A 57,671-nucleotide genomic window follows, 5' to 3' on the forward strand; every position below is an offset into this window, starting at 1 on the left:
CCACGAATATCCATTTCTTCATTACGTCCTCCTACAAACACTGTACCTATCTGTATTTTTATATTTTCAGAGGTGCGTTCACCAATTAATAGTTTATATTCACGTTTTATGTATTGTAAAATATCATTATCGAATACATCTCCAGCTACTCTAATTGACTCAGATGTTACAATATCACCCATCGAAAGAACCGCAACATCAGTTGTTCCTCCACCAATGTCAACTACCATGTTACCACTTGGTTGGAAAATATCCATACCCGCTCCAATTGCAGCTACTTTTGGTTCTTCTTCTAAATAAACTTTCTTACCTCCAGCTTTTTCAGCAGCTTCCCGAATAGCTTTTTGCTCTACACTTGTAATATTTGTAGGACAACAAATTAAAATTCGAGGCTTCGAGAAAAATCCTTTGACATCTATTTTATTGATAAAATGTTTTAACATAGCTTCAGTCACATCAAAATCAGCGATGACTCCATCTTTAAGTGGACGAATAGCCACAATATTTCCCGGAGTACGACCTACCATTTGTCTTGCTTCTTCCCCTACTGCTAAAACTCGCTTTGTTTTCCGATCCATTGCCACAACTGACGGCTCGTTTAATACAATGCCTTTTCCTTTTACATGTATTAAAACATTTGCCGTTCCAAGATCAATTCCAATATCCTTAGCAAACATGAACACCTTGTTTCCCCTTCCCGTGTTTCCCTAAATATTTTACCGTTCTTTTTTGTCTCTACTAACTGACTATTCTACCATAAAGCACTATCAATTACATCTTTTTTCACAGACAAAAAACGTTATGACGAGGCTTTCGTCATAACGTTTTTTCGCTTTTTTCTTCCTTTTGTTTCCACATTTGCTTCGTTGCTTCCCCGCCCCGAATATGTCGGATTGACTTATGATAAGCAAGGATTTCACTAACATCTTTGGCCAGTGCTTCATTCACTAGTTTTAAGCGTTCCGTTAAATCTTTGTGCACCGTACTTTTCGAGTAGCCCGATTTCTTTGCAACCGCGCGTACTGTTAAACCCGTCTCATGGACCAATTCACCAAGCTCTAGGCAACGTTTCCGGATCTGTTCGTGCAAGACCGCATCCTTCCGTACCGAACGTTTCCTTTAACGTATGCTTTAAATTTGGGACTTAGAACGCTAAATACGTACGTGGGTTAACTGCTTCACCTTTATCAATAACTTCGAATTGTAAATGAACACCCGCTGCTGCATTGAAATCATTTTCAGTTGTAGTCGCAAGCGGTTGACCTTGTGGAACAACATCTCCCACTTTGACTAAAATTTCTTTAACTGAGCGATAACGAGTTACAAGACCATCTTCATGTTCAAGTACAACTTCGTCACCAAGGAATGGATCGAGATTTACTTCTTTTACTTTCCCTGTCATCGCAGCTTTGACTTCAAAAGGCTCTCCATCAATTGCAATTGCGATTCCGTTATTCGTTTCATACGTTTGATTGAATACAAGAAGGGAATTTTCTTGTGACTCGTCAGAAGCAGTCACATCATAGAAATCATTTAAAATTGTCATTTTGTCAAGCATAGCTTCGTCAAACGGGAATTTCATGGATTCCTTTTGCGCATTTACTACAATTTCTTTTCCACTACCGTCAGCTTCTTTTCCAGGACCTTTTGCAACATTATCCTCCGTGCTGATAAACGCATTATAACCCCAAATCATGCCGACAAATAATAGCGAAAATCCTACGTAAATAGCTGGCCAAAGCCATGTTTGTTTCTTACTTGATTTTTTTGATAGAGAAGGATTATTAGATTTTTCCTCTCGCATATTCATCACCTCTGTTGCTAGTGTTGTCAGCGATTTAAGGTTTTAAACATGTTGATTGAATAGATTGGAAATTTTTTATTTCGGTTTTTGGATAATAATGCTTTAAGATGTCTTCCGCTTTGCGCCCCTCCTGCGCCATTGCGTTTGCTCCGTATTGACTCATCCCCACCCCGTGCCCGTATCCCTTCGTTGACACAGCAATAATATTAGGATTAGATGCATCAATGTCAAAATCTGTTGATGGGAGCCCCAATATGTCACGAATTTCCCGGCCCGTCCATTCGTGTTTTACGGTTGTCACTTGTTGAATTCGCTGTGATTCATTGGGTTTTAAAGATAGTTTATTGAAATGATCTGCCGTCCAGTTAAAGCCAAATGCGTCATTCCATTCTTTAAGAGTAAATGTTTTTGTTTGGTTAAACTTTGGCGAAGTGATATCACCTGTACTTTCGGTCGAAATCAAATAAGGAATTTTGTTCCCGCTATATCCTTCTGCACTTTCCGTCTTACCATTACTAGTCGAGAAGAACATGGCTGTAATGAGCTCATTGTTATAGGTGAGAATTTGAGAGGCTGTTTCTGCGATTGCTTTTACGATGTTTGCTGGAGGTGTGCGTTCGCTTTCTGAAATGAACGCCTGGTGTGAGGTTGTAGGTTTAATTGCAGTTGCTCCAAAATTAGTTGTCTTGAGTGCAAATGTTCGAGCTGCAATTGCTTGTGCTTTTAAAGCCTCTAGGTTGAACGTAGAAGGCATTTCCGCTTGAACGACACCTTTGATGTATTCTTCTATTGGAAGCGGCTCACCAAGCCCCTCCACGCGAATCATGACAGGTTCACAAGCAATTGCGTCGTCAGGCGGAGACTCTTCTACATGTTGCGGTAATTTCTTAATTAACTGCAGTGGCAAGAGAAATAAAGAGAGACATACGATTATAGTGGCTAAGTATCTCATGAAGGAATATATGTATTGAGAGAGCAATATATGAAAAGTGTTAATCGGGATATATGTTTCTGCTTCAACTTATAGGGAAGTAGAAATCTTATCGCCCTAGCCCCCCCTTATACTTTAGGTCCAAGATTTTATGGTTTGGTTAACTAAAGAATAAATGTTACCTTTCAGTAAATATTCGGCCGAAGATGATATTTCGGCCTCTTTCTGCTTAATTTATTTTTAATACTGAATGTTAGTAGTGACACTTATATAACGGGGAATAAATTTTGACTGACAGAAACAATTACTTCAATGCGAAAAGGTTTCCAGATCACTTCGGACGCTTCCTCAGCTGTACTATGTTCTATAGAACTAAGAGGGTGGGCTTGTGACTTCTTCACTCGCCAACAGATCATCTTGCAGTTGGTGTGCGTCCTTCGCATCCTTGGAACCTAGACGTCCATAGTTATGATTGTTTGGTTTACTATTGCATCGAAACTTTCTTTAAGTAGATACTCAGCAGAAGATACTATTTCTGCCCTTTTTTATTTTCAAATAGGAGTTAACACTCATTTTATAGAAAAAATTAAAGGGTACTTTCACTATCGCGGGCTTTTAATGAATTGCAGTCTCAAAATAAAGAAATTGCGATAACCGCCGAAATGGCATCTTCGGTTGGACTAGGTAAAGGTGAAGCCAAAGCTCGCCTGAAACGTAAGTAAAAAGTTGCTTCAGTCTTCATGTTTGTAACTAAAGGTTTCACAGTAGCGCATCGAAAAGGAATAAACAGCATTGAATGGCAATAAAGCAATCAAGAACGGGAATAAACACCTCGTGAATGGAAAAAAACCAAAATTACAGGGAATAAACATGGAAATCCTTCCAATCTTTAATATGGCCGCGTCACTGTTAAACAAAATTCAACAAAAAAAACCGACATCTGGGTATAAGATGTCGGTTTTTGCATAGTATAGGATAAGGGAATTAAACTGTTTGCATAGTCTTTTCATCAGATGATTCAGATGGGACTCGTTCAATATCTGCACCAAGTGAAGCTAATTTTAAGTGGAAGTTCACGTAACCGCGATCTAAGTGATAAAGCTCAGTGACACGTGTTACACCTTCAGAAGCTAGACCAGCTAAAATTAATGCTGCAGCTGCACGTAAATCAGTTGCTGCCACTTCTGCACCTTGTAAATCAGATGGACCTTCCATAATAACAGAACGACCCTCGATTTTAACATTACCGTTCATGCGGCGGAATTCTTCTACGTGCATAAAACGATTTTCAAATACAGTTTCAGTTAGCATACCATTACCAGTTGCCGTTAACATTAATGCCATCATTTGCGATTGCATGTCAGTAGGGAAACCTGGGTGAGGCATTGTTTTAATATCAACAGACTTCAATGTTTTAGTTGCACGGATTCGAAGTCCGTCTTCTTCTTCATTGATTTGAACGCCCATTTCTTCCATTTTAGCAATTAGCGCTGTCATATGTTCAGGAACAGCGTTTACAATTGTAATATCGCCTTGTGTAATTGCTGCAGCTACCATAAATGTACCTGCTTCGATACGGTCAGGGATAATATGGTGAAGTGTACCTTCAAGCTCTAAAACACCTTCAATGCGAATTGTGTCGGTACCTGCACCAATAACACGTCCACCCATTTCGTTAATGAAGTTTGCTAAATCAACAATTTCTGGTTCTTTTGCAGCATTTTCAATAATTGTTGTACCTTCAGCTAAAGCTGCAGCCGTCATAATGTTTTCAGTTGCACCAACGCTTGGGAAGTCGAAATAGATTTTAGCACCTTTTAGACGACCTTCAGTTTTTGCCTCTACGAATCCGTGACCAAATGAAATTTCAGCGCCCATTGCTTCAAAACCTTTTAGATGTTGATCGATTGGTCGTGAGCCTATTGCACAACCACCAGGAAGCGCAACTCGAGCAAAACCATTACGAGCTAAAATTGGACCCATGACTAATATAGATGCTCTCATTTTACGTACATATTCAAATTGAGCTTCACTTAATAAAGTCTCAGATGAATCGATAATAACTTCATTGCGTTCTGGGTAATATTCTACCGTAGCTCCTAAGCTTTTTAAAACCTCATTAATCGTATAAACATCAGCTAAATTGGCTACGTCACGAATAATATTTTTTCCTTTAGTAGCTAAAAGAGCTCCAGCTAAAACCGGTAATACCGCGTTTTTAGCACCTTCAACTCTTACTTTCCCTGTTAACTTGTTGCCGCCTTTTACAACTATCTTTTCCAATGATTGACCCTCCATGTTTTCGAAATTGATTTGATTTTTATCTATCTGTCGATTTAACTCGTATGATGTCATAAATTAGGAATAAAACATTATTAATATTACAGTCATTTTGTGTTTAACACAAGTATCGATACATTGATTTTTCATAATAAAAATCGACAAGAAACTGTCTTATATGATACGTACATAACGAGGCCTTTGTGTCGGTGAAAACAAAACTCTTTTTCATATTAAATGAATCTATTAATTTTTTCCCTATATTTAAAGTTTCAAACATCCTTCGACAATTTATTTCCCGGGGAATATTATTTTCTCTCCATGGCCATAGCTATGAACGATCTTCATCTTTATGGACATAAAGAGCAAATACTACATAAAAAGGTACGGTAATTGTTTTGACCAATTCGACATTGAGAGGAAAAAGTCGGATACAGTAGTACCTATGGCAATACTCATAAGAATATATAGAAGTTGAACTTGAAACACATGATGTTTTTTGACAATTTTTTCTATCATAACTGCTCTTAATGCAAAGAATGTTATTCCAATAAAAAATGCATGCGATAAAACACCTAGAATTGCTTGTTGACCGATTTCATTATACATATGTATGAACTCCTTTCAACAAAGTTGGTTGTTTTTATAATAAAAGAGACTTTACTTAGGTTTTCGCGAGTATGTCTCTTTCGTCTTGATATCATAATGACAACACACAATAAATTCTATTAAGTCGCTATAATAGACATAAAAAAACGAGTCGAAGAGAATGTTTCTCCTCGACTCGTCATCTCTTTTAGATGTTACCCTCATAAACGTTGATACGATTCATTGCGCGTCTCAAAGATAGTTCCGCGCGTTTGAAATCGACGTCGTCTTGTTGTGATAAGTTCAGACGTTCTTCAGCACGTTTCACTGCTTCCTTCGCTCGTTCTAGATCAATGGTAGATGATACTTCAGCTGATTGAGCTAAGATCGATACCTGGTCAGGACGGACTTCGATGAAACCTCCGCTTAAAGCGACGATATCAGTTTGTCCGTCTTTTTTCAATCGAATGGCTCCCACTTTAAGTGGAGCGACCATTGGAATGTGTCCAGGTAAAACACCAATTTCTCCAGATGTCGTGTTGGCAATGACCATGTTGACTTCAGAATCGTATACCGGGCCGTCGGGAGTGACAATATTGACTTTGATGGTCTTCATTTTTTCCCCTCCTGGTCCCTGTAATTAAACTTCAACGCCCATGCTTTTCGCTTTTTCAATAACTTCTTCAATACGTCCAACTAAACGGAAAGCATCTTCAGGTAAGTGGTCAAATTTGCCTTCAAGAATTTGTTTGAATCCTTGAATCGTTTCTTTTACAGGAACGTATGAACCTTTTTGACCTGTGAATTGCTCCGCTACGTGGAAGTTTTGAGATAAGTAGAACTGAATACGACGTGCACGGTTAACCGTTTGCTTGTCTTCATCAGATAACTCATCCATACCAAGAATCGCAATGATATCTTGAAGTTCTTTGTAGCGTTGAAGTGTTGATTGTACTTGACGAGCAACTGAGTAGTGTTCTTCGCCAACAATTCCAGGTGACAATGCACGTGAAGTTGAAGCCAAAGGATCTACTGCTGGGTAAATACCCATTTCAGAAAGTTTACGCTCTAAGTTTGTTGTTGCGTCTAAGTGAGCAAATGTTGTTGCAGGAGCTGGATCCGTATAGTCATCGGCAGGAACGTAAATCGCTTGAATTGAAGTTACTGAACCTTTGTTCGTTGACGTGATTCGCTCTTGTAATTGACCCATTTCAGTAGCAAGTGTTGGTTGGTAACCAACGGCTGATGGCATACGACCTAGTAAGGCTGATACTTCAGATCCTGCTTGAGTGAAACGGAAGATGTTATCGATGAATAAAAGTACGTCTGCACCTTGATCATCACGGAAATACTCAGCCATTGTCAAACCAGTCAAGGCAACACGCATACGTGCACCAGGCGGCTCGTTCATTTGACCAAATACCATTGCTGTTTTTTTGATTACGCCAGAATCGCTCATCTCGTGGAATAAGTCATTTCCTTCACGCGTACGCTCTCCAACACCTGCGAATACTGAGATACCGCCGTGCTCTTGTGCGATGTTGTTAATTAATTCTTGGATAAGTACAGTTTTACCTACACCAGCACCACCGAAGAGACCAATTTTACCACCTTTAATGTAAGGTGCTAATAAATCTACTACTTTGATACCTGTTTCAAGAATTTCAACTTCAGTTGAAAGATGTTCAAATGTTGGTGCAAGACGGTGAATTGGATCACGGCGATTTGCAACTGGGATTTCTTCGCCTAAGTCAATTATTTCACCAAGTACGTTGAATACACGACCTAGAGTGATGTCACCAACTGGAACGGTAATTGCCGTACCAGCGTCTGTAACTTCTGCACCACGCTTTAAGCCATCTGTAGATGACATAGCTACTGTACGTACAGAGTCGTCACCAAGGTGCAAAGCAACTTCAAGAGTTAAAGTTGTTGGTTCTTGGTTCGGACGTTCAATCGTAACTGTCAATGCATTATAGATTGAAGGTAATTGGCCGTTGTTGAACTTTACGTCAACAACTGGACCCATTACTTGAAGAACGTGTCCTTTGTTCATACTTGTTCCCTCCTGTCTTACTTACTACTTCTATTCTAGAGCCGCTACGCCGCCAACGATTTCTGTGATTTCTTGAGTAATCGCCGCTTGACGAGCACGGTTAAATTGTAATGTTAATGAGCTAATTAATTCACTTGCGTTATCGGTTGCGCTCTTCATTGCTGTCATACGTGCAGCATGTTCACTTGCTTTGCCGTCTAGTAAAGCACCATAGATCAAGCTTTCCGCATATTGTGGAAGCAACACTTCAAGAATGGCATCGGCTGAAGGCTCGAATTCATATGATGTTGTTGCACTTGATGGAGTGATGTCCGTTAACGGAAGCACCTTTTTCTCTGTAACGTCTTGTTGAATGGCGCTAACATAATGGTTGTAATACATATAAAGTTCATCATACGTACCTTCTGTGAACATACCAACAGCCTTGCGCGCAATTTCCTTAATATCAGCAAATGAAGGCTGATCAGGTAAACCGACCGCACTTTCAATTACTGTAATGCCGCGTTTCGTGAAGAAATCACTCCCGATACGTCCAACTGCAAAGATTACAAATTGGTCATTTGACGTATGACGTTCGCGAATTGCATTCGTTACAGCACGTAACACGTTACTGTTGTATGCACCTGCAAGTCCACGATCGGCAGTGATGACGAGGTAAGCAGTTTTCGCTACAGGACGTGACTTCAACATTGAATGTCCACTGTCACTAGTTCCTGAAGCAATTGCTCCTACGACTTCTTGAATTTTCGCCATATACGGAACGAATGATTTCGCATTCAATTCTGCACGGTTCATTTTCGAAGCCGACACCATTTGCATCGCTTTTGTAATTTGGCTCGTTTTCTTAGTCGATGTTATTCGGCTTTTAATGTCGCGTAATGATGCCACTGGTATTTCACCACCTTATCGTTTTTTATTCATCCAAAAAGATTACTCTGATTTTGCAAATGTCTTTTTAAACGCTGAGATTGCGTTTACTAAGTCTTCGTCAGCAGGAAGATCTTTTGTAGTACGGATGTGATCTAAAACGTTTGTGTGGTTTGAATCTAACCAGCTATACAATTCGTTCTCAAAACGTACGATATCTTGTACTGCAATATCATCTAAGTGGCCACGTGTTAGAGCGTAAAGAATAATAACTTGTTTTTCAACCTTAATCGGTTTATTCAAGTCTTGTTTCAATACTTCTACTGTACGTGCTCCACGGTTAAGTTTTCCTTGTGTAATTTTATCAAGGTCAGAACCGAATTGAGCAAAGGCTTCAAGTTCACGGAATGCAGCTAAGTCAAGACGTAGTGTACCCGCAACTTTTTTCATTGCTTTAATTTGAGCTGAACCACCAACACGTGATACTGAAAGACCCGCGTTGATTGCTGGACGTACACCTGAGAAGAATAAGTCAGATTGTAAGAAGATCTGTCCATCTGTAATCGAAATTACGTTTGTTGGAATATAAGCAGAGATATCTCCAGCTTGTGTTTCAACGAATGGAAGAGCTGTAATCGAACCTGATCCAAGTGTTTCATTCAACTTCGCAGCGCGCTCTAGTAAACGGCTATGTAAGTAGAATACATCCCCTGGATATGCTTCACGACCTGGAGGACGACGAAGTAATAATGAAAGTTCGCGGTAAGCAGCAGCTTGTTTTGATAAATCATCATAAACAACCAATACGTGCTTGCCTTCGAACATGAACTCTTCAGCCATAGTTATACCTGTGTATGGAGCTAAGTATAATAATGGAGCTGGTTGTGATGCTGAAGCAGTAACAACGATTGTGTATTCTAAAGCGCCGTTTTTACGAAGCGTTTCAACTACGTTACGAACAGTCGATTCTTTTTGACCGATTGCTACGTAAATACAAATCATGTTTTGGTCAGCTTGGTTTAAAATTGTATCGATTGCAACAGATGTTTTACCTGTTTGACGGTCACCGATGATTAACTCACGTTGACCACGACCGATTGGTACTAATGCATCAATCGCTTTAATACCAGTTTGCAATGGTTCATGAACCGATTTACGGGCCATAACACCTTGTGCTGGGCTTTCGATTGGGCGTGATTTAGTAGTGTTGATTGGGCCTAAACCATCAACTGGTTGTCCAAGTGGATTGACAACGCGGCCAATCAATTCATGTCCAACTGGTACTTCCATAATACGGCCTGTACGACGTACTTCATCGCCTTCTTTGATATCTGAATATGGTCCTAGAATAACGATACCTACGTTATTAGCTTCTAAGTTTTGTGCCATACCCATAACACCAGTTGAGAATTCAATTAACTCTCCAGCCATGACGTTGTCGAGACCATGAGCACGAGCGATACCATCACCAATTTGGATAACTGTACCTACATCGCTAACTTTCATTTCAGATTGATAATTTTCAATCTGCTTCTTAATTAGAACGCTGATTTCTTCAGCTTTGATGCTCATGTATGTCACCTCTTTCAATTCTTATTATTAACCGATAAGTTGTTTCTTCAAGCGATCAAGCTTAGCGCTAACGCTACTATCGAAAATACGATTGCCGATTTGAATGCGAATACCACCAAGTAATGATGGATCGATTTCATTTTCTATACGTAACGATTGTTTCCCAATCTTTTGTGCAAATGCAGACGAAATCGCCGCACGCTCATCATCCGTTAAAGGACGTGTTGAGAATACTTTTGCGTCAGCTATACCTTGAGCTTCGTTTGAAAGTGTTGCAAATTCAGTAGCAACTGCTACTACTTCGTTGATTCGTTTACGGTCTATTAATACTTGTAATGTGTTCACTACAAATGGATTAGCTTGGCCGAATAACTCACGAATTAATTCTTTCTTTCGGTCTGAAGAAAGTTTTGGTGAAGCAAGCATAGCTTGTAATTCACTATTTTCTTTAAATACCATTTTCACTTCACGTAAATCTTCTTCTACATGAGCTAATTGGTTATGTTGTTGTGCTAGTTGAAATAATGCTAAAGCATATCGTTTCGCTGCAGTTGATTGACTCACACTACATCGCCTGCCTTCGCAATCGTTTCTTCGATTAACGCACGGTTATCTTCCTCAGAAATTTGCTTTCCAAGAACTTTAGATGCCGCAAGTACAGATAGAGATACGACTTCTGCGCGTACTGCTGCAATCGCTTTTTCTTTTTCTGTTTCAATCTCACGAACAGCTGATTCTTTCAAACGTGTTGCTTCAGCGCGTGCAGTCGTGATAATTTCTTCACGTTGTGCGTCACCTTGATGCTTCGCGTTTTCAACAATCCCTTGTGCTTCTGTACGTGCTTCTTTTAATAACGCACGTTGTTCTTCTAATAATTGATGTGATTCTAAGCGCGTAGTTTCAGCTGCTTCGATTTCACTTGCAATTAAATCTTCACGTTGTTTCATTATACCCATCAATGGACCCCAAGCGAATTTCTTCAATAGGAACATTAAAAGGATGAAGACGGTTAAAGTAGCAAAAATGTCACCAGTGTTCAATTTATCAACATGAGCTTCAGTGGCATTCAGTACGAGGTAATCCAAAAACACGATTGTTTCACTCCCTTCAAGAGCTTCAAGTCTTTATGTGAATCTAAAAAGATGGATTTTCATGTTTAAAAAGTCAAACATCCATAAGAGAATGACGAAGAGTCTTCAAGATAACTTCGTCATTTCATGTTAACTATTACTTATTTATTTAATACGATAAACGCGATAACTACTGCGATGATCGGAAGTGCTTCAACTAATGCTACACCGATATACATTGTTGTTTGTAATAAACCACGTGCTTCAGGTTGGCGAGCCATACCCTCGATTGTTTTTGAAACGATTAATCCGTTACCAATACCTGCTCCAAGTGCTCCTAAACCGATTGCTATTGCTGCTGCTAATACTCCAATTTGACCTTCCATGTGTGTTGCCTCCTAGAAATTTGTATTTTTTCCTGTTCAGTAAATGAACAAATTATGCTTAATGATCATGACTCACTTTGTGAGACATATAAACCATTGTTAAAATAACGAAAATGAAAGCTTGAATCGTTCCAACGAAAATCGAGAAACCTTGCCAAGCAAGCGTTGGAAGTAAGGCTCCTGCAAAACCAAGGAAACTTGCACCACCTATACCTGCTAGTAAACCTAACAATACTTCTCCTGCATAAATATTCCCGTAAAGTCGAAGACCAAGTGTTACCGTATTGGCAAACTCTTCTACGATTTTTAGGGGCAGAAGGAATGGTAATGGTTTTAAATAGTCTTTTCCGTATTCGGAAAGGCCTTTTAATTTGATACCATAGTAATGAGTTAATACCATGACCATAACTGCTAATGTCATCGTTATGATTGGATCTGCGGTTGGAGATTTCCACCACAAAACACCATCTATAATGATTGAAAATGGTAAACCTAACATGTTCGAAACAAAGATGAACATGATAAGTGTAATACCCAAAATATGGAACCTACCACCTGAATTCCAGTCCATATTGCTTTTGATAATCCCTTTTACGAAGTCCATTAACCACTCCATAAAATTTTGCATACCAGTTGGCTTTAAACTTAAGTTCCGAGTAGATACTACTGCAATTAATAGAACGATAAGTGCCGTTACGGTAAGCATCATAACGTTTGAAAGATTGAACGTAAGTCCAAGCCACTCATGCGTTGGGTTCTCATGATGCACGTGCATTCACCTCTCTTTCACAATTCGGTATAGAGTTTTTCGTGTATATAATCCTGACTACTAATATTAGTAGTCATTCGAGATTACTAAATTCATTGTTTCTTTTGGTTTCGACATTCTTCGTGCAAACCGAAAGAAATTGTTACAATGGGTATTTTTACAGGAAACTCTTGTATGTATGGTCTTTCATTTAAAACTTAAACAAAAGAGTAGCTTCCTATACATAAACATCATTCTTGTAAAGAATGTCTTCTTTTATGCAGATAGTCTTGACGTTTTTACATAATATAGTAAAACCGCAAACCTGATAGGAAGAAGATTTGACAAGATTTCATAGTTTTTACAGTGAATGAAAACCCTCTCATTTAACCCTTTGTAAGCATACAATATGGGTAAAATGAAGTCAATTGATTCCCGTGAAAAACTTCACAAAGTCGCTATACTCGACATATTGTCGACAAATTTTAAAATAGCGGGCTGAATTGTTACTGATATCCGATTATTAGGTGGTTTTTAGCAAAAATTAAGGGGACTGCTCAGGCGGTCCCTTTAATTTTATTCTACTTATTTAAATAGTCTTTCAAAGCTTCAACGATACGTCTTGATGCTTCACCATCACCATACGGATTTGATGCTTTTGACATTGAAGCGTAAGTCGCTTCATTTGTAAGCAATTCTTTTGCTAAGCCGTAGATTGTCTCTTCATCCGTGCCCGCCAACCTCAATGTACCTGCTGCAATTCCTTCAGGACGTTCAGTCGTGTCGCGTAATACAAGTACAGGCTTCCCTAAAGAAGGTGCTTCTTCTTGAACGCCGCCTGAATCAGTCAATATAATGAAAGAACGTGCTGCGAAGTTATGGAAATCGAGTACTTCTAATGGTTCAATTAAGTGGATTCTTGGATCATTTCCAAGTACTTCATTTGCCACTTCTCTGACAGCCGGATTCATATGAACAGGATAAACCACTTGAATGTCATCATGTTCTTCAATTAGTCGTTTAATTGCACGGAACATGTTGCGCATAGGTTGTCCTAAGTTTTCACGTCGATGAGCAGTTAATAAAATCATACGATCTGTGCCAACTTGTTCTAACACAGGGTGCGTATACTCTTCGCGTACCGTTGTTTTTAAAGCATCAATTGCAGTGTTGCCTGTAACTACAATGCGATCTTCCGGCTTGTTTTCACGACGAAGGTTGTCAGCTGACACTTCTGTTGGAGAGAAATGAAGATCTGCCATCACACCAGTTAATTGACGGTTCATTTCTTCTGGATACGGTGAGTACTTATTAAAAGTACGAAGTCCCGCTTCCACGTGACCTACCGCAATTTGATTGTAAAATGCCGCTAAGCTAGCAATGAAAGTCGTAGTCGTATCACCGTGAACTAATACGATGTCAGGCTTTGCTTCTTTCATTACTGCATCCAAACCTTCAAGTCCTCGTGTTGTCACGTCTATTAAAGTTTGACGGTCTTTCATCATATTCAAATCGAAGTCCGGTTTGATCCCAAATGTATCCAATACTTGATCGAGCATTTGGCGATGTTGTGCAGTGACTGTCACGATTGATTCAATGTCATCGGAATGTTTTTCAAGTTCTAAAACGAGTGGTGCCATTTTAATTGCTTCTGGGCGTGTCCCAAAAATCGTCATGACTTTCCATTTTTTCGTCAAGGTTAAACACTTCCTTTTACTTATTTTGTTCCGAACAAACGGTCACCTGCGTCGCCAAGTCCAGGAACGATGTAACCATGGTCGTCCAGTTTTTCATCAAGAGCAGCAATGTAGATGTCTACATCTGGATGAGCTTCTTTAAGAATTTCTACACCTTCTGGAGCAGCAATTAAACACATAAACTTAATGTTTTTAGCACCGCGCTTTTTCAATGCGTTAATGGCAACTAATGCAGATCCACCCGTTGCTAGCATTGGGTCAACTAATATAAAATCACGCTCATCAACATCCGCTGGGAGCTTCACATAATATTCAATTGGTTGTAGTGTTTCTGGATCGCGATATAAACCGATATGTCCAACTTTAGCAGCAGGCATTAATTTCAGAATACCGTCTACCATGCCGATTCCAGCACGTAAAATTGGAACGATCCCTATTTTTTTACCTGATAAAACTTTTGCTTTCGCAGTTGTGACTGGTGTTTCTACTTCAACTTCATCTAAAGGCATATCACGTGTAATCTCAAACGCCATCAAAGTTGCTACTTCGTCTACTAATTCACGGAATTCTTTTGTTCCCGTTCTCTTATCTCGAATAAAAGTTAATTTATGTTGGATCAATGGATGATCAAATACGAATACTTTTCCCATAATGCCCTCTCCTTTACGTACAAACTTCATCTATTATAGCAGAAAAAACCCATAACGCTCGACTTGAAACGAAATCACATTTTTTAGAAAGTTCATAATATCGGTTTGATTTGTGGTTTTGATGTGTTCGGAGTTGTGGTTATTCTCATTCATTTTGATTTATTCTCACTCGGGAGGTGTTTAATCCCTTTCGTTGCTGTATTATTCCTGTTCACTCTCTGTTTATTCCCGTTCATTTTAGTTTCTTCCCACTCACGAGGTGTTTATTCCCATTCGTTGGTAGAGGATATATTCAAAAAAGCTAGATTTGATAGCAAAATATATCAGAAATTCTAAGTTTTTAACTAATTATAGAATTAGAACTTAAAAAAGCACCACAGACATAAAAGTCTATGGTGCTTTCCTATAGAAGTTAACCTATCTTCAATTCACAGTATGTTTGCTCGTTTTTTTATGATAGCCTTTTCCATAATAGTAGAACGTTAAGAAAATAAGCCATAACGGTCCAACGACAAGTGCGATTCTTGTATCAGGATTGTAAGCCATTACAATAATAACAAACGCCAAGAAGGCAAGTGCAAGGTATGAAGTGAATGGAAATAAAGGCACTTTATATTTCAATTTTTCTTTTTCCTTCGGTTTCAATCCTTTACGGAACCTGATTTGTGATAACAGGATAATCCCCCATGTCCAAATAGCTCCGAAAGTAGCGATACTCGTTACCCAAGTGAATACCTTAGCTGGAACAATGTAATTTAAAAGAACTCCGACTAATAACACAACAGATGTGGCAAAAACAGCCGTTCCGGGAACACCGTTTTTTGTTAGTTTTCCAAAATTCTTTGGAGCTTGACCATGTTCTGCAAGGTTAAATAACATTCTTCCTGTACTAAATAGTCCACTATTACATGAAGAAAGAGCTGCAGTTAAGATTACAAAGTTAATAATACCCGCTGCGCCTGGAATCCCAATTTGTTCAAAAGCCAGTACAAATGGACTGCCTTTTGATCCAATTTCATCCCACGGATAAATGGACATAATAACAAACAATGCTCCAACATAAAAGATCAGAATGCGCCAGAAGACCGAATCAATTGCTCGGGCTAATGTTTTCTCTGGATTTTTAACTTCTCCGGCTGTTACACCAATCATTTCAATTCCTAGATATGCAAACATAACCATTTGTAGTGATAATAATAGTCCCTTTATTCCATTCGGGAAGAATCCACCGTTTTCCCATAGATTACCAATACCAGTTGCAATACCACCGTTACCGATCCCAAATGTAATCATGCCTATCCCGACGAAAATCATCGCAATAATCGTTACTATTTTAATCAAAGCAAACCAAAACTCCAGTTCACCATATGCTTTTACAGCAAGGAAATTAATACCAGCCATTGCGACTAATGCAATTAACGCCCAGATCCAACGAGGAGTATCTGGATACCAAAATTCCATATAAATACCTACAGCCGTTATCTCGGCCATACAAGTAACAACCCATAAGAACCAATAATTCCAACCTGTTATGTATCCTGCCAGTGGTCCTAAGTAATCCCGTGCATATTTACTGAACGAACCTGCAACTGGTTTGTGAATCGCCATTTCCCCTAGTGCTCTCATAATAAAAAACATCATAAGTCCGCTGAATGCATACCCTAATAATATACTTGGCCCAGCTAATTTAATCGCTGTAGCAGATCCCAGGAATAGCCCTACCCCAATAGCCGCTCCCAGGGACATAAGTGTGATATGCCTTTCTTCCAATCCACGTTGAAGTCCTTTTGATTGTGAATTATTCTTCATACTTGTTTCCCCCTTTTGTACGCGTGTTAACTTTTAGTAACGATTTAAATAATTTTGCTATAATTTAAATATTTCTAATATAGCATCATCTTAATATAAATCATTTTTAATAGTTTGACTAGTTCCATAAGTTCTAGTAACAAAGTCACCTCTGCTAATGATTCATATACCCCAATAAAAAAATATATGTTAGGAATTATAAAAAACTTACTAAAAGTTATTCTTTAAAATTATACTAACAAAACATTTTAAAATTTCTGTCAAATTAAATTGCATTAAAAAGGATTTTTCTAGGACAGGTTCGTCCTTAGAAAAATCCTTTTAATTATTTGAAAAAATCTAGCACATTATCTTTTTTATTGATACAAAGGGAACTTAACAGTCAAGGCTGCTACACGTTCTTTCGCTTCTTTGTGAACCGCTTCGTCTTCAATATTTTTAAGTAATTTCGCTATGATTGACGCAATTTCTTTCATTTCTGGTTCTTTAAATCCACGAGAAGTCACTGCAGGTGTTCCGATTCGAATACCTGAGGTAACAAACGGGCTTGTTGTATCGAAAGGAATGGTGTTTTTATTTACGGTAATGCCTACTTCGTCTAACACTTTTTCCGCCACTTTACCTGTTAACTCTAAAGAACGTAAGTTTACAAGCAATAAGTGATTATCAGTACCGCCAGAAACAACGTCAATTCCTTCATCAATCAAGCAGTTCGCTAATGCTTTCGCATTTTTCACGACTTGCTGAATATATGTTTTGAATTCTGGTTGTTGAGCTTCACCAAATGCTACAGCTTTTGAAGCAATCACGTGCATTAATGGACCACCTTGAATTCCTGGGAAAATCGTTTTATCAATTTTCTTCGCAAATTCTTCAGTTGTTAAAATCAGTCCACCACGAGGACCACGAAGCGTTTTGTGTGTCGTTGATGTTACAAAATGAGCGTGTGGTACTGGATTTGGATGTTCACCCGCTGCAACTAAACCAGCAATATGTGCCATATCGACCATCAAGTATGCTCCAACTTCGTCCGCAATTTCACGGAATTTCGCAAAATCAAGTGTACGAGAATAAGCACTCGCTCCAGCAACTATCATTTTTGGTTTATGTTCAATCGCTTTTTCTCGAACTTCAGAGTAATCAATCGTTTCTGTCACTTCATCTACTCCGTATTCAACAAAGTTATATTGAATTCCACTGAAGTTGACTGAAGATCCGTGCGTTAAGTGACCACCATGAGATAAGTTCATGCCTAAAACCGTGTCGCCTTGCTCAAGTACTGTCATGTAAACCGCCATGTTAGCTTGTGAACCTGAATGTGGTTGTACATTTGCATGTTCTGCTCCGAAAATTTCTTTCAAGCGGTCACGTGCGATATTTTCAACAACGTCTACATGTTCACAGCCACCGTAGTAACGTTTGCCAGGATAGCCTTCAGCATATTTATTTGTTAATACAGACCCTTGAGCTTCCATTACTGCTTCTGATACAAAGTTTTCAGAGGCTATTAATTCAATGTTACCTTGTTGACGTATTTTCTCATCGTTCATTGCTTCATAAACCACTTTGTCTTGCACAGCAATCTTTTTCATGTGTCCATATCCCCTTTGAATGTCTATTTGTTTTTATATACTGCTCGTTCACCGCCGATAAGTTTTGGGCGAGTGGTTGCGAGTGTGACAATAGCTTCACCGATTTGCTTAATAGATGTTCGAATCGGCACCGCTACTGGTTTTATATGCATGCCGATGAGTGTTTGTCCAATATCGATGCCACCGTGGGCTTGTGCATGCTCGACTACAACAGGATCGCTGAAATGGGTATAGGCATACGCTGACATAGATCCGCCTGCTTTTTGAACAGGAATGACTGTTACTGGTTCTAGTCCGAAGGCTATCGCCGTTTGTCGTTCTACTGTAAGCGCTCGGTTGATATGTTCACAACCTTGGAAGGCTAAATGGATGCCATGCTTTTTTGCAAAAGTTTGAAGCGGCTTATATAAAGCTTCCGCTACTTCCATTCCACCTGCAGAGCCAATTCGCTTGCCAACAATTTCAGATGTCGAGCAACCAATGACTAGTAGTTGTCCGGGTGTAAACCTAACTTGTTCTACAAATCCATCCAACAATTCTTCGAGTTGAGATTGCCACATTGTGTAAGCATCCATATGACCAAACTCCTCTATTTGTTTTCCAGTTCAGAAAGTTTTGAGATGCGACGTTCGTGACGACCGCCTTCGAACTCGCCTTCTAACCATGTTTTCACGATTTCGCGCGCTAAGCCTCCGCCAATTACGCGTTCGCCCATTGCTAAAATATTAGAGTCATTATGACCTCGTGTTGCTTTTGCGCTAAATACATCGTGCACTAGAGCACAACGGATGCCTTTTACTTTGTTTGCCGCAATCGACATGCCAATTCCTGTACCACAAATTAAGATACCACGGTCAAATCCTCCTGCTGCTACACCTTGTGATACTGGTTGTGCATAGTCAGGGTAATCGACAGAGTCACTTGTTTGTGGTCCGAAATCTTGATACGTGTGACCTAGGTCGTCAAGTAAAGAGGTTATTTCTTTGCGCAAATTATTGCCGCCATGATCGGAAGAAATCGCGATGTTCATAATAGTCCCTCATTTCTTTTCATACTCGTTTTCATCTTACCATTTTTAATAGGAAAAGAGCAAAGTAACATTTGGGTAAAACCGAACTGTCTAAAGACCTATGTGATGCTGGTTTGGTAAATGAATGAATTTATTCTCCTTTTATATAGAGTTTCGGCCAAAGATGATATTTTTCGGCCTCTTTCTGCTTCTGTTAATTTTAAACAAGCGGCGCTTACTTCGAAACGAAAAGGGGCTTGTGACTTTGTCACTTCGCCCACCTCTCTTTTTTCAGATTATCCTGCGACGGTTGTGCGTCCTTCGCTCCCTTTGAACCTGGGTGCTTGCAATTAATATCGTTTGGAATACTAAAGAATTGATTCTTCCTTTATATAGATATTCGGTCGAAGATGCTATTTCGGCCTCTTCCTGCTACTTTTACTTTCAAGATCCTCATTCTTTATCAGTGATATTGCAAGAAAGCCAAAATAAATAAAGAAATGGCGTAGTCGGCGACTTGGTTCTTTAAAGATAGTTTTGCTGCTGTAGTTACCCAAATTCAAAAATCCTTTTTTCCAAAGGTTGTAGGTGAGCGACGAAAGCATCCGAGCCCCAAGATTACCTGTAAAAGAAACGAAGGCGATGTGACACCGTCACATCGCCTTCGTTTCTCATTCTTTAGTAAAGCTGCAGCTTAGTTGTGCTTTCCAAAGCTCATCGGAAACCTTGGTAATAACTTAATTTCAGCGTTTGTTATGGAGTGCCAACTTTTGTTTCATGTTTCTAGAAGATAAAGAAAAACGTTAGCAGCCGAAATTGCATCTTCGGCCGCTTCCATTTGTTAATAGTGGTGGCGATTCTTTGGCTAACCCAAAAAGCCTTCAAAGAACTAAAAAATACAGCCCCATTGGTACAGAGCTGTATGGTATTTATTCATCATTCAGTTTAGTAAATAAGTCTTTGGTCAATATGGTGAGCTCTTGGAACGTTTGGCGATACATATGCATGTCTCCGCCAAATGGATCTGATACATTGTGCGAACCATATGGTCGTACGTATTCTTTTAATGTAAAAATTTTGTCTGCAGCGAATGGAAATGCTTGCATGACAAGTTGTTTATGTGCAGTAGTCATCGTTAATATCAAATTAGCCCATCGCACATCTTCTTCGCTAACTTGACGCGAAAAGTGTGTGAAGTCTATGTCTGCATCTCGAATAACACGTTGTGCATTCTCAGAAATATCGCCACCGTCCATGGCATAAATTCCTGCTGAACGAACGTTCATTCCGTCCTTATTATGTGAATGAAATATCGCTTCAGCCATCGGGCTTCGGCATGTATTTCCCGTACAGATATAATAGATGTTCATGTGAATCCCTCATTTATTTAGTAAAGTGAGTAATCCCATTACCATGAGACATACTCCAGAAAGACGAGTCAACATAGGTCCTTTAATCAGTTTACTTTTAAGTGCAAGGTAAGAGAATGATAACGCAAAAAAACCAGCACTACATAAGAAAAACCACTTTTGTAATTGAAGCATACCAAAAGATAAGCTAACTGAAAAGGTGTCAAGGCTAACTACGACTGCAAGTAGGATGGGAGGAAGGATCGTGGATGTAGGTTTTTGTTGGTACAAACATAAATGAACACCTGTTAGAAATAACAAAATGCTTGAAATGTAGCGGCCACCTTCAACTATAAATGTTGTCACCCATTCCCCAGCAAGGAACCCGAGAAGTGGGAAGACCATATGTAACAACCCTGTCCAAATGGCGAGCATCAGCGGGAAGCGGATTTTAGGCAATACACTATATAAAGCAACCACGTCCAGTGCTGTAAATAGCCCAGCAAACAGTTCTGTAGGCAATGTAAAAATCTCCCCTCTCTCTTGCATTGCTACTAGCATATGCAAAAAAGGAAGAGATTAGGAATGCCACCAATTGCCATCCGCTGCTTTTTCTAGTCGGTTAAAAATCGCTGCACCCACGCCCGTTTTGAGCGGTAACGTGACCAGGATAATATCGGCTGCAGTGTCGTCGCAGGCACGTAAATGAGCGTATAAATGGTGTGCGGATTCTTCAGGATTTTGTTGATCGCCTAACGAAAAGAACCAGTCTGCTTGATCATTTTTTAATTCATTTGGTGCTAGCAAAGCGACTTTTTGGTTTTGCGTATGTATAGATTGAATAGCGAGGTCAACAGCATCTAAGTTTGATTCGATTAAGTAAACAGGAGCATCAGGTGCATAATGGGCATATTTCATACCAGGTGCTCGTGGTACTGTCGCATCGTCGACTGTTGTTGTATTTGGTTCGATTACTTCTCCAATTACTGCACTGAGCATTTGTGCTGTAACGCCACCTGGTCGAAGGATTACGGGAGGATCTACAGTGAAATCGACTACGGTTGATTCTACTCCAATTCCGGTTGCACCACCATCTAAAATGAGTGGTATACGTCCTTGTAAATCTTTTTCTACATGAAGGGCTGTCGTCGGACTTGGTTTGCCACTGAGATTGGCACTTGGGGCGGCAACTGGTTCGCCAAGCATTTTTAGTAATTCTAGAGCGACAGGATGGTCTGGCATGCGTAAGCCTACTGTTGATAATCCAGCAGTTACATTTGGTGCAAAGACGTTCGGTTTCGCATGTAATATTAGTGTCAGTGGTCCTGGCCAAAATGCATCGATGCAGTTTTCGGCTTTTTTAGAGATTTCACTAACGTATTTTAAAATATGTTGTGATTCCCCCACATGAACAATTAGCGGGTTATCGGATGGTCGACCTTTTGCCTCGAAAATTTTAGCTACTGCTAGTTCATTCGTAGCAATTGCTCCTAGTCCATAAACTGTTTCAGTTGGAAACGCGACAACTTCGCCACTCTTTAATTTTTCCACAGCTTGTGTATAAACTTGAGTTTTATTCACATCGTTATCCACAACGAGTCGAGTCGTTTTCATGTGATAAATCTCCTTTCTTTCGTGATTTGTTGATAGTTATGCACATACTGTTGATAACTAGTAGTGGAAATGGGGATAACTTTGACTAAAACTTACTTTTAATCCAATCCCATATCCAAAACTTCACTGGCTCTTCAACCACTTCTTCTTCTTCTTCTTGGTAACATACTTTTGGAAATAAGGCACACCACCAATTGTCTCCTTTGCCACTGCCAATTGTAATAACTAGTGCTTTGTGGAAATCTTGTGCATAAAAGTAAGTGCCATCTGTTTTAGGTGGAATTAATGCGTTTGCTAAACCAATGTGGATTGTTTGCTCCGTAATTGCCCCTGCTTTTTGTGAAATTTCTTTGGAAATTAGATTTAGTTCTTTTTCTAATTGCGCAGTGGTTTGAAACGTGTCAGTTGCTTTTTGTAATAGTGGTTGAATCTCTTGATAGACTAGCGATTTAACTTGTTGATCTTCGTTCGTGTTACTGTTTGCAATGATTCTTACTTGAATAGCATCAGCAGGAACAGCGTCTGCCGCTCCGCTTACTACCGGCATTAAAAATAATAAAGTTTGAATAAGTACAAGTGCCAATACAAGTTCAATCCATGGAGACCTCTTCATTTGTGGTTGTTCATTTCTGAAAATCTCGTAATCTTCTATCATGGTTATCTCCCCCTTGCCTTCATTGTGGACAAGGTGTGGATTATTTATTCACTTAATCTCACAAAAAATCATTCTTTCTTTTCCATTGATATCTTTTACGATATCCACTTGTGCAGTTGGAAATGATTTTTGAAAGAACGATTGGACAGCGGGCCCTTGTGTATAGCCAATTTCTAAGCCTATCAAAGCGGGTTTATTCATGAGTGCAGGAAGTTCTTCTGCTAGTCTTTTATATAAATGAAGTCCTTCATCATCGGCAAAAAGGGCATTATGAGGTTCATAGTTTAGTACGGTATCTGATAGACTAAGAGCCTCGTCATGTGAAATGTATGGTGGATTAGACAAGACAATATCCCATTTTTCGCTTGAAATAGGGGCAGTTAAATCACCTTGTTTAAATACGATTTGTGCACCTAGATCACTTGCATTCTCTTGTGCTACAACTAATGCTTGAGTTGAAATATCGGTTGCAGTTACTTGCAAAGTCTTAACTTCCGCTTTCATGGTTACCGCTATCGCACCACTTCCAGTTCCGATATCGGCGAGCTTCAGCTTGGCTTGTTCATTGAAAAGTCGCTTCATTCTAGCTATTGTTGCTACGATGAGTTCTTCTGTTTCAGGACGCGGTATAAGTACATGTTCATTCACTTTAAAGGTACGTCCGTAAAATTCTTCGGTTCCGATAATATATTGAACAGGCTTTCCTGTACTGTGTTCTTCAATCAGAGACCAGTAGTGTTCAAATTGTTCGGTTGAAATTTCTTCTCGCATGTCCATTAATAATTGAACGTGCGTTTTCTTTAGTACGTGTTGCAGCAACATACGCGCAACTTGTTCTTCTCGTCCGTGTCCCGATAAAAAAGAAGAAGCCCGTGAAAGGGCCTCATATACATATTTACGCATTGGTATCATTCATTCGCTCAAGTCGTTCGGTTTGGTCGGTCAAAATTAACACGTTGACGATTTCCTCGAGTTTACCTTCCATGATTTGATCCAGTTTTTGAATCGTTAAACCAATGCGATGATCGGTTACACGGTTTTGTGGATAATTGTACGTGCGAATTCGTTCTGAGCGGTCTCCTGAACCTACTGCAGATTTACGAACAGCATCGTATTCCGCTTGTGCTTCTTGACGGAATTTATCGGCAACACGTGCACGAAGAACGGTCATTGCACTCGCTTTATTTTTAATTTGAGATTTTTCATCTTGGCACGTTACTACTGTCCCAGTTGGAATATGTGTCAAACGTACTGCTGACATCGTTGTATTAACCGATTGTCCTCCAGCACCTGAAGATGCATACGTATCTGTACGGATATCATTTTCATGAATATCCACTTCTACTTCTTCCACTTCTGGAAGACATGCTACAGTTGCAGTTGATGTATGAGTTCGTCCACCAGACTCGGTTTCAGGTACACGTTGTACGCGGTGAGCCCCATTTTCGTACTTCAGTTTCGAGTAAGCGCCTTGGCCTTTGATCATGAAGATAACTTCTTTATAGCCACCGATTACTGTAGGAGAAGCGTCCATAATATTAATTTTCCATCCTTGGGCTTCAGCATAACGGCTGTACATGCGGAACAGATTCCCTGCAAATAGAGCAGCTTCATCCCCACCTGCAGCTCCACGAATCTCCATAATAACGTTCTTTTCATCATTCGGATCTGTAGGAATTAACAATACTTTTAGGCGTTCTTCAATGTCGTTAATTTGTGCTGATAAATCGTTCATTTCTTCTTTTACCATTTCACGCATATCGCCATCTAATTTATCGTCTAGCATCGCTCTTGCTTCAGCATGTTGCTCTTTAACTTGCTTGTATTCACGGTATGCATTAACAGTATCTTGCAAGTCCGATTGTTCTTTAGAAAGCGTGCGTAATTTATTCATATCCTTAACAATCTCAGGGTCACTGAGTAATTCAGTCAAACGATCATATCGGTCTTCTACCGACTGTAAGCGATCAAACATACTTTCACCTCATCCGTTCATGTGATTAACACTATAATTATATAGAAAAAGAGTAGCTTTCGCCACTCTTCGTTTAGAATCTTTATTAATAATTGGGAATTTTTTCATATTAATTCAACGCTATTCATCCATTGCGGATGTTTTTTCAAGATTAAAGTGTAGTTTTTGAATTAACTTCGTCTGAGTACACTAATGAAGTTTGATGAGTGACACCCGCTGGTACTTCGTGATGGTGACGGCAACGAGGTTCATACGCTTCAGTTGCACCAATTAAAATAATTGGGTCTTCATAGCCTGCTGGTTCCCCGTTAATTAGTCGTTGGGTGCGGCTTGCTGGTGACCCACATACTTGGCAAACGGCTTGTAATTTTGTTACGAGTTCCGCTATGGCCATTATGTTCGGCATGGGACCAAATGGTTCTCCTCTGAAATCTTGATCTAGACCTGCAACAATTACGCGGAAACCATGATTCGCAAGACGTTGTACGACATCAATAATTCCCTCATCAAAAAATTGCGCTTCGTCAATTCCTATCACATCATATTCGTCCGAAATGTACGCCCATATATCTTTTGAACGTTCGACTGGGATCGCTATTACTTTCGTGCCATTGTGACTAACTACTTCTTCTTCACTATATCGATTATCTAAACGTGGTTTGAACACAGCAATTTTTTGTTTCGCAAATTGCGTGCGTCTTACACGACGAATTAATTCTTCTGATTTGCCGGAAAACATACTTCCGCAAATGACTTCAACCCAACCGGATTGTGACATCACATACATGGAAGTCACTCCTTTCAAAACTCTCTATTCCTTATCATACAGAAAAAAAATCTAGAATACTCGTCTTTTTTTTCTTCAAGAAATGTGATACGGAAGAATTGTGACACAAGGAGGTATTTGGGGAATTCCTACGTCAAGGCTATTTTTCCTACGTGAGCTCTGTTTTTTCCTACGTCACTCCGCTTTTTTCCTACGTGACCCCCTATTTTTACAACTGAGCAATCGCTCAGCACTTATTTTATAGCAAAACTTGAAATTAACAGAATAAACATGCTATTTTCATATCAATGATACTAACATCTCAGCAATGAAAGGAGCATTTATTATTTATTCTAATCGAATTCCGCCTAAAGAAATCCAAATTTATAAACGTGCACAATCCAGGTTTCCAATAAACCATCCTTATTTTAAGGAATTTTTATCAAAAAGAAAAATTATAGAAGCTGGATACTTTGGTGAAAGTTATGTTGATCACTTTCTGCATCAAATGGTATTTCCAAAAAACCATTATATTTTTAAAGGTTTGCATCTCCAATTAGAACCTGAGACTTTTCTCCAAATTGATACCTTAATTGTGACTCAAAAATATATCGCTATTCTAGAAATTAAAAATATAAAAGGCAAAGTGTATTTTCAAAAACATCCTAAACAGCTTATTAGGGAGTTTAATGGAGAATTTGCAACCTATAAATGTCCCGAACAACAAATTCTACGTCATAGCATTAAGATTAAGCGGTTACTGAATCAACTCAATATTAAAATACCTATTGAAAATAGAATCGTTTTTGCTTTTTCATCTACCCATATTGCTGAACCCCCAGAAAAGGTAATGGCTCTAATGGCTTGTGACATAACAAACCATCTTGAAGAACTAAACCAACTCCCTGAGGTAATCTCTAGTAGAACATTTAAACGCTTGATCGATTCTCTTACCTCATTAGAGTGCGAATATTTCCCTACACCTTTTGCAGAAAAACTTCAATTTGATTGGAAAACTTTAAATACTGGTCTTTTCTGTCCAAACTGCGAAATTAAATTAATAAACCAACATCGCTGTCCTATATGTAAGAAATCTCGTAAAACACTTTACACTCTAGCTGTAGAAGAATGGTTTTACCTTTGTAAAAAAAACAATTTCCAATAAAGAATGTGTTCATTTTCTCGAGCTTAAAGATAAATACGCTGCTACTTACCTTCTTAAAAACCTTCAACTAGAACCGCAAAATCATAACAAGTACCGACGTTATGCTTTTACAAAATCTTTTTGGTTAACTAAAGAATCCACTACTCCTTACAATTAAATTGGTCGACCGTCCAGATGCGTGAACTGAGAAATTTAATCAGAGTTCCTATAAACAGAGCTATTGCTTCCTTCACAAAAATACCCACCAAGCGCTAGCAGGTGGGGCCATTAAAGATTTTGACAGATTTTAGAGTGATAGAAATACTTAGGACGGGACTGTTCGCTGCGCTCATCAACCGTTTTTTTTGAGGGAAATGACTCTGATATTTATGGGATGCGGAGGGATTCCTACGTTGATGACGATTTTTCCTACGTGACGGACGATTTTTCCTACGTCATCACTGTTTTTTCCTACGTGAACCCCTATTTTTACGACTGAGTCATCGCTCAGTCTCACAAAAAAGAAAAATACCCGCTGTGAGCAGAAGCTCTAAGCGGGTATTTGATAATTATTCGTTGATTTCTTCTTTGATGCCATATTTTTTGTTGAAACGGTCAACACGGCCATCCGCTTGAGCGAATTTCTGTTTGCCAGTATAGAATGGATGACATTCTGAGCAAAACTCTACTTTGATGTCTTCTTTTACTGAACCAGTTTCAAAAGCGTTACCACATGAGCAAGTAACTTTAGCTGTTTTGTAATCGGGATGAATTCCTGTTTTCATCTTAAATCTCCTCTCGCCCTGAACCATCTGGAACAGAGTTGGTATTATTTTACTGTCACCTTACACGACCCGTCAATTCGGCCGGATATGTAACAGAGAATGATAATTCTAACCGAATTAAAGTATAGCAAATCCCTATTAAGAAATCAAGCACTTGGTATAAATAAACGCGGATGAACTATACCTGTTTACAGTAAACCTTTACCGCCTCTTTTTTCTTTCATTTCCGTATTCAATTGTTCAAAGAACTCTTCGTTTGTTTTCGATTGGCTTATTTTTTTCAAGAAGCGCTCACCGAAATCATGTGAATCCGAGAATGTTTTACGGATAGCCCACAGTTTTTCAAGTTGTTTAGGTGGAAGTAGCAGTTCTTCTTTTCGTGTTCCTGAGCGTCGAATGTCTAATGCTGGGAAGATTCGACGTTCTGCTAAACTACGATCTAAGTGAAGTTCTAAGTTACCAGTTCCTTTAAACTCTTCATAAATGACTTCATCCATACGTGATCCTGTTTCAACTAAAGCAGTCGCTAATATCGTTAAGCTTCCGCCTTCTTCAATATTACGTGCTGCACCGAAGAAACGTTTAGGGCGATGGAACGCTGCAGGATCAATACCACCTGATAGTGTACGACCACTTGGTGGGATTACTAAGTTATATGCACGTGCCAAACGTGTAATGGAATCCATTAATATGATGACATCACGTTTGTGTTCTACTAAACGCATCGCACGGTCAAGTACTAATTCCGCCACTTTCACATGGTTTTCTGGTACTTCATCAAAAGTTGAGCTCACTACATCTGCTTTTACTGAGCGCTCGATATCAGTTACTTCTTCTGGACGTTCATCAATCAATAGAACGATTAAGTCAGCATCTGGATAATTGGTAGTAATAGAATTCGCTATTTCTTTCAATAACATCGTTTTACCTGCTTTTGGAGGTGCTACGATTAGACCACGTTGACCGAAACCTACAGGTGCCACTAAGTCCATAATGCGTGTTGATAACTTGCTTGACTCTGTTTCCAGTTTGATATGACGATCTGGATATAGTGGTGTTAGCGCAGGGAAATGAACACGTTCTTTCGCTGAATCAGGGTCTTCACCATTTACTAATTCTACATGTAATAAACCATAGTAACGTTCGTTCTCTTTTGGAGGACGCACTTTACCCGTTACTTTATCACCGTTGCGTAAGTCAAAACGGCGAATTTGTGATGCGGAAATATAGATATCTTCAGAACTTGGAGAATAGTTGATGGGGCGCAAGAAACCGAATCCTTCAGATTGAATGATTTCTAAGACACCTTCCATGAAAAAGTAACCTTCTTGTTCTGCACGTGTTTTTAAAATAGCAAAAATTAGCTCTTTTTTAGTGAGTTTACTGTAGTACGAGATTTTGAACTCACGCGCTAGCGCATACAGTTCTTTTAACGTCATACTTTCTAGTTCACCAATCTTTAAGGTTGACATAAAATGGCACCACTCTTTTACATATTTTGTTGTGTCGGTTCAAGTTGAAAGGCTGGATTGGTTTTGCAAGAATTGATTTTAGTAGAAGATGCCTGACCGAGGTATGGCCAGGCACATAATTTTGAAGTTAGTCTTCCATCATAAGATGAGGTTTTTTCTTCAAGCTATGACGTCCTTCTACGAAACGGACTGTGCCTGATTTTGCACGCATAACTAATGAATGAGATTCTGCATATGATCCTTTGAATTGAACTCCACGCATTAATTCTCCATCGGTTACTCCCGTTGCCGCAAAAATTGCGTCGTCGCCTTTTACAAGGTCTTCCATACGGAATACACGGTTTACGTCTAGTCCCATACGGATACAACGTTGTAATTCTTGATCGTTTGTAGGAACTAGCTTACCTTGAATTTCGCCACCTAAACATTTTAATCCTACTGCAGCAATAACGCCTTCTGGAGCGCCGCCAAGTCCGAATAAAATATCTACGCCTGTTTCATCAAACGCTGTGTTGATAGCTCCTGCTACGTCGCCATCATTAATCAACTTAATACGAGCACCTGATGCACGAATTTCATCAATGATTTTTTGGTGACGTGGTCGGTTTAATATCGTTGCCACTACGTCTTCAATGTCTTTATTTTTTGCACGTGCTACAGCTAGCAAGTTATCCGTTACAGAAGCATTAATATCGACTTTGCCTCTAGATTCTGGTCCTACTGCTAACTTGTCCATGTACATATCTGGTGCATGAAGTAAGTTCCCTCGATCAGCAATGGCAAGAACTGCTAAAGCATTCCAACCACCTGAAGCGACGATATTTGTACCTTCTAGTGGATCTACAGCTATATCTACCGCTGGTCCACCTTGGCCAAGACCTAATTCTTCACCGATGTATAACATAGGTGCTTCGTCCATTTCGCCTTCGCCAATTACGACGACGCCTTGCATCGGGATTGAGTTGAAAACGTTACGCATAGCTGTAGTTGCCGCGTCGTCCGCTTCATTCTTCAAGCCTCGGCCCATCCAACGTGCCGAAGCAATTGCTGCTGCTTCTGTTACACGTACTAACTCCATTGATAAACTGCGTTCCATTTGGTGTGTTCCTCCCGTTATCCGGTCATTTATTTACGTAATTCTACCCCTGTCATTATACCATATGTGATAAAGGGTCGAATTTTTATTTTTTATTTTCTTTTGGCGAATTCTCAACCTCGATCGTTTCCCGACGAATATCTGCACCAAGTCCTTGTAATTTGTCAATTAAAGAACTATAGCCGCGTTCGATATGATAGATGTCGCGGATTTCGGTCTCGCCTTCAGCCAATAATCCTGCTAATACAAGTGCAGCTCCTGCTCGTAAGTCAGATGCGCGAACTGAAGCAGACTCTAGTTTCGTTGGACCAGAGATAATGGCTGTACGGCCTTCAACTCGAGCAACTGCATTCATACGTTTCAATTCATCAACATGTTTGAAACGTGCTGAATAAATTGTGTCCGTAATAACGGAAGAACCTGCTGCTTGAGTCATTAAAACTGAGAATGGCTGTTGTAAATCCGTTGCAAAACCAGGATACACGAGTGTTTTAACATCCACTGCATGCAAATTCACTGATTTAGGAATGAAAATACTTTCTTCGCCTTCTTCTATTTTAACGCCCATTTCACGCAGTTTTGCAGTTAATGCTTCGACATGGAATGGAATGACGTTATCTATAGTGATACCGTCCCCAGCTGCTGCTGCCATTATCATGAATGTACCTGCTTCGATTCGGTCGGGGATAATGGTGTGGTTCGTCCCGTGCAGTTCTTCAACACCATCAATACGAATAACATTGGTACCTGCACCTTTAATTTTTGCTCCCATGTTGCTTAGTAGCGTTGCAACATCAATAATTTCTGGCTCTTTTGCAGCATTCTCAATCGTCGTTTGGCCTTTTGCCATTACAGCAGCCAGCATGATGTTAATAGTTGCGCCTACACTTACAACGTCTAAATAAATTTTTGCACCGCGCAACTCTTCTGCACGTAAATAAATAGCACCATGTTCATTTGTTACCTTAGCTCCAAGTGCTTCAAAGCCTTTAATATGTTGATCTATTGGTCGTGGTCCAAGGAAACAACCCCCAGGTAAACCAATGACAGCTTTTTTGAAACGTCCAAGCATTGCACCCATTAAATAATACGATGCTCGTAATTTTTTCACGTTACCATTTGGCAAAGGCATATCTTGCATTTTAGACGGGTCAATGTGCATCGTACCGTCTTCTATAGATACTACTCCACCGATTTCCTCCAGTAATTCCTTCAGTGTCCCCACATCAGAAATTTCTGGTAAACCTTCAATCGTGACAGCCGAATTCGCTAAGATGGAAGCTGGTATTAAAGCAACCGCACTATTTTTAGCACCACTTACTTTAATTGTTCCTTGTAATCGTTTCTGTCCATTAATTTTATAAACTTCCATGTATTTCACCTACAATCAATTCAAGAGTTAACTTATTGTGCACTATTTCGGTTATTCCAATCCGCTAAAAATGCTTCAATTCCTTTATCAGTTAAAGGATGTTTGAACATTTGTTTCATCACGTTAATCGGCATAGTTCCAATGTGTGCACCGTGAAGAGCTGCGTCCGTAACATGTTGTGGGTGACGAATTGATGCTGCAATGATTTCTGTATCAATATTGTGAATGTCAAAAATTTGCGCGATTGTCCCTACTAAATCCATTCCATTATGACCGATATCATCTAAACGACCTAAGAATGGAGATACATATGATGCACCAGCGCGTGCTGCAAGAAGTGCTTGGTTGGCACTGAAGATTAATGTAATGTTTGTTTTAATGCCTTCTTTTGAAAACACTGAACATGCAGCTAAGCCGTCCGGAGTCATTGGCAATTTCACTGTAATGTTAGGAGCAATGGCAGCTAATTCGCGGCCTTCTTTAATCATACCTTCAGCATCTAAAGCGATAACTTCAGCGCTTACCGAACCATCGACAAGTGCTGTAATTTCACGCAAGCGATCATGGAATGAAATATTTTCTTTTGCTACAAGTGTAGGATTTGTCGTAACTCCAGACAAAATTCCCCATGCATGTGCTTCTTTTATTTCTTCAAAGTTAGCTGTATCGATAAAAAATTTCATTTATTATTTCCTCCAAATTATTGAAAAAGAGGAGAAGACCGTATGTCTTCAACACGGACACTTCTCCCGAGATTTCGAATTATATTATTTAAATTACGCTTTTCCAGAACTTCCGAAATCACGCATTTTTCCTTGTACTGTTTTTTTAATTGCATCACGAGCAGGAATTAAGTATTTACGTGGATCATATTCTTCTGCATTGCCATTCAAGAAATCACGAATAGCTTTCGTTGCTGCAATTTGGCTTTCTGTATTCACATTTATTTTTGCTGTACCTAAAGAAATCGAGCGTTGAACATCTTTTACTGGAATTCCAGTTCCACCATGCAACACAAGTGGCAAATCAGATAATTGAGAGATTTCTTCCATTTCAGCAAAGCCCAAATTAGGTTCGCCTTTATAAGGACCATGAACCGAACCTAGTGCTGGCGCTAAACAGTCAATGTCTGTACGAGAAACTAGTTCAGCACATTCTTTTGGATCTGCATAAATAACGCCGTCTGCGATAATATCATCTTCTTGACCACCAACAGTCCCTAGTTCTGCTTCAACAGACACGCCTTGTGCGTGTGCATATTCCACTACTTGAGATGTGATAGCAATGTTTTCTTCTAATGGGTGATGAGAAGCATCAATCATAACTGATGTGAAACCAGCGTCGATTGCTTCTTTACACTTATCAAAACTTGAACCATGATCTAAATGAATTGCCACAGGTACAGTTATTTTATAGTCGTGCATTAACCCTTTTACCATGTGAACAACAGTTGTAAATCCGCCCATATATCTAGCTGCTCCTTCAGAAACGCCTAAAATCACGGGAGACTTTTCTTCTTCAGCTGCAAGTAAAATTGCTTGAGTAAACTCTAAGTTGTTAATGTTGAATTGGCCAATTGCATAGCCTTCTTTTTTACCTTTGATCATCATGTCTTTCATAGATACTAAAGCCATTGAGGAATCCTCCATTTCATTGTCTATAATCTGGTATCAAGCAACAAGCTCTTTTCATTTCTACGTAAGCCGCCACTTTTCTTAATTTCTAGTTGCAGGGGTTGGAAAGATTAAAGTTTGACTAGCATCTTCCCAGAGGCTTTGTCCAGTTTTCGATGGCAAGCTCGTACCTCTACTTTACCCCACTTTACGTGGGTGATAATGGAGTTCGACTAATTCCGCAAATTTAGCCTACCTTACAAAACAATTCAAAACTATGTTTTGATTCGTTTCTTCTTAGTCTCGGCTTGATGTTCGCACAGGGTTCTCCACTTTTCTATTAAATCATAACAAAAACAGGCAGTGTTTGCCACTGCCTGCGTTTTTCAATCTTTTAACATTCCGTTTACAGCATCGCGTACTTCGTAAATATCAAACGGCTTTGTGAAATAGTGAGAAGCACCTAAATCCATTGCCTCTTTTATTAAATCTAGTTCGCCATATGCTGTAATCATTAAAACTGGGACATCTGGAGTACGCATTTTAATTCGTTTTAATATTTCAATCCCATCCATACCTGGAATTTTCATATCTAATAGGACACCATCAAACTGAATTCTCTCAGCTAACTCTAATGCTTCAATTCCATTAGCAGCTAGATATGTAGTGTAACCTTCTCGTTTGAACACTTCGTTCAAGAGCAAGCGAATGCCTTGTTGATCATCCACAATTAGTAACTGTTTCATGAAAATTACCCCTTTTTCACTTTGATACTAATTCATTAATTCTACAATCTTTTCCATATTCCTGCATTAAATAAATAATTTTGATACTTCTATGTATTCTTGAAGAAAAGGACGTTCCCTCATAATAATACATGATAATCCATTTTTTATGTTAAATATTATATATATATTATTTATTGTTTTCCTCATTGTTATTAATGTGAGTTTAGTCCTTCTTTTCGAGTGAATCTTAGGCATTGCAAAATCTGGCGAGAAGAAACTACGCGAGGGCTCAGTTTGACTTTTTGGGGTTCATGTCTGAAATGAACAATTTCTAATCAATCAAAAAAACCCCACTCTTTTCTTAAAAGAGTGGGATTTGATATTATTCGCCTAATGCCGCTTTGATGAATTCACGGAATAAGGGTTGTGGGCGTTGTGGACGCGAGATGAATTCTGGGTGGAACTGAGATGCCACGAAGAATTTGTGATCTGGAATTTCAATTACTTCGATTAATCGGCCATCTGGGCTCGTACCAGAGAAAATGAACCCAGCTGATTCAAATTGCTCGCGGTATTCGTTGTTAAACTCATAACGGTGACGGTGACGTTCGTAAACCAATTCTTGTCCGTAAGCTTCATATGCTTTAGTGCCATGCACTAATTTACATGGTTGAAGTCCTAAACGTAATGTTCCACCTAAGTCTTCGACGTCTTTTTGTTCAGGTAATAAGTCGATTATCGGGTATGGAGTTTGTGGGTTTAATTCAGATGAATGTGCATCTTTTAAATGTAAAATATTTCTTGCGAATTCTACTGTTGCAAGTTGCATACCTAAACATATTCCTAGGAAAGGTACATTGTTTTCACGTGCATAAGCAGTTGCTGCAATTTTACCTTCTACTCCACGGTCACCGAAGCCACCAGGAACTAAAACACCGTCAACATCGTTTAAAAATTCAGCAACATTGTCTTCGCTAACGTGTTCAGCGTTGATCCATTTCACTTCAATGTCCGCGTCAAATGCAAATCCTGCATGTTTCATTGCTTCAACAACTGAAATGTATGCATCTTGTAATTCTACGTATTTTCCAACTAAACCAATACGTACTTTTTTCGATAAGTTTTGCACACGATCTACTAAAGCAGTCCAATCCGTCATATCTGCTTCAGGTGCTTTGATACCGAAATGATCAAGTACGATTTGGTCCATATGCTGTTCTAGAAGCATTAATGGTACTTCGTACAATGATTCCGCGTCGCGAGCTTCGATAACTTCGCTTGCTTTAATGTCGCAGAACAAAGCGATTTTATCTTTCATATCTTGTGGCACAGCAAATTCAGTACGAACTACGATGATATTTGGTTGAATTCCTAAACTGCGTAGCTCTTTAACACTATGTTGTGTTGGCTTTGTTTTCATTTCTTTAGCTGAACGGAGATAAGGAATTAACGTACAGTGAATGTACATTACATTTTCTGCACCGAAGTCGCCTTTCATTTGGCGAATCGCTTCTAGGAATGGTAGTGACTCGATGTCCCCAACCGTTCCTCCGATCTCTGTAATGACTACATCTGCATTTGTTTCTTTTGCTGAACGTACTAAGCGTTCTTTAATTTCGTTCGTGATATGTGGAATTACTTGAACTGTTCCACCTAGGTAGTCACCGCGACGTTCTTTTTTAAGAACCGCTGAGTAAACTTTACCTGTCGTAACATTTGAGAATTTACTTACGTTAATGTCAATGAAGCGTTCATAGTGACCTAGGTCTAAATCCGCTTCTGCACCGTCGTCAGTTACGTATACTTCCCCATGTTGGTATGGGCTCATTGTTCCTGGATCTACGTTGATGTAAGGATCGAATTTTTGAATCGCTACGTTTAGACCTCGATTTTTAAGTAAGCGACCGAGTGATGCAGCTGTAATACCTTTACCTAGTGAAGAAACTACGCCACCAGTTACGAAAATATATTTTGTCAAAGCTAACTCCTCCTAAAAATGTGATTTTTGTCTACTGAAGTGCATGATAAATCAGGATGTGCGCTGGCGAAGTACTTCATGCTACGCCTTTTCAAATAAAAAAGCGCTCCACCTGCAGTGTTTGCAGAGGGAGCGCATTATATAAGCGTTCAATCTCCCTTTTTAGGGAGCCCAAGTAAAAGAGTAATCCGAATGACTAAATAAGTCAAGACCTATTATTGGTCATCCTCTTCTTCATCGTCTTCATCTTCATCGTCTTCATCGACAACGATTTCAAACTCATCAGTGTCCGTAAGAAGTTCTTCTGCAACTACTTCTTCGATTTCCACTACTTCATCATCTTCGTCCTCATCTTCATCGTCATCGTCTAAGTCAAAGTCTTCTACGTCTTCTACGAATTCATCGAAGTCCTCTTCAAATGCGATTTCATCATCATCTGTATCGTCTTCAATATCATCATCATCTTTAGAAGTTTTTGATTTCTTCTTACGTACTTTAACTGTTGGTGCTGTTTCTTCTTCGATTTGTTCAACCGGGTACCACTCGCGTAAGCCCCAACGGTTTTCAGAAATCGCAAGGAAGCGACCATCAATGTTCATATCTGTATAATACTGAAGTTTACGCTCTTTCATTTGTGCTTCAGTAAACTTGTTTAATTTTTTAATTTCATCAAGTAATTCTTGTAAAGTTAAAGATTCGTGTTTTTCTTCTAATATTGCATGTCCTAAATCGATAAACGATTCTTCACTTAGTTGTTCTTTTGTCATTTCGCGAAATTTCAAATCGTGCACGTCCTTTCTACATACGTTGGCATAGTACCCATTATATACAATCCTCATTCAAATATGCTACTGTGATTTGCTGTTTTTTGATTCTCGTATTTTGAGCCAGCCAAAATAAAACAAGTAAATCGATAGTATTATTAACGGAATGGAACCCATTTGCTTATTATACAGGAAAAATGTTAAAACAAGACATGTCAATATTACGATAATATGAATAACTCTTCGCATATCTGACAACCTCCCCATTCTTCTTTTTCTATTATACCTAAAACTATTATAAAGGTCGTCAAAAATAATATTTATAAATAAAGATGACTTCTCACATTTCATTATATGGTAAAGTATGACATGATTATGGTCAGTAAATACCTTAAGAAAGGAAAATATATGAATAAAAAACTGAAAATTATAAGTCTTTTAATTATTTTAATTTTAATTGGTTTCCAATACACCATTGTTCTTGATGGTCAGAAATCATTACCTTCTAAAGACTGGAGCCGTTCATTTACGACAAATGTGAGTCCAGGTAACTATGCAACTCTTAAAAGCATTCCATCTAAAACAGGTTATGCAACAAGCCTTCTTGATTTTGACAAAATGGGATTTTTGACTTGTACTGAGAATTTACAGTGTAACCAAGTTTGGTCAAATTCAGAATTGAATCCGTATAAAAACACTTGGAGTGACGGTGAAAATACATATTTTATTAAAGATGATTCCTTAATCCACTCTACTTCTAGCGGTGAAATTACAATCTCTGAAAATGTGGAAAACTTTGCGATAAATGAGGAAACACTCATGTACTGGCTTAAAGATCAACAAGTCGTCATTCAACAAGGCTCTAATGAACCCATTACGTATTCGTCAGAGTACCCAATTTATACAGGTATGATTGTGGATGAACATTTTTTTATTGTCACGCAAAATACTAGTGATAATGAGTTTATGGTACTTGAAGGTAAGAATGAATTTAAGGAATTGTTCAAGTTCCACTTAAATTCAAGGGAAAACCTGACATCCATGATATTAACCAGTGCCAGTAATACACAGTTTAATTTGTTGTTAGAGACCGGAATCAACTCAGGAGGAGAAATGCAAAAACTTCTACGTAGCGCATCTTTTGATTTAACCGAAAATCAAACTCCTCCATTAACTGAACTTGCCTTTTTCGACAAAGAATCAGGAGCTGAATTATTCAACATACGTTCTCCTTTTTTGTATAAAGGACATACTGGTCAAACCATTACGTTTTCGGCATACATGTATAATAAGTTCGGCCAAAAAGTTAATAAAATTTTTGTAGGAAATTACACGAAATCACCGATGAACGTCTCTGCTGTTACGAAGCAAGGTGATTTATTCATAAATCCAACGATGATAAACGATCAAACAATCGCTTACTTTAGATTAAACGGTAGTGAAAAAGAGCTAATGTATTCCTCATCAACCGATGAGAAAATCGCAGAAAGTAATACCGTTTTAAAAGGTGACTATAAAGAAGCATTTTACTCATTAATAAGTTTGTTGTTTGTTGGACTAGTACTGCTGTTACTGTCATTTACGTGGTTAGTTCCAGGGCTCGGTATAGGTTTTGGGACATTGGCATTACTTCAAAAATCCCGTAAACCTTATGCTTTTCCGGTCTCCCTTTACGCGACTACAATTGGTCTCGTAATCACTCAACTTGTTTTATTTGCAACCGTTCTTCATCCTGAGAAAATCGTATTAAAAGCACCTTATTTAACAGAGGATTGGCATGTTTTCCTTGTTGTTGTGCTCGCAGGTATTGGCTCTATCTTGCCAGTTCTCTTGTCCCGGACCAAAGTGACCGACGAAAATTGTAATATACTTATCTTGTACACAACCGGACTGAATTTATTCATTTTATTGTTATTATTAGGTCCTTATTTCATATAACTTCATTTATGACCAAAAATGATGGAGCTAGATACACCTATAAAAGGCTGTATTGAAAAACCTGAAGTAGCGCATGGGAGAGAACAATTAGCTAGATATGATTTCTGAAGCGATTTTCTACCTGACACTTTTAATTAAGTGTCAGGTTTTTCATTTTTTCAGACGTGGAACAAGCTTTTTCAGACGTGAAAGCCTTATATTCAGACGTCGATCTCCATTTTTCAGACGTTCCCCCCAAAAAGTCAGACTGAGCACCCGCTCAGACTATTCAAAAAGAAAAACGACCCACATAAGCGGGTCGCTTGGGCCCACAGGATGTGGGTCATGAAGGAATTGCGAAATTTCTTAGCACTGCATTTTGCGACGAGTAACCGCAGGAGCACCATGATGTCGCGATGCTAGCCTTCGTTCCTTTTTACATATTACGGCGATATTGTCCGCCAACTTCATAAAGTGCGTTAGTAATTTGACCAAGAGAAGCTACTTTTACAGTGTCCATCAATTGTTCGAAGATGTTACCGCCAGAAATGGCTACTTCTTTCAAACGTGCTAATGCTGCAACTGATTCGTCTGCATGAAGTTCTTGGAAGGCACGTAAGCTTTGAATTTGTGATTCTTTTTCGTCGCTTGTTGCACGAGCAATTTCCATGTTATCAATGTCTTCTGAAGATGGTGGATTTGGATTCAAATACGTGTTCACTCCGATAATCGGCAATTCACCCGTATGTTTCAACATTTCATAATGCATTGATTCTTCTTGAATTTTCCCACGTTGGTACTGCGTTTCCATCGCACCAAGTACGCCACCACGATCATCAATACGATCAAATTCTGAAAGTACTGCTTCTTCAACTAAGTCCGTCATTTCTTCAATAATGAATGCTCCTTGAAGAGGGTTTTCGTTTTTCGCAAGTCCAAGTTCTTTCGTAATAATCATTTGGATAGCCATTGCGCGACGAACGGATTCTTCTGTTGGCGTAGTGATCGCTTCGTCATACGCATTAGTATGAAGAGAGTTACAGTTATCTTGAAGCGCCATCAATGCTTGTAGTGTTGTACGAATATCGTTGAAGTCGATTTCTTGTGCATGCAAGCTTCGACCAGATGTTTGTACATGATACTTAAGCTTTTGGCTGCGATCATTAGCACCGTATTTATCACGCATAACGATAGCCCAAATACGACGAGCTACACGTCCAATTACCGTATACTCTGGATCTAAACCATTTGAGAAGAAGAATGATAAGTTTGGCGCAAAGTCATCAATGTTCATTCCACGGCTCAAATAGTACTCAACATAAGTGAAACCATTTGATAACGTAAAGGCTAATTGAGAGATTGGGTTTGCTCCCGCTTCCGCAATATGATAGCCAGAAATTGATACAGAATAGTAGTTTCGTACTTTAGAATCAATAAAGTACTGTTGAATGTCACCCATCATGCGAAGTGCGAATTCCGTAGAGAAAATACATGTGTTTTGCCCTTGGTCTTCTTTTAAAATATCCGCTTGAACAGTTCCACGAACCACTTGAAGTGTAGTAGTGCGTACTTCAGTAAATTCTTCAACTGTTAATGTGCGACCTAGTTTTTCTTCGTTTAATTTAACTTGTTGGTCAATCGCTGTATTCATAAACATAGCTAAAATAATTGGTGCAGGTCCATTGATTGTCATGGAAACTGATGTTGATGGTGCGCACAAATTAAAGCCGTCATATAGTTTCTTCATATCATCAAGTGTACAAATGCTGACACCTGATTCCCCTACTTTACCGTAAATATCTGGTCGTAAGTCTGGATCTTCTCCGTATAGAGTAACGGAGTCGAATGCTGTTGATAAACGTTTCGCATCATCATCTTTCGATAAGTAATGGAAGCGGCGGTTTGTGCGCTCAGGTGTACCTTCCCCTGCGAATTGACGTTTTGGATCTTCCCCTTCACGTTTGAACGGAAATACTCCTGCTGTATATGGGAATGAACCTGGTACGTTTTCTTTATATACCCAGCGTAAAATTTCACCGTAGTCTACAAATTTCGGCAATACCACTTTTGGAACTTTCAAGCCACTTAAGCTTTCTGTAACTAACATCGTACGGATTTCTTTATCACGAACTTTGGTAACGAATTCGTCACCAGAATACGCTTCTTTTAACGTTTTCCAGTTGTCTAGGATACGTTTTGATTCTGCCGTTAATTCGTCACGCATACCTTCAGCTAGTGAAGTTAACGATTCAACTAATGCATCATTTGGAGCTTTTTCATTGACTGTTTGAATAGCGCCTTCAAGTTGGAACAAACGACGAGCGAAGTCCACTTGTTGGTCAGACTTTTTATGATAGCCACGAACTGCATCCGTGATTTCACGTAAGTAGTAACGACGATCATTAGGAATGATGACATTTTGTTTTTGCGTTTTCACAAATTGCTCATAGTTAGTTTCCCAGTTCGTTCCACACACTTCGTTGACACGTGATACTAAAGCTGCGAACAATGAGTTGGTACCTTTGTCGTTAAACTGACTAGCAATTGTACCGTGAACTGGCATTGTATCAAGGCTTTCATTCCATAAACCGCGGCTACGTTGGTATTGTTTTTGCACTTGACGAAGTGCATCTTCAGAACCTTTACGCTCATATTTGTTAATAACAATTAAGTCAGCGTAATCGATCATATCGATTTTTTCTAATTGTGAAGGTGCTCCGAATTCACTCGTCATTACATACATAGAAACGTCTGCAACGTTGGTGATTTCTGCATCCCCTTGACCAATCCCGCTTGTTTCTACAATGATCAAGTCGTAACCAGCTACTCTCACTACATCTAGTACATCGCCAATCGCGCCTGACAATTCAGTCCGTGAACCACGTGTAGCTAGACTGCGCATAAAGACGCGTTTATTGAATATCGCGTTCATACGTATACGGTCACCAAGTAAAGCCCCACCCGTTTTTTGTTTCGTTGGGTCAATAGATATTACGGCTATTTTTTTGTCCGGTAATTCTGATAAGAAGCGACGAATCAATTCGTCTGTTAACGAAGATTTCCCTGCACCACCAGTACCGGTGATTCCAAGTACGGGTGTTCCTTTTGACATTTCACGAGCTTTTTCAACTAATGCTTTTGCTTCTGCGTTTTCATTGTTCACTCCGTCTTCAGCCACACTAATTAAGTGAGCTAAAATTTGAGGATGATCCGTGTCCACTTGAGCCAATTGATCCACAGCATTTTTCGTGGCTATTGCTTTATCACAATCTTCAACCATACGATTAATCATGCCTTGAAGTCCTAATGTACGACCGTCTTCTGGTGAAAAAATCCAAGCAATCCCGTAATCATGTAAATCTTTAATTTCCTTTGGAATGATTACGCCCCCACCACCACCGTAAATGCGAATGTGTGGAGCCCCACGTTCTGCTAATAAATCGTACATGTATTTAAAGTATTCTGTGTGACCACCTTGATAAGAAGAAATCGCAATCCCGTGAGCATCCTCTTGAATTGCCGCGTTTACGACTTCTTCTACAGAACGGTTATGTCCTAAATGAATAACTTCTGAACCCGTTGATTGTAAAATACGTCGCATAATATTAATGGACGCATCATGGCCATCAAAAAGACTTGAAGCTGTTACAAAACGCACGTGATTAGTTGGACGGTAAATTTCTACTGTTGCTGTCATACTGTTCCCCCATTCCCTTGTATTCCTTGTAAGAAAAATGTTGTTTGCTGTTCAATAAAGTCCTCAATCGTCATATCACGACGAAGTCCCCAGCGTCTAAATGACCACATTTGCCCTTGAACGACAACATGGTGTGCTGCCAATTTTACGGCTTCTTCAGACAACTGACATTCTCCTGATTTACGGCACGCATGAAGAATGTCTTCAAAGATCGCTACCATTTCAAGTTCTTTATTTAAAACATATTGTAGAGCGTCTTTCGGTAACGATTTTGACTCTTGGTACATGACGATGAACTCGTCTTGCATTTCATCAATCAATAAATAATAGTGTCGAATGGCTATCTTCAAGCCATCGAGAGTGCCTGCTTGTGTCGGAAGTGCCGATAAACGCTCTTGCACTTCTTCGTAAATACTGTCACACACTAAATACAGAACGTCTTCTTTCGTACGAATGTATTCGTACAATGTGCCAATACTAAATCCTGCTTCTTTAGCGATTTCACGAGTCGTTGTGCGATGAAAGCCCTTCTGTTTGAAGAGCGCGACAGCCCCCCGAATCATTTGATTCCGGCGTTTTGAAATTAGGCTTTCATCTTTCACGGACGACTGAACTTCGCGCTTGGACTTCATTTCTGTCAAGACTTACTTCGTCAACATACGAGAAATGACAAGACGTTGAATCTCTTGAGTTCCCTCGTAAATTTGAGTGATTTTTGCGTCGCGCATATAACGTTCTACTGGGTAATCTTTTGTATAACCATAACCACCGAATACTTGAACAGCTTCCACTGTTACTTTCATCGCTGTATCTCCAGCCATTAATTTTGCCATCGCAGATTCTTTACCATAAGAATGACCATTTGATTCCAACCAAGCAGCTTGATATGTAAGTAAACGTGATGCTTCAATTGAAGTCGCCATATCTGCTAGTTTGAAAGAAACCCCTTGGTTCGCTGCGATTGGTTTACCAAATTGAACGCGTTCTTTCGCATAATCAACTGATGCGTCAAGTGCCCCTTGTGCAATTCCGACAGCTTGTGCTGCAATTCCGTTACGACCGCCATCCAGTGTTTTCATTGCGATAAGGAATCCTTCGCCTTCTGCACCAAGTAAGTTTTCTTTTGGAATGCGGCAGTTATCGAAAATGATTTCAGTTGTTGGAGATGAACGGATTCCGAGTTTCTTTTCTTTCTTCCCAACTGAGAAACCTTCAAAATCAGCTTCAACGATAAATGCGCTAGTCCCTTTATGTTTTGAACTTGGATCAGTTACCGCAAATACTACATAAATATCAGCAATACCACCGTTTGTAATGAAAATTTTCGCGCCATTTAGTACATAATGATCGCCATCTAATTTAGCTGTTGTTTTCATACCGCCTGCGTCAGACCCAGAACCTGCTTCAGTTAAACCATAGCCACCAATTTTTGTGCCTTCTGCCATTGGGCGTAGGTATTTTTGCTTTTGTTCTTCGTTGCCGTATTTGAAAATCGGCCATCCCGCTAAAGAAGTATGAGCTGAAAGTGTTACACCAGTCGAGGCACATACGCGTGATAACTCTTCTACAGCGATACAGTAAGCCAAGTAATCCGAACCAATTCCACCGTACTCTTCAGGCCAAGGAATACCTGTTAAACCAAGCTCCGCCATTTTGTCGAAAATTTCACGATCAAAACGTTCTTCTTCGTCACGCTCTGCAGCTGAGGGTGCTACTTCTTTTGTTGCGAAGTCGCGTACCATTTTGCGAATCATTTCATGTTCTTCTGAAAGTTTAAAGTTCATTGTTATTCCACCCTTTTTAGTTTTATTATTTAGGCTATATTAAAGAATGTAGTTGATTTTGAATAATAACCGAGTCATTATATTTGCGCCTTGCATGCCGAAAAAGTGTGAAGCTAGAGACCAACAAGTGTGTTTTCATGCTTGTAGACTCATACGGAACATGCAGCTAGCGCAAATGCAGTTTAGTTTAACAGAGCTATTATTTAAGTAAGTGTTTGCCGATAACTACTCGTTGAATTTCAGATGTGCCTTCATATATTTCCGTTACTTTTGCATCTCGGAAATAGCGTTCTACTGGATAATCTTCTGTGTAGCCGTAACCACCAAATACTTGAACAGCTTCAATTGACGTTTCTACTGCGGTTTTCGAAGCGAAAAGTTTTGCCATTGATGCTTCTTTTCCAGAAGCTAAACCTCGAGTACGTAAATCTGCAGCACGATACACAAGTAATTTTGAAGCTTCAACAGCTGTTGCCATATCCGCTAATTTAAAACCAACTCCTTGTTGTGCAGCGATTGGTTTCCCAAATTGTACTCGTTCTTTTGCATAGCCGACTGCTGCCTCAAAGGCTGCTTCTGCAATTCCTAAAGCTTGCGCTGCAATCCCGATACGACCTACATCTAGGTTTGCCAGTGCAATTTTAAACCCTTCGCCTTCTTGACCTAAAAGGTTTTCAACTGGAACTTTCATATCTTCAAATGTTAATTGAACTGTTCGAGAACCGTGCAAGCCCATTTTGTGCTCGTCTTTCCCAATAATAAGGCCTGGTGTATCTTTTTCTACAATGAAAGCTGACACGCCTCGTGATCCTTGTGTTGCATCAGTTGAAGCGAAAACGATATATACATCTGCTTCTCCACCGTTTGTGATGAATACTTTTGAGCCGTTAATTTTATAATGATCGCCGTCTTTAACTGCTTTTGATTTCATAGAGCCAACATCTGAGCCAGCTGATGGTTCAGTTAAGCAAAATGCTCCTAAATATTCTCCTGCAGCTAATTTCGGGATAAATTTTTGTTTTTGTTCTTCATTACCGAAATATAAAATCGGGTTCGTTCCAACCGAAGTATGAACAGATAGGATAACTCCTACTACTGCACTCACTTTAGATAACTCATGAATGGCGATAACGTAGCTTGTGAAGTCCATTTCAGATCCGCCGTATTTTTCTGGAATCGTGATACCCATTAAGCCAAGTACAGCCATTTTTTTCAATATTTCACGTGGGAATTCGCCCTTTTCCATTTTTTCAATGTTCGGCTCAATTTCCGTTTTTGCAAAGTCGCGCACCATATTGCGCATCATGATTTGTTCTTCTGTGAATTTCAGTTCCATTGGTGAAGCCCCCTATACGTACTCGTAAAAACCGCGACCTGTTTTCTTACCTAACCAGCCAGCTTTTACGTATTTGCGAAGTAGTGGACACGGTCGATATTTACTATCGCCGAAGCCCTCATGCAAGATTTCCATTATATATAAACATGTATCAAGGCCGATAAAATCAGCTAATTGTAGAGGTCCCATTGGATGATTCATGCCAAGCTTCATCACGTCGTCGATCGCTTCTTTCGTCGCTACACCTTCGTACAGTGTATATATCGCTTCGTTGATCATTGGCATTAAAATACGATTTGAAACGAATCCTGGAAAATCATTCACTTCTACAGGGACTTTCCCAAGTTTTTTCGTCATTTCTTCGATGCTTGTGTAAACATCGTCAGTCGTTGCAAGCCCGCGAATGATTTCAACCAGTTTCATTACTGGCACTGGGTTCATAAAGTGCATGCCAATAACTTGTGCTGGTCGGTTCGTTGCTGCTGCAATTTCTGTAATCGGCAGTGAAGATGTATTAGATGCTAAAATCGTATGTTTTGGTGTAATTTCATCTAGTTGTTTAAATATTTTTTGTTTAATTTCCATATTTTCAACTGCAGCTTCTATTACTAAATCCACGTCAGATGCATCGTTAAGATCCAAGGATTTTGTAATGCGTGACAAGACTTGAGATTTTTCTTCTTCAGTCATGCGTCCTTTTTCAACATTGCGTGATAGATTTTTCGTGATGTTTGCAAGTCCACGTTGGAAGTATTCTTCCTTCATGTCATTTAATTTCACATCGAATCCGGCTTGTGCACATACTTGTGCAATACCTGAACCCATTTGTCCTGCTCCGATTACGAGTACTTTTTGAATCGTCATCTATATTATCCTCCTCTATAGGTATATTAAGCTTTTGGTACTTCGATCATAATGGCATCACCTTGGCCGCCGCCAGAACAAATAGCTGCGATTCCAATACCGCCACCACGGCGTTTTAATTCATAAGCTAAAGTTAAGATAATGCGTGCACCACTTGCCCCAATTGGATGTCCAAGTGCAACGGCTCCACCGTTCACGTTAACTTTTGATTCATCTAAGTTAGCGATTTGAGCAGACGCTAAAGCCACTGCAGCGAATGCTTCATTGATTTCAAACAAGTCGATTTCTTCAAGTTTTTTACCTGTTTTCTCTAAAATTGCTTTAATGACAAGACCAGGCGTTTGTGGGAAGTGTTCTGGCTCAATTGCTACTTCCGCGTGTCCAATGACATAAGCTAGAGGCGTTTTGCCTTCTGCTTTTGCTTTGTCCTCACTCATTAACACAAGCACAGCAGCGCCATCATTTACACCTGGGGCGTTTCCAGCTGTAATCGTGCCATCTTTGCCGAATGCTGGTCTTAATTTTGACAGTGATTCAGTAGATGTATTTCTACGTGGTGATTCATCTTGATCAATTTTTAATGCATCACCTTTACGTTGAGGAACTTCTACCGCAATAATCTCTTCAGCGAATGTTCCATTGTCGATTGCTTTTAATGCTAAGTCATGGCTACGGAATGACCATTCATCTTGTTTCTCACGAGATAAGTCAAATTTCTCCGCAGTTGCATTACCGTATGTACCCATATGAACACGCTTTGGATCGAACGAACAAGAAAGACCATCATAAATCATGCCATCTATCATTTGAGCATCACCCATGCGTAGGCCGAATCGACCTTTAGGCAAATAATATGGTGCATTTGACATAGACTCCATACCGCCCGCAACAATCGTTTCCTCTTCTCCTAAACGAATCAATTGATCAGCCAAAGTGACTGCGCGCATACCGGATGCACACACTTTGTTAATCGTTTCTGTTTTAACACCCCATGGAATGCCTGCTTTTGTAGCAGCTTGACGAGAAGGGATCTGCCCTTGACCAGCTTGAAGTACAGTTCCCATAATGACTTCGTCAACTGATTCAGGCGAAACACCCGCTCTGTTTAACGCTTCTTTAATGGCAACGCCACCTAAATCACTCGCTGTAAGTGAAGCTAATGAGCCTCCCATTTTCCCGAATGCTGTTCGTGCTCCATCTAAAATAACTGTTTTTGCCATGATGATTTCCTCCTCAATTTTTGTATACGCTTACAGTTTTATCTTTTTTAAGAATTGCGACAATTCATTGTGTGTGTAGTCGTGTTTTCGAAATTTGTGACGCACGTAGGGAAAATTAAGTGCTTGGTTGTAAAAATTGACGTTGACGTAGGAATAAATGAAATTGACGTTGTAAATCTGACAATTCCACACTGTCACCATTTGGTTCTGCGGTTACTCGTCGCAAATACATTGCTCCTGCATCGCTTCGCTAGCTTCGTCGCAAATAAAAAAACTCTCAGAGTTTTTTTATTGACTGAACGCTCGCTCGACAAAACATCAAACAAAAAGGGAGTACAACGACTCCCTTTCTTATCTGAATCTATTATATCGTCATTACGGGTTTTTATCAAACAACTGTTTTGTGTTAATTCTGAATACTACTGTAATACCGGTTCTTCTTCTGTCTCTTCAACTGGAGGTAAGTAATCTCCTAGTACTGAGCGTTCTAGTAGTTCAGCAATATCGTATGTGCCAATTGTTTCTTCTACTTCTTTTGCTTTGGTACCATCTGATAGCATTGTTAAGCAGTACGGACAACCTGATGAAATCATGGTTGGATTCACTGCAATTGCTTGCTCTGTTCGCGCAACGTTTACACGATTACCAACATGTTCTTCCATCCACATCATTCCGCCTCCTGCTCCACAGCACATACCTGTTTCGCGATTACGTTCCATTTCCACAAGCTTCACGCCTGGGATTGCACGCAAGATTTCACGTGGTGGATCGTAGACATCATTGTAGCGGCCTAAGTAACATGAATCGTGGAACGTGATCGTTTCATTGATAGCATGTTGAGGTTTCAAGCGTCCTTGTTGTACTAAATCAAACAACATTTCAGTATGGTGAAGAACTTCTCCACTCCAGCCAAAGTCTGAGTATTCATTTTTAAAAATGTTATAAGCGTGCGGGTCAATCGTAACAATTTTCGTAACGCCGGCTTTTTCAAACTCAGCAATATTTGATGCTGCTAGTTCTTGGAATAAGAATTCATTTCCTAAACGACGTGGTGTATCACCAGAGTTCTTTTCTTTATTCCCAAGAATAGCGAATTTTACTCCTGCTTCATTCATCAATCGTGCAAAAGCAAGTGCGATTTTTTGAGAACGGCTGTCGAAAGCACCCATTGAACCAACCCAGAATAAGAATTCGAATTCTTCTCCCGCTTTTGATACTTCTTTTACGGTAGGAATGTTCACGTCTGGACGTTCGTCACGCCAGTTTTCTTTTTCTTTACGGTTCAGACCCCATGGATTTCCTTGACGTTCGATGTTTGTCATCGCGCGCTGTGCATCCGGATTCATGCGTCCTTCCGTCATAACTAAGTAACGACGAAGGTCAATAATGTGGGATACATGTTCAATCATAACTGGACATTGATCTTCACAGTTACGACAAGTCGTACATGCCCAAAGCTCATCTTCTGTAATAACTTCACCAATTAATGCTGGGTTATAAATGTCCTCGATAACTGTACCATCTACACGAGCTGCCACTGCTAATTGATTTCCTTGCGTATTCGCAAAGGCCATTGCAGGAACCCATGGTTTTTGTTGTGTCAGCACAGCACCTGTATTTGTTAAATGATTACGTAGTTTTGTAATTAAGTCCATCGGTGACAGCATTTTGCCTGTTCCCGTTGCTGGACACATATTTGTACAACGTCCACATTCTACGCAAGCATATAAGTCGATCATTTGTTTTTGTGTAAAGTCTTGAATTTTACCAACACCGAATGACGCCTCTTCTTCCGATTCTTCATCTTCAGCTTCTTCGAAATTAATCGGGCGAAGCTTTCCAACGATATCAGTACGGTTGAAATAAGTGTTCGCTGGTCCAGTAATTAAGTGGAAATGCTTTGATTGTGGTACGTACACCAAGAATGTAAGCAGGAATAGTAAGTGAACCCACCACATGATGTAGAAAATCGTAATAGCGGCTGCTTCTGGTAAGAATCCAAAAATTGCTGCCACACTAGATGCGACTGGTTCTGCCCAAGTTGCTGCGTGATCATGCCAAATCATACCCATCCCGTTTCCAACTAACACGGAAACCATTAAACCACCGATGAATACTAAGACAAGTCCTGATTTCCATCCACGTTTTAAACGTACTAACTTTTCAATGTAACGACGGTAGAATGCCCACACGACTGCAACAAGAATAGTTAATGTAACGATTTCTTGGAAAAATGTGAACGCAGGATACAATGGACCTAAAGGTAAATGTGATCCTGGTTTTAACCCTTTCCAAATAAAATCGATTGCCCCAAATTGTACAAGAAGGAATCCGTAGAAGAACATCACATGAATGATTCCACTTTTCTTATCCTTCAATAATTTCTTTTGTCCAAATACATTCACCATTATTTTACGCATGCGCGCTTTGAAGTTATCTTCAAACTCTACTTTCTTTCCGAGTTTGATAAATTCGTAGCGTGTCTTCAACAAATAAGTAAAAAGACCAATCGCGTAAGCGGTTACAACTAAAAATAAAACCCAGTTTGCTATTAAAAGCGGGCTCATCGCTCTCTCCCCTTTCCTTTGTTAAAAACATAATTTGTTATCATTCTAATAACATCAGTTTAGTAGATAGATGGTTTGTTGTCGATGCTAAGTTATAGTTTAAAACTGAATGAGCATTCAGTCAATAGAAAATATTAGAAGTTTTCAGTAAAGTGACTATTCCGCAAACCGAATAATGAGGTCCACCATTCATTAGCGGCACACTATAACACCCAAAACACTAGGTAACTGGTTTCCTAGGAATGAACGTTAAGTTAACGGGAATAAAGCGATTGCGAACAGGAATAAACACCTCTTGAATGGGATTAAACCAAGAAAACTCCCTAAATGAGCCTACTCTCGCGAAAAACTGCAAGAAAAAAATCCCTCTGCTACTAACAGAAGGATTATTACTGTATTATTATTTTTCTTAATCCGTTACCAAAATGAAGTGTTGCTTGCTCGATTGATTCATTTGGGACACCAACTAAAACTACCGTACAAGGTCCTGCTGACTTTTCAACATCAACATCTGAATGAACATGAAGTTTATCTTTGGCTAACAGGATTCTGAACTCTGCCTGAATTCCTTTTGATCCGACTGGCCAAATGTTCGTCACGTAACCATTTTCTATTGCTATCTTCACTTTTTTCAAGTCTGCTATCACTTCCAGATTTTCTAGCACTTCACTACCAACAAAAGGTTGACCATAAATGAACCACGTAACATCACAATTCACAACTTCTCTGCTACGACCAATCATTGTAACTGACATAGCGGATTGTAAAAGGTTCATATTTGTTTCACTACTGCCTGTTACTAAAATATGCTCTAAATCTACGTCTTTCAATAAACGATTAACACCTTGAACATAACCTTGCCATGCAGCATCACCTGAAAAGTTGTGGATAATTACAGATTCCACTTGGGCACTTGCAGCCCACTGTTCGAGTAATGCTACACGAGCTGCAAAATAACTTACGACTTCATTTTGTGCAAATACAAGATCAGCTTGTTTTTCACCTATACCTCCAGAGTTATCAGTTGTAACGACAAAGCCATTAGCCAATTTCAGCGCGTGTCTCATTTAACAATTACTTTCTTGTAAAGTCGCTCTAGCACTGGTGCTAATAAAAAAGCAATGCCAGCATTTAAACAGGAAGCTAATAGTAACGAAGGCACAGCTCCATAAAAGAACGCAGGACTAATCAAAAAGTAAAATGGTAGCGGCGCAATAACACCATTAGCTAGGACGAAAAATAGCCATTTCCCTTTAACCCATCCTTTTTGATGGAGTACTGCAAAAATCCACAGTATTCCAAACATTTCCACCGCAATTAATGCATGAAATGGTCCGAATGGCATTCCTATTGATAAAGCAGATACCAAATGACCGACCGCTGCTGCAATTCCTGAAAATACAGGTGGTAAAATGGCAACGGAAACTAAAGCAGGTACTGCATCTAAAGCGGCTGAACCTATTCCCACAGGTAATTTGACGAGTGCACCAATTGCACATAAAGTTGCAATCATTGCGGTTAATGTTATTAAACGAACATTCATTGATTATTCCTCCACTTTTTTAGCTCGTCCACCATTTCTAAAAACTTTTGCAGAACGCACGTATTCGTTGTCAGGCACGTTGACCCTTGAGTTGGCTACTCGTGAAGCGGCAAATAAATAGTCGGACAAGCGATTCAAATAACGTTGGACTACAGTAGGTATGTCTTCTTCTACTTTCATCAAGGTCACCATTTGTCTTTCAGCACGCCGTGTTACTGTTCTCGCGATATGTAGAGTTGCTGCAGCTGGTGATCCTCCTGGTAAAATAAAACGTTCGAGCATTGGTGGTTCTTCCATTAGTTCATCAATACGTTTCTCTAATACTTCTACTGGCTCTTGTGACATTTTATATGTACGGTTTGGCTTGACGTTTGCTAAATCTCCACCACAATCGAATAATTCATTTTGAATTGCTTCTAAGTCTGTAAGTAAGTCTGTAAAAATGGTTGGGTCTAGCTCTGTCATTGCTTTGCCAATAAACGAATTCACCTCGTCAATAGTTCCATAGGTTTCAACTCGCGGATCATCTTTATCTGTGCGTGCCCCAATTAAACTTGTTTGTCCTTTGTCTCCAGTTCGTGTATAAATTCTCAACTTCAATGTCCCCCTTTAAGAGATGGTTTGAAAAGCTATTTTAATGATTCTGTTAAGCCGTACCAAATACGCGTAACGTTTGTTGCTTCCTTAAAAATCTGTTGGAATAACCTGCCACACCGATCTCTAAGCTCACGCGTTTCTGCAACTATCGGTACTATTCCACGTCCATTTTCTGTCACAATCACTATGACATCACTTTGTGAGCGATATGTATTTAATGTTTCCATGAAATCTTCAATGACCAGTTCTTCCGGTCTGTTTAAATGATGCTCAACAAAAGCTTCTACTCCAGCAAGAACTATTGTCTGCGCACTCGCTTTTGGCAAATCCTGATAATCTGCACATTCAATCCATTGCACATCTCGTTCAACTACGAGTTGTCTGACATACGCTCGCTTTCCGTTATTCGCTCCACCGATATAGACTTGCATCTTTTTTCCTCCTCAAAGCATTTACGACTATCCCAGCGTAATGTCCATTTGTCCCCATGTTTGACATTCCATAACCAAAAATTCCGCTCATCAGGCGCAAACTTATAGAGCATAAAACGAATAGGTCCACCATGTGTTACTACAATTGGTTGATTGCAAGGAATACTTTTCAGACCAGTGAGCACGCGTGTAGCCATTTGGTGTAAAAACTCACCGTTCGGCGGAGATACTAGATCTGGATTAGACAGCCACTTTTGATAGATGAAGTCTTCCTTTAAGTCCTCATAAGTCTTTAGCTCCCAGTCACCAAATGACATCTCACGAAAAGCTTGTGAACCTTGGTAGGTTGATTTTGGAGAAAAAAGGGCAGCCGTTTGTTGGCATCGTTTTAGGTCACTTCCGTAAATAATCTTTGGGGACAAAATGGCTTGATTATTTACATAGGACGACTGGTTAATTGATTCATCACTCCATCCAATGTAGCGACGTTCAACATTTGCTAAGGTCGGTAGATGCCGTATTAAAGTAAGATGAAAATCAATAGCCATAATACAACTTCCATCCCTTCAACAAAAGCACCCGAGACATCTCCCGTGACCCCTCCGAAATGTTTTTTCGTCCAAAGTTTATATACATGTGCACAAATGAATAGTGCAACTAAAGTGGTGATGGCAACTAACACAGCTCCTCCAACAATAACGATAAATCCAACAGCTGTAGCAATCGAGATCCAGATGGCTATTAGTAACGCTTGACTGTGAAAACGTTTTTTAAAGAAAGCAGCTAGCCCCTTATCTCTTGCTTCAGGTGTAATGATAAAGAAGTAAACCATTCCTACTCTCGCTAAAAATGGGATGACCACTAACCATTGCCAGCTCATGCCGTCCTGTGTAATTATTTCAGTGAGCAAAATTATTTTCCCCACAATAAGAAATAGTAAAGCCATGGTTCCAAAAGCACCTATCCGTGGGTCAGCTAAAATCTCATGACGTTTATCTTGATTACGATAAGAAAAAAAGGCATCACTCGTATCAGCAAATCCATCTAGATGTAGTCCACCTGACAGCACAATACCGATTAACACGATGGTAAATGCTAAAAAAAGAGGACTTGCATCAAGAGATAACCAAACAATTGAAGTGATCAGTCCGAATGCTCCCCCAATCCAGGGGAGAGTGGCAAACATGATCGTTACTGACTTCCGATTCATATTCAGTTCTTTATTAATTGGGAAAATGGTGAAAAATTGCAGCGCAAGTAAAACTCCGCGCATCATGGTCCCTTCACCATATTCTTTATTTTTGCCCAATCGAGATGGGATGCAACGTGAAGTGCCCATTCATCATATTTATCTTCACCAGACTTATTTGCAATTGAATCGTGTTGCGTAATTAAAGAATCTTCCTCTTCAATTTCGTGGTTATCCATAAATGGAATAACGCCGAGAACTGGAATTCCTGTGTAGGACTCAATAAATGATACGCCCTCCTGAAACAATTCCTTATCTCCACGAAACTTATTAATAATAAGGCCCTTTACACGATTCCGATGATTTGGAGCCAATAATTCCAGAGTCCCAACGATTGTTGCAAAAACTCCACCACGTTCAATATCAGCAACAAGCAATACTGGCACATCCGCTAAATCAGCAATTCTCATATTGACAAGTTCTCGGTCAGTTAAGTTTACTTCGACCGGACTTCCTGCTCCTTCTAACACAACTACATCATAGTGCTCACTCACAAACGCAAGCGATTGTTTAATGACTGTCAAACCCTGATCATAAAAAGATTCACGATAAGCTGTCCCGGACATTTCCTCCACTTTTTCACCCAACATCCATACTTCAGAAGACATATGTCCAGAGGGCTTTAATAAAATAGGGTTCATTTGTGGAAGAGGTAGAACTTTTGCCGCTTCTGCCTGTGCAAATTGAGCGGTACTGATTTCTAATCCATTACCTATTTTTGTAGAAAAGGTCGACATATTTTGAGATTTAAATGGTGCTACATGGAAACCATCATTTGCAAATAACCGACAAAGTGCTGTACAAATCATGCTCTTACCAACGTTGGATGCTGTCCCTTGTATCATGATTCCGTTCATATGTATTCCCCCCTTACTTCCACTTCTTTGCTAGTCCATATGTAAGTTCATATGCATAATCACTCTCTTTGACGAGCCACTGATGGAGCCTTCCTAGCCATTGCTGATAGAGCACTACATCTGGAATTCTCGACAAAGGTTCATCTAAAACTTCATTTGAGATGACGACTAAAGTGGTTCCGTTCTTTAGCAACGAATAAATCGTTTCATGGAAACGTCTCTCTTTTTCTTCCATGCAGTTTTCACGTTTAAAACACGGATCATCCATTGCCCATCCTTCGTACAGTTCGTTGGCTAACCACGTAGTGATGCAGTCCATCAGAACCCCATCACCAGGTCGGATGTGTGGCAGAATTTCTTCTATTTTACGAGGTTGTTCTATAGTCAGCCAGTTGTTTTTATAGTCTTTTCGATCCTGTTGATGGCGTTTTATACGTTGTTCCATTTCACTGTCAGAAGCAACGCCAGTCGCGAGATAGATTAGTCGCGAACACGAGCGATTCATTAACCATTCTTCAGCAAAACCCGTCTTTCCACTTCGTACACCGCCAGAAATAAATGTTAGCGTGCCTCGAACCATACTGTTAACTCCTTTTTAAGGATTTCCATATCTTCTGCGGTCTTCATACCAATTCTGTACCATCGACCGTCAAGTCCATGAAAATTCTCGGTATGTCTTAAAACCAACCCTTGTCTTAAAAAGTATTGGAAAAATTCACTGTTTGGATGTTGTAACTTGAATAATAAAAAGTTGGCTTGTGATTGTGTTACTTCGCAGCCTTTTGATTTTAGAAAAGCACTCATGTCGAGAAGCATGTTTTGGCTATGAAGAATCGTTTTTTGTCTGTACTCTTCATCTTTTAATACGAGTGAACCTATTTCAGCTGCAATCCTATTCACATTCCAATGAGGTGCCAGTTGTTGAATTTCCTTGACTATGGAAGGGGCAGTTACCATGTATCCTAGCCTTAGACCAGGCATTGCGTACATTTTTGTCATTGAGCGAACTATAATCAAATGACAAAAATTAATGTCAGAAATTAAAGATGACTGTTCTGAAATGAAATCAATGAAGGCTTCATCCAACACAATGTCACAGTTTGTTTTTTTCGCGTATGCTACCAAATCAATTAACACTTTGCGTGTTGGCAATGTCCCAGTTGGGTTATTCGGTGTACATAAGTAAAGGACATCAGCTTGATGCATATGCATTTTTATTTCATCAATCGGGTATTCACCTGTTACGATTTCAGTCATGTGCAAGTTCACAATTTCCACATTTCGTGCTTTCAATGTCGTTTCATATTCAGAGAAAGTTGGGTGAACGATTATTGCTCGTTTGCCTCTATACTTTTGCGCAAGCAATGAAAATATTTCTGCGGCTCCATTTGCAACGAATATGGAGTCAGGTGAAATGTTGTGATACTCAGCAACTGCTGTTCGAAAAGGTTCACCAAGTGGATCTGGATACCCCATCATAAACGGTTTGAATTTGTGCCAGTTAGTTTGTATTGATTCAGGAGGTCCGAATGGATTGACGTTTTCACTAAAGTCTATTATTCGATCGGGAGGGTTAATTCCCAAACTTTTAAATAAATGATGTGGATTTGCGCCATGGTTAGGTAATGTCACGTAAAACACCCCCGATAACAATCATCATTAGCCAAAACAGAAATATAGCGATATGCATTTGACGGATTGTATATAAAATATGAATTGCTCGAAGCGGGTTTTCTGAAATTCCCATCCGTGGACGGTTAGAAGGAATTCCTTTATACATATTAAGACCTCCCAGTTGCACACCAAGTTGACAGGCAGTCGCAGCTTCCAAGTACCCACTATTTGGGCTTGGATGCTTTTTGGCATCTTTCCACCAATTAGCAAATCGAGTGCGAAGGGATTGTTTACTGTAATTTTTTGTCCATAGCAGGATGATATAGCCTGTGACTCTGCTCGGAATATAGTTCAACACATCATCCATTTTGGCAGAAGCATAACCAAAGTCTTGAAACTTCTCATTTTCGTGACCCACCATCGAATCTAAAGTATTCACTGCTTTATATAACCAAAGCCCAGGTGCTCCGAAAAGAAATGCAAAGAAAAGTGGAGCTGTTATCCCGTCACTCGTATTTTCAGAGACAGTTTCTACCACAGCACGTGTAATTTCTGATTCGGATAACTTTTCAGTATCGCGACCGACAATCCATGATAGTTTCATTCTAGCTTCTCTCAAATCACCATTAACTAGTGGTTGATAAACGGACATCGCCGCGTCTTTCAAACTTTTTTGGGCAAACCCTATTGCACACAAAATACTTTCAACAACGATTCCAAAAATAAAGTGAATCTTGTATGCTGTGAACACCACAGTAAATACGCTAGTGAATGTAACCGCAACAACCGATATCAACAGGATTATACCTTTGACTTTGCGATGTCTGCCTTTATTCAACAAAGTTGTTAATTTTGTTATAAAGCTTCCAATCCATCGAACTGGGTGTGTCCAATTAGGTGGATCACCTATTATTCGATCAAGGAGTAAGCCAAAAGTAAGCGCGATGATATGAGCAGACATACTTACATTCCTTTCGCTACTTTATAGCGTTTGATAGCTAGCGTAGTACACTCGAAAACGCCCCGTCCGATACATTTCCCTAGCTCTGTAATAGGTCCAGCATACGGTAAAAGTTCCCCTTTTTGAGTAGCCGCTACAAGTAAACTATCCGTGGATGTTCCAGTTGCAAGTGTATTTGTTATCGAGTCTCTTACATCTTCGTTTTGAAGAGCTTTTGTTTTTGCTTCTGTCGCTGTAATCATGGCTTGAATGAATGCTTCGTCCGATAATTTTCCATTAACGATAATCCAGGTATTAATCGTACCGACATAAGGTTCATCTTCGCGTTCAAATGCTTTTGACACATCCACTGCATTCCCAACGCCTGCTGTAACTGCAATGATAATGGATCCAAATGTTCCATTATACTCTTCAATGACCACATGTTTAGTTTGAACAGCTGTCATCATTCCCACTGTATCTGTTGTAGAAAATCCTTGTTCTTGTAAATAATCAAACATCTCTTTTATGCTATCGTCACATTCGTAATCAGCTTTCACATGACGATTAACAAACGTACGGAACCAACCAAACCCCGCATTTACAACAGCTGATGAAACTGTTTTTAATGGGACGTTTGCTTGCATGACCACATACTCATTTGACACTGCAAAATTGTCTTTCT

Annotated in this window: 56 protein-coding genes (2 of these 56 cut by a window edge); 2 read left to right on the top strand and 54 right to left on the bottom strand. The window is 39.5% G+C overall.

Features of this window, described 5'->3' with window-relative positions; all coding sequences use genetic code 11:
• The 27 genes from mreB to C8K15_RS09190 all read right to left on the bottom strand — a co-directional run.
• Positions 1-677, bottom strand: partial view of a rod shape-determining protein gene (gene mreB / locus C8K15_RS09060; protein ID WP_108586178.1) — the 5' portion only. Its footprint begins 313 nt before the window's first position; 677 of the gene's 990 nt are visible here — the first part of the coding sequence; its start codon is at positions 675-677; its stop codon lies beyond the left edge, outside the window.
• A 139-nt stretch (positions 678-816) separates the two neighbouring features.
• Positions 817-1,089 carry a sporulation transcriptional regulator SpoIIID gene (locus tag C8K15_RS09065; RefSeq protein ID WP_108586087.1) on the bottom strand — a complete coding sequence of 91 codons (273 nt, stop codon included), beginning with the start codon at positions 1,087-1,089 and terminating at the stop codon, positions 817-819.
• A gap of 55 nt (positions 1,090-1,144) precedes the next feature.
• On the bottom strand, positions 1,145-1,804 hold the full coding sequence (locus C8K15_RS09070) for a M23 family metallopeptidase (protein WP_108586088.1): 660 nt from the start codon (positions 1,802-1,804) through the stop codon (positions 1,145-1,147).
• 34 nt (positions 1,805-1,838) lie between these two features.
• Positions 1,839-2,756: a stage II sporulation protein D gene (gene spoIID / locus C8K15_RS09075; RefSeq protein WP_108586179.1), complete on the bottom strand. Its 918-nt coding sequence runs from the start codon at positions 2,754-2,756 to the stop codon at positions 1,839-1,841.
• Positions 2,757-3,719: 963 nt separating this feature from the next.
• On the bottom strand, positions 3,720-5,018 hold the full coding sequence (gene murA / locus C8K15_RS09080) for a UDP-N-acetylglucosamine 1-carboxyvinyltransferase (RefSeq protein WP_108586089.1): 1,299 nt from the start codon (positions 5,016-5,018) through the stop codon (positions 3,720-3,722).
• Between the two features lie 369 nt (positions 5,019-5,387).
• The gene (locus C8K15_RS09085) at positions 5,388-5,624 is read right to left on the bottom strand and encodes a DUF1146 family protein (RefSeq protein WP_199224087.1); all 237 of its coding nucleotides are present in this window, start codon (positions 5,622-5,624) and stop codon (positions 5,388-5,390) included.
• Positions 5,625-5,811: 187 nt separating this feature from the next.
• Positions 5,812-6,219 (bottom strand): F0F1 ATP synthase subunit epsilon, encoded by a 408-nt coding sequence (locus C8K15_RS09090; protein WP_108586091.1) that lies wholly within the window; start codon positions 6,217-6,219, stop codon positions 5,812-5,814.
• Positions 6,220-6,243: 24 nt separating this feature from the next.
• The gene (gene atpD / locus C8K15_RS09095) at positions 6,244-7,659 is read right to left on the bottom strand and encodes a F0F1 ATP synthase subunit beta (protein WP_108586092.1); all 1,416 of its coding nucleotides are present in this window, start codon (positions 7,657-7,659) and stop codon (positions 6,244-6,246) included.
• Positions 7,660-7,689: 30 nt separating this feature from the next.
• On the bottom strand, positions 7,690-8,547 hold the full coding sequence (gene atpG, locus C8K15_RS09100) for an ATP synthase F1 subunit gamma (RefSeq protein WP_108586093.1): 858 nt from the start codon (positions 8,545-8,547) through the stop codon (positions 7,690-7,692).
• A gap of 42 nt (positions 8,548-8,589) precedes the next feature.
• Complete coding sequence (gene atpA / locus C8K15_RS09105; RefSeq protein ID WP_108586094.1) at positions 8,590-10,098, bottom strand: F0F1 ATP synthase subunit alpha; 1,509 nt, start codon at positions 10,096-10,098, stop codon at positions 8,590-8,592.
• A gap of 27 nt (positions 10,099-10,125) precedes the next feature.
• Positions 10,126-10,662 carry a F0F1 ATP synthase subunit delta gene (locus C8K15_RS09110; protein WP_108586095.1) on the bottom strand — a complete coding sequence of 179 codons (537 nt, stop codon included), beginning with the start codon at positions 10,660-10,662 and terminating at the stop codon, positions 10,126-10,128.
• Positions 10,659-11,189, bottom strand: a complete 531-nt coding sequence (gene atpF / locus C8K15_RS09115) for a F0F1 ATP synthase subunit B (RefSeq protein WP_108586096.1) — start codon at positions 11,187-11,189, stop codon at positions 10,659-10,661. Before atpF ends, C8K15_RS09110 begins: the two co-directional genes overlap by 4 nt.
• Before the next feature lie 140 nt (positions 11,190-11,329).
• Positions 11,330-11,554, bottom strand: coding sequence for a F0F1 ATP synthase subunit C (gene atpE, locus C8K15_RS09120; protein WP_108586097.1), 225 nt, complete (start codon positions 11,552-11,554; stop codon positions 11,330-11,332).
• A 58-nt stretch (positions 11,555-11,612) separates the two neighbouring features.
• Entirely contained in the window at positions 11,613-12,323 is a 711-nt protein-coding gene (gene atpB / locus C8K15_RS09125) for a F0F1 ATP synthase subunit A (protein WP_108586098.1), read from the bottom strand.
• A gap of 560 nt (positions 12,324-12,883) precedes the next feature.
• Complete coding sequence (gene wecB / locus C8K15_RS09130) at positions 12,884-13,999, bottom strand: non-hydrolyzing UDP-N-acetylglucosamine 2-epimerase (RefSeq protein WP_108586099.1); 1,116 nt, start codon at positions 13,997-13,999, stop codon at positions 12,884-12,886.
• A 20-nt stretch (positions 14,000-14,019) separates the two neighbouring features.
• Positions 14,020-14,649, bottom strand: a complete 630-nt coding sequence (gene upp / locus C8K15_RS09135; protein WP_108586100.1) for a uracil phosphoribosyltransferase — start codon at positions 14,647-14,649, stop codon at positions 14,020-14,022.
• Positions 14,650-15,072: 423 nt separating this feature from the next.
• On the bottom strand, positions 15,073-16,458 hold the full coding sequence (locus C8K15_RS09140; protein WP_108586101.1) for an amino acid permease: 1,386 nt from the start codon (positions 16,456-16,458) through the stop codon (positions 15,073-15,075).
• A 356-nt stretch (positions 16,459-16,814) separates the two neighbouring features.
• Positions 16,815-18,050: a serine hydroxymethyltransferase gene (gene glyA, locus C8K15_RS09145; RefSeq protein WP_108586102.1), complete on the bottom strand. Its 1,236-nt coding sequence runs from the start codon at positions 18,048-18,050 to the stop codon at positions 16,815-16,817.
• Between the two features lie 23 nt (positions 18,051-18,073).
• A complete protein-coding gene (locus C8K15_RS09150) occupies positions 18,074-18,625 on the bottom strand; it encodes a TIGR01440 family protein (protein ID WP_108586103.1) in 552 nt (183 codons plus the stop codon).
• 14 nt (positions 18,626-18,639) lie between these two features.
• Entirely contained in the window at positions 18,640-19,080 is a 441-nt protein-coding gene (gene rpiB / locus C8K15_RS09155; RefSeq protein WP_108586104.1) for a ribose 5-phosphate isomerase B, read from the bottom strand.
• Between the two features lie 908 nt (positions 19,081-19,988).
• Positions 19,989-20,429, bottom strand: coding sequence for a low molecular weight protein arginine phosphatase (locus C8K15_RS09160; RefSeq protein WP_108586105.1), 441 nt, complete (start codon positions 20,427-20,429; stop codon positions 19,989-19,991).
• A 9-nt stretch (positions 20,430-20,438) separates the two neighbouring features.
• Positions 20,439-20,930 carry a manganese efflux pump gene (locus C8K15_RS09165; RefSeq protein WP_108586106.1) on the bottom strand — a complete coding sequence of 164 codons (492 nt, stop codon included), beginning with the start codon at positions 20,928-20,930 and terminating at the stop codon, positions 20,439-20,441.
• A gap of 57 nt (positions 20,931-20,987) precedes the next feature.
• Positions 20,988-22,022: an L-threonylcarbamoyladenylate synthase gene (locus tag C8K15_RS09170; RefSeq protein WP_108586107.1), complete on the bottom strand. Its 1,035-nt coding sequence runs from the start codon at positions 22,020-22,022 to the stop codon at positions 20,988-20,990.
• An 85-nt stretch (positions 22,023-22,107) separates the two neighbouring features.
• Positions 22,108-22,677, bottom strand: coding sequence for a stage II sporulation protein R (locus tag C8K15_RS09175; protein WP_108586108.1), 570 nt, complete (start codon positions 22,675-22,677; stop codon positions 22,108-22,110).
• A 48-nt stretch (positions 22,678-22,725) separates the two neighbouring features.
• Positions 22,726-23,589 (bottom strand): peptide chain release factor N(5)-glutamine methyltransferase, encoded by an 864-nt coding sequence (gene prmC, locus C8K15_RS09180; protein WP_108586109.1) that lies wholly within the window; start codon positions 23,587-23,589, stop codon positions 22,726-22,728.
• Positions 23,573-24,652 carry a peptide chain release factor 1 gene (gene prfA / locus C8K15_RS09185; RefSeq protein ID WP_108586110.1) on the bottom strand — a complete coding sequence of 360 codons (1,080 nt, stop codon included), beginning with the start codon at positions 24,650-24,652 and terminating at the stop codon, positions 23,573-23,575. Before prfA ends, prmC begins: the two co-directional genes overlap by 17 nt.
• A 151-nt stretch (positions 24,653-24,803) precedes the next feature.
• Positions 24,804-25,439 (bottom strand): thymidine kinase, encoded by a 636-nt coding sequence (locus C8K15_RS09190; RefSeq protein WP_108586111.1) that lies wholly within the window; start codon positions 25,437-25,439, stop codon positions 24,804-24,806.
• A gap of 307 nt (positions 25,440-25,746) precedes the next feature.
• Here C8K15_RS09190 and C8K15_RS09195 point away from each other — a divergent pair, with 307 nt between their 5' ends.
• On the top strand, positions 25,747-26,583 hold the full coding sequence (locus C8K15_RS09195) for a nuclease-related domain-containing protein (RefSeq protein ID WP_233260424.1): 837 nt from the start codon (positions 25,747-25,749) through the stop codon (positions 26,581-26,583).
• Positions 26,584-27,131: 548 nt separating this feature from the next.
• On the opposite strand, the gene rpmE is transcribed toward C8K15_RS09195, so the two are convergent.
• The 9 genes from rpmE to rpoE form a co-directional block, all read right to left on the bottom strand.
• Complete coding sequence (gene rpmE, locus C8K15_RS09200) at positions 27,132-27,347, bottom strand: 50S ribosomal protein L31 (protein WP_108586112.1); 216 nt, start codon at positions 27,345-27,347, stop codon at positions 27,132-27,134.
• 188 nt (positions 27,348-27,535) lie between these two features.
• Complete coding sequence (rho, locus tag C8K15_RS09205; RefSeq protein WP_108586113.1) at positions 27,536-28,819, bottom strand: transcription termination factor Rho; 1,284 nt, start codon at positions 28,817-28,819, stop codon at positions 27,536-27,538.
• Positions 28,820-28,946: 127 nt separating this feature from the next.
• On the bottom strand, positions 28,947-29,915 hold the full coding sequence (gene glpX / locus C8K15_RS09210; protein ID WP_108586114.1) for a class II fructose-bisphosphatase: 969 nt from the start codon (positions 29,913-29,915) through the stop codon (positions 28,947-28,949).
• An 85-nt stretch (positions 29,916-30,000) separates the two neighbouring features.
• Positions 30,001-31,287 (bottom strand): UDP-N-acetylglucosamine 1-carboxyvinyltransferase, encoded by a 1,287-nt coding sequence (locus C8K15_RS09215; RefSeq protein ID WP_108586115.1) that lies wholly within the window; start codon positions 31,285-31,287, stop codon positions 30,001-30,003.
• Between the two features lie 32 nt (positions 31,288-31,319).
• On the bottom strand, positions 31,320-31,970 hold the full coding sequence (gene fsa / locus C8K15_RS09220) for a fructose-6-phosphate aldolase (RefSeq protein ID WP_108586116.1): 651 nt from the start codon (positions 31,968-31,970) through the stop codon (positions 31,320-31,322).
• A 93-nt stretch (positions 31,971-32,063) separates the two neighbouring features.
• On the bottom strand, positions 32,064-32,921 hold the full coding sequence (locus C8K15_RS09225; RefSeq protein WP_108586117.1) for a class II fructose-bisphosphate aldolase: 858 nt from the start codon (positions 32,919-32,921) through the stop codon (positions 32,064-32,066).
• A gap of 365 nt (positions 32,922-33,286) precedes the next feature.
• Positions 33,287-33,646: a response regulator gene (locus tag C8K15_RS09230; protein WP_108586118.1), complete on the bottom strand. Its 360-nt coding sequence runs from the start codon at positions 33,644-33,646 to the stop codon at positions 33,287-33,289.
• A 364-nt stretch (positions 33,647-34,010) separates the two neighbouring features.
• Positions 34,011-35,606 (bottom strand): CTP synthase, encoded by a 1,596-nt coding sequence (locus C8K15_RS09235; RefSeq protein WP_108586119.1) that lies wholly within the window; start codon positions 35,604-35,606, stop codon positions 34,011-34,013.
• Between the two features lie 215 nt (positions 35,607-35,821).
• Positions 35,822-36,388 (bottom strand): DNA-directed RNA polymerase subunit delta, encoded by a 567-nt coding sequence (rpoE, locus tag C8K15_RS09240; protein ID WP_108586120.1) that lies wholly within the window; start codon positions 36,386-36,388, stop codon positions 35,822-35,824.
• A gap of 390 nt (positions 36,389-36,778) precedes the next feature.
• On the opposite strand from rpoE, the gene C8K15_RS09245 reads away from it, so the two are divergent.
• The gene (locus C8K15_RS09245; RefSeq protein ID WP_108586121.1) at positions 36,779-38,308 is read left to right on the top strand and encodes a hypothetical protein; all 1,530 of its coding nucleotides are present in this window, start codon (positions 36,779-36,781) and stop codon (positions 38,306-38,308) included.
• A 415-nt stretch (positions 38,309-38,723) separates the two neighbouring features.
• On the opposite strand, the gene icmF is transcribed toward C8K15_RS09245, so the two are convergent.
• The 18 genes from icmF to C8K15_RS09335 all read right to left on the bottom strand — a co-directional run.
• Positions 38,724-41,984: a fused isobutyryl-CoA mutase/GTPase IcmF gene (gene icmF, locus C8K15_RS09250; RefSeq protein ID WP_108586122.1), complete on the bottom strand. Its 3,261-nt coding sequence runs from the start codon at positions 41,982-41,984 to the stop codon at positions 38,724-38,726.
• Positions 41,981-42,616 carry a TetR/AcrR family transcriptional regulator gene (locus tag C8K15_RS09255; protein WP_108586180.1) on the bottom strand — a complete coding sequence of 212 codons (636 nt, stop codon included), beginning with the start codon at positions 42,614-42,616 and terminating at the stop codon, positions 41,981-41,983. Before C8K15_RS09255 ends, icmF begins: the two co-directional genes overlap by 4 nt.
• A gap of 12 nt (positions 42,617-42,628) precedes the next feature.
• Positions 42,629-43,768, bottom strand: coding sequence for an acyl-CoA dehydrogenase (locus C8K15_RS09260; RefSeq protein WP_108586123.1), 1,140 nt, complete (start codon positions 43,766-43,768; stop codon positions 42,629-42,631).
• 199 nt (positions 43,769-43,967) lie between these two features.
• Entirely contained in the window at positions 43,968-45,104 is a 1,137-nt protein-coding gene (locus C8K15_RS09265) for an acyl-CoA dehydrogenase (RefSeq protein ID WP_108586124.1), read from the bottom strand.
• A 12-nt stretch (positions 45,105-45,116) separates the two neighbouring features.
• Positions 45,117-45,968, bottom strand: a complete 852-nt coding sequence (locus C8K15_RS09270; protein ID WP_108586125.1) for a 3-hydroxybutyryl-CoA dehydrogenase — start codon at positions 45,966-45,968, stop codon at positions 45,117-45,119.
• Positions 45,969-45,994: 26 nt separating this feature from the next.
• Positions 45,995-47,188, bottom strand: coding sequence for an acetyl-CoA C-acetyltransferase (locus C8K15_RS09275; RefSeq protein ID WP_108586126.1), 1,194 nt, complete (start codon positions 47,186-47,188; stop codon positions 45,995-45,997).
• 419 nt (positions 47,189-47,607) lie between these two features.
• Positions 47,608-49,755 carry a (Fe-S)-binding protein gene (locus C8K15_RS09280; RefSeq protein WP_108586127.1) on the bottom strand — a complete coding sequence of 716 codons (2,148 nt, stop codon included), beginning with the start codon at positions 49,753-49,755 and terminating at the stop codon, positions 47,608-47,610.
• 389 nt (positions 49,756-50,144) lie between these two features.
• Positions 50,145-50,804, bottom strand: coding sequence for a hypothetical protein (locus C8K15_RS09285; RefSeq protein WP_233260425.1), 660 nt, complete (start codon positions 50,802-50,804; stop codon positions 50,145-50,147).
• A gap of 14 nt (positions 50,805-50,818) precedes the next feature.
• Complete coding sequence (locus C8K15_RS09290; protein ID WP_108586129.1) at positions 50,819-51,298, bottom strand: ECF transporter S component; 480 nt, start codon at positions 51,296-51,298, stop codon at positions 50,819-50,821.
• A 3-nt stretch (positions 51,299-51,301) separates the two neighbouring features.
• Positions 51,302-51,892 (bottom strand): cob(I)yrinic acid a,c-diamide adenosyltransferase, encoded by a 591-nt coding sequence (locus C8K15_RS09295; RefSeq protein ID WP_108586130.1) that lies wholly within the window; start codon positions 51,890-51,892, stop codon positions 51,302-51,304.
• A gap of 35 nt (positions 51,893-51,927) precedes the next feature.
• Complete coding sequence (locus tag C8K15_RS09300; RefSeq protein ID WP_108586131.1) at positions 51,928-52,326, bottom strand: bifunctional adenosylcobinamide kinase/adenosylcobinamide-phosphate guanylyltransferase; 399 nt, start codon at positions 52,324-52,326, stop codon at positions 51,928-51,930.
• Positions 52,266-52,874 (bottom strand): histidine phosphatase family protein, encoded by a 609-nt coding sequence (locus C8K15_RS09305; RefSeq protein WP_108586132.1) that lies wholly within the window; start codon positions 52,872-52,874, stop codon positions 52,266-52,268. Before C8K15_RS09305 ends, C8K15_RS09300 begins: the two co-directional genes overlap by 61 nt.
• On the bottom strand, positions 52,847-53,635 hold the full coding sequence (gene cobS / locus C8K15_RS09310; RefSeq protein WP_233260426.1) for an adenosylcobinamide-GDP ribazoletransferase: 789 nt from the start codon (positions 53,633-53,635) through the stop codon (positions 52,847-52,849). Before cobS ends, C8K15_RS09305 begins: the two co-directional genes overlap by 28 nt.
• Entirely contained in the window at positions 53,599-54,432 is an 834-nt protein-coding gene (locus C8K15_RS09315) for a cobyric acid synthase (RefSeq protein ID WP_108586134.1), read from the bottom strand. Before C8K15_RS09315 ends, cobS begins: the two co-directional genes overlap by 37 nt.
• A 13-nt stretch (positions 54,433-54,445) precedes the next feature.
• Positions 54,446-55,012, bottom strand: a complete 567-nt coding sequence (locus C8K15_RS09320; protein WP_108586135.1) for a bifunctional adenosylcobinamide kinase/adenosylcobinamide-phosphate guanylyltransferase — start codon at positions 55,010-55,012, stop codon at positions 54,446-54,448.
• Positions 54,994-56,064: a pyridoxal phosphate-dependent aminotransferase gene (locus C8K15_RS09325; RefSeq protein ID WP_108586136.1), complete on the bottom strand. Its 1,071-nt coding sequence runs from the start codon at positions 56,062-56,064 to the stop codon at positions 54,994-54,996. Before C8K15_RS09325 ends, C8K15_RS09320 begins: the two co-directional genes overlap by 19 nt.
• The gene (gene cbiB, locus C8K15_RS09330) at positions 56,051-57,007 is read right to left on the bottom strand and encodes an adenosylcobinamide-phosphate synthase CbiB (protein WP_108586137.1); all 957 of its coding nucleotides are present in this window, start codon (positions 57,005-57,007) and stop codon (positions 56,051-56,053) included. The genes C8K15_RS09325 and cbiB overlap by 14 nt, the downstream gene beginning before the upstream one ends.
• 2 nt (positions 57,008-57,009) lie before the next feature.
• A protein-coding gene (locus C8K15_RS09335) for an adenosylcobinamide amidohydrolase (RefSeq protein ID WP_108586138.1) crosses the window boundary here: on the bottom strand, positions 57,010-57,671 show its final stretch. The gene runs 805 nt beyond the window's last position; 662 of the gene's 1,467 nt are visible here — the last part of the coding sequence; its start codon lies beyond the right edge, outside the window; its stop codon occupies positions 57,010-57,012.

It is taken from the genome of Paenisporosarcina sp. OV554 (genome assembly GCF_003058165.1).
In the GTDB taxonomy this organism is placed as follows: domain Bacteria; phylum Bacillota; class Bacilli; order Bacillales_A; family Planococcaceae; genus Paenisporosarcina.

Excerpts from the sequence above, each read along its gene's own strand:
- C8K15_RS09070 (WP_108586088.1), bottom strand. The coding sequence starts at position 1,804 with ATGCGAGAGGAAAAATCTAATAATCCTTCTCTATCAAAAAAATCAAGT.
- spoIID (WP_108586179.1), bottom strand. The coding sequence starts at position 2,756 with ATGAGATACTTAGCCACTATAATCGTATGTCTCTCTTTATTTCTCTTG.
- C8K15_RS09085 (WP_199224087.1), bottom strand. The coding sequence starts at position 5,624 with ATGTATAATGAAATCGGTCAACAAGCAATTCTAGGTGTTTTATCGCAT.
- C8K15_RS09090 (WP_108586091.1), bottom strand. The coding sequence starts at position 6,219 with ATGAAGACCATCAAAGTCAATATTGTCACTCCCGACGGCCCGGTATAC.
- atpD (WP_108586092.1), bottom strand. The coding sequence starts at position 7,659 with ATGAACAAAGGACACGTTCTTCAAGTAATGGGTCCAGTTGTTGACGTA.
- atpA (WP_108586094.1), bottom strand. The coding sequence starts at position 10,098 with ATGAGCATCAAAGCTGAAGAAATCAGCGTTCTAATTAAGAAGCAGATT.
- atpE (WP_108586097.1), bottom strand. The coding sequence starts at position 11,554 with ATGGAAGGTCAAATTGGAGTATTAGCAGCAGCAATAGCAATCGGTTTA.
- upp (WP_108586100.1), bottom strand. The coding sequence starts at position 14,649 with ATGGGAAAAGTATTCGTATTTGATCATCCATTGATCCAACATAAATTA.
- C8K15_RS09140 (WP_108586101.1), bottom strand. The coding sequence starts at position 16,458 with ATGAAGAATAATTCACAATCAAAAGGACTTCAACGTGGATTGGAAGAA.
- glyA (WP_108586102.1), bottom strand. The coding sequence starts at position 18,050 with ATGAAAAAGATTGCTGTGCAAGACAAAGTGGTTTATGAAGCAATGAAC.
- C8K15_RS09150 (WP_108586103.1), bottom strand. The coding sequence starts at position 18,625 with ATGGATGCTTACACAATGTGGCAATCTCAACTCGAAGAATTGTTGGAT.
- rpiB (WP_108586104.1), bottom strand. The coding sequence starts at position 19,080 with ATGAACATCGCGATTTCTTCCGATCATGGCGGCAATAATTTGCGCAAA.
- C8K15_RS09160 (WP_108586105.1), bottom strand. The coding sequence starts at position 20,429 with ATGAACATCTATTATATCTGTACGGGAAATACATGCCGAAGCCCGATG.
- C8K15_RS09170 (WP_108586107.1), bottom strand. The coding sequence starts at position 22,022 with ATGAAAACGACTCGACTCGTTGTGGATAACGATGTGAATAAAACTCAA.
- C8K15_RS09175 (WP_108586108.1), bottom strand. The coding sequence starts at position 22,677 with ATGATAGAAGATTACGAGATTTTCAGAAATGAACAACCACAAATGAAG.
- prmC (WP_108586109.1), bottom strand. The coding sequence starts at position 23,589 with ATGATACCAATGCGTAAATATGTATATGAGGCCCTTTCACGGGCTTCT.
- prfA (WP_108586110.1), bottom strand. The coding sequence starts at position 24,652 with ATGTTTGATCGCTTACAGTCGGTAGAAGACCGATATGATCGTTTGACT.
- C8K15_RS09190 (WP_108586111.1), bottom strand. The coding sequence starts at position 25,439 with ATGTATGTGATGTCACAATCCGGTTGGGTTGAAGTCATTTGCGGAAGT.
- C8K15_RS09195 (WP_233260424.1), top strand. The coding sequence starts at position 25,747 with ATGAAAGGAGCATTTATTATTTATTCTAATCGAATTCCGCCTAAAGAA.
- rpmE (WP_108586112.1), bottom strand. The coding sequence starts at position 27,347 with ATGAAAACAGGAATTCATCCCGATTACAAAACAGCTAAAGTTACTTGC.
- rho (WP_108586113.1), bottom strand. The coding sequence starts at position 28,819 with ATGTCAACCTTAAAGATTGGTGAACTAGAAAGTATGACGTTAAAAGAA.
- glpX (WP_108586114.1), bottom strand. The coding sequence starts at position 29,915 with ATGGAACGCAGTTTATCAATGGAGTTAGTACGTGTAACAGAAGCAGCA.
- C8K15_RS09215 (WP_108586115.1), bottom strand. The coding sequence starts at position 31,287 with ATGGAAGTTTATAAAATTAATGGACAGAAACGATTACAAGGAACAATT.
- fsa (WP_108586116.1), bottom strand. The coding sequence starts at position 31,970 with ATGAAATTTTTTATCGATACAGCTAACTTTGAAGAAATAAAAGAAGCA.
- C8K15_RS09225 (WP_108586117.1), bottom strand. The coding sequence starts at position 32,921 with ATGGCTTTAGTATCTATGAAAGACATGATGATCAAAGGTAAAAAAGAA.
- C8K15_RS09230 (WP_108586118.1), bottom strand. The coding sequence starts at position 33,646 with ATGAAACAGTTACTAATTGTGGATGATCAACAAGGCATTCGCTTGCTC.
- C8K15_RS09245 (WP_108586121.1), top strand. The coding sequence starts at position 36,779 with ATGAATAAAAAACTGAAAATTATAAGTCTTTTAATTATTTTAATTTTA.
- icmF (WP_108586122.1), bottom strand. The coding sequence starts at position 41,984 with ATGACAGCAACAGTAGAAATTTACCGTCCAACTAATCACGTGCGTTTT.
- C8K15_RS09255 (WP_108586180.1), bottom strand. The coding sequence starts at position 42,616 with ATGAAGTCCAAGCGCGAAGTTCAGTCGTCCGTGAAAGATGAAAGCCTA.
- C8K15_RS09260 (WP_108586123.1), bottom strand. The coding sequence starts at position 43,768 with ATGAACTTTAAACTTTCAGAAGAACATGAAATGATTCGCAAAATGGTA.
- C8K15_RS09265 (WP_108586124.1), bottom strand. The coding sequence starts at position 45,104 with ATGGAACTGAAATTCACAGAAGAACAAATCATGATGCGCAATATGGTG.
- C8K15_RS09270 (WP_108586125.1), bottom strand. The coding sequence starts at position 45,968 with ATGACGATTCAAAAAGTACTCGTAATCGGAGCAGGACAAATGGGTTCA.
- C8K15_RS09275 (WP_108586126.1), bottom strand. The coding sequence starts at position 47,188 with ATGGCAAAAACAGTTATTTTAGATGGAGCACGAACAGCATTCGGGAAA.
- C8K15_RS09280 (WP_108586127.1), bottom strand. The coding sequence starts at position 49,755 with ATGAGCCCGCTTTTAATAGCAAACTGGGTTTTATTTTTAGTTGTAACC.
- C8K15_RS09290 (WP_108586129.1), bottom strand. The coding sequence starts at position 51,298 with ATGAATGTTCGTTTAATAACATTAACCGCAATGATTGCAACTTTATGT.
- C8K15_RS09300 (WP_108586131.1), bottom strand. The coding sequence starts at position 52,326 with ATGCAAGTCTATATCGGTGGAGCGAATAACGGAAAGCGAGCGTATGTC.
- C8K15_RS09305 (WP_108586132.1), bottom strand. The coding sequence starts at position 52,874 with ATGGCTATTGATTTTCATCTTACTTTAATACGGCATCTACCGACCTTA.
- C8K15_RS09315 (WP_108586134.1), bottom strand. The coding sequence starts at position 54,432 with ATGAACGGAATCATGATACAAGGGACAGCATCCAACGTTGGTAAGAGC.
- C8K15_RS09320 (WP_108586135.1), bottom strand. The coding sequence starts at position 55,012 with ATGGTTCGAGGCACGCTAACATTTATTTCTGGCGGTGTACGAAGTGGA.
- cbiB (WP_108586137.1), bottom strand. The coding sequence starts at position 57,007 with ATGTCTGCTCATATCATCGCGCTTACTTTTGGCTTACTCCTTGATCGA.